The following is a 57,671-nucleotide window of genomic DNA, read 5'->3' as shown; positions in this document are numbered from 1 at the left end:
CGGCTCCGGGTGCTCGCCGGGGCGGACGTGCCGCAGGTACGGGTCGCGCTCGACGAGGAGTCGTACCGCATCGCCGGGCACGCGCATCTGCTCGGCCTGCCGATCCGCGTGGTCGGCCGGCTGGAGAGCCGGGGCGGATTCCGGCGGCTCACCGACGCGACGAGCGTGGTCCCGGTCCAGGTCGACGAGGCGGAGCGGGACCGGCTGATGAAGTCGCTCCAGGAGAATCTGGACTTCTTCGAGGAGGCGTGCGGCGGGGGAGACTGACGTGCGGCGGGGGAGATCGACGGCGGTGCGGAGGGCGGCCGGAGAGGGCCTCCGCAAACCGTTTCGCGAGCGGGGTCCCGGGCTCGGTACGATTCAAGCGCGCAGTGACCGCTGTCGCGCCCCGTGAGTCAGGAGAGACCGGTGTCAGACGTCCGTGTGATCATCCAACGCGATTCCGAGCGGGAAGAGCGCGTGGTGACGACGGGCACTACGGCGGCCGAGCTCTTCCCCGGCGAGCGCACCATCGTCGCCGCGCGTGTGGGCGGCGAGCTGAAGGACCTCGCATACGTGATCGGCGAGGGCGAGGTCGTCGAGCCCGTCGAGATCTCCTCCCAGGACGGTCTCGACATCCTGCGCCACTCCACCGCGCATGTCATGGCCCAGGCCGTGCAGGAGCTGTTCCCCGAGGCGAAGCTGGGCATCGGCCCGCCGGTCAAGGACGGTTTCTACTACGACTTCGATGTCGAGACCCCCTTCACCCCCGATGACCTCAAGGCCGTCGAGAAGAAGATGCAGGAGATCCAGAAGCGCGGCCAGCGCTTCTCCCGGCGTGTGGTCACGGACGAGGCGGCCCGCGAGGAGCTGGCCGCCGAGCCGTACAAGCTGGAGCTCATCGGCATCAAGGGCGCCGCGTCGACCGACGACGGCGCGAATGTCGAGGTGGGCGGCGGAGAGCTGACCATCTACGACAACCTGGACGCCAAGACCGGCGAGCTGTGCTGGAAGGACCTCTGCCGGGGCCCCCACCTGCCCACCACCCGCGCCATCCCGGCGTTCAAGCTGATGCGCAACGCGGCCGCGTACTGGCGGGGCAGCGAGAAGAACCCGATGCTCCAGCGCATCTACGGCACCGCGTGGCCGTCGAAGGACGAGCTGAAGGCACACCTGGAGTTCCTCGCCGAGGCCGAGAAGCGCGACCACCGCAAGCTCGGCAACGAGCTGGACCTCTTCTCCTTCCCCGACGAGGTCGGCTCCGGCCTCGCGGTCTTCCACCCCAAGGGCGGCATCATCCGCCGGACCATGGAGGACTACTCGCGCCGCCGGCACGAGGAGGAGGGGTACGAATTCGTCTACACCCCGCACGCCACCAAGGGGAAGCTCTTCGAGAAGAGCGGGCACCTGGACTGGTACGCCGACGGCATGTACCCGCCCATGCAGCTCGACGAGGGCGTGGACTACTACCTCAAGCCCATGAACTGCCCGATGCACAACCTGATCTTCGACGCCCGGGGCCGGTCCTACCGTGAACTGCCCCTGCGGCTCTTCGAGTTCGGGACGGTGTACCGGTACGAGAAGTCCGGCGTCGTACACGGCCTGACCCGGGCGCGCGGCTTCACCCAGGACGACGCGCACATCTACTGCACGCGTGAGCAGATGGCGGACGAGCTCGACGCGACGCTGACCTTCGTGCTGAATCTGCTGCGCGACTACGGTCTGACCGACTTCTACCTGGAGCTGTCCACCAAGGACCCCGAGAAGTTCGTCGGCTCGGACGAGGCGTGGGAAGAGGCCACCGAGACGCTGCGCCAGGTCGCCGAGAAGCAGGGCCTTCCGCTGGTCCCGGACCCGGGCGGCGCGGCGTTCTACGGCCCGAAGATCTCAGTGCAGGCGAAGGACGCCATCGGCCGCACCTGGCAGATGTCGACCGTGCAGCTCGACTTCAACCTGCCGGAGCGTTTCGACCTGGAGTACACCGGTCCTGACGGCACCAAGCAGCGGCCCGTCATGATCCACCGTGCCCTGTTCGGTTCGATCGAGCGGTTCTTCGCGGTGCTGCTGGAGCACTACGCGGGAGCGTTCCCGGCGTGGCTGGCTCCGGTGCAGGCGGTGGGTATCCCGATCGGCGACGCGCACATCCCGTACCTCCAGGAGTTCGCGGCGAAGGCGCGGAAGCAGGGCCTGCGGGTGGAGGTGGACGCCTCCTCGGACCGTATGCAGAAGAAGATCCGCAACCAGCAGCGCGCCAAGGTCCCGTTCATGATCATCGTGGGTGACGACGACATGAACGCGGGCACCGTGTCGTTCCGTTACCGGGACGGTTCGCAGGAGAACGGCATTCCGGCCGACGAAGCCATCGCGAAGATCGCGAAGGTCGTCGAGGACCGCGTACAGGTCTGAGGCATCGTCCGAGGCCATCGTTCGAGCACATGGTCCGAGGACAGCGAGGAAGGGCCCCCGGGAAGCGTTCAGCCTCCTGGGGGCCTCTCCTTGTCCTCCCGGTCGAAGACCTGGATCAGCCAGGACGAGAACGAACCGGTCACGGCGCCCAGCAGCGCCACACCGCAGGCCATCAGGAACACCGCGTAGACCCTGCCGAGCGGGGTCACGGGCGTCACATCGCCGTAGCCGACGGTGGTGATCGCCGAGCAGGCCCACCACACCGAATCACCGAAGGTACGGATGGTGGCGCCCGGTGCGTCGCGCTCCTGCTGGTAGACGGCGAGCGCGGCCGCGAAGCTGAGCAGCAGGGCGGTGATGGCGGCGTACGCCATCACCCGCCCGTACAGACTGAGCCGGGGCTCGTCGCGCCGCCGCTGGACCGCGTCGTACGTGTTCACGATCCGCAGCGGCCGCAGCAGCGGCAGCACGAGGACGACCGTGTCCAGCAGGTGGGTCCGCAGGAAGCTGAGCGGACGCCGGCCGCTGAGCAGCAGCCGTACGGTGTAGTCCACCGCGAAGACCGCCCAGATCAGCAGCGCCAGCGCCAGCGCGAGGTCGCGCCAGAACGGATCGGGGCTCGTGTCCAGGACGCGTACCGCGTAGCAGGCGAGGAAGAGCGGCGAGGCCACGAGCAGGGGCAGCTCCATGCGCCGGTCCCAGCGGCGCGTCAGGTCGGGTCCGTTTCGGACGTGCATGGTCCCAGCATCGCCGGGAGCGAACGGGTCCTGGCCCGGCGACACGCTTCCCAGAGGCTGAGTCATATGCTGCACAGCATGACGAGTGAGCCGGAGCAGCAGATCGGAGTGGGGACCCAGGACGCGTTCCAGCGCCTGTGGACGCCCCATCGGATGGCCTACATCCAGGGCGAGAACAAGCCCAGCGGACCGGGCGCCGACGACGGCTGTCCTTTCTGCTCCCTTCCGTCGAAGTCCGACGCGGACGGGCTGATCATCGCCCGGGGTGAGCGGGTGTACGCGGTGCTGAACCTGTACCCGTACAACGGGGGGCACCTCATGGTGGTGCCGTACCGGCACGTCGCCGACTACACGGAGCTGGACGACGCGGAGACCGCCGAGCTGGGCCTGCTCACGAAGCACGCGATGACCGCGCTGCGGACCGCGTCCGGGGCGCACGGCTTCAACATCGGGATGAACCAGGGCGCGGCGGCGGGCGCCGGGATCGCCGCCCATCTGCACCAGCATGTCGTACCGCGCTGGGGCGGCGACACCAATTTCATGCCGGTCGTCGGGCACACCAAGGTGCTTCCCCAGCTGCTCGCGGACACCCGGCAGATGCTCGCCGACGTCTGGCCGGCGGCGGCCTGAGAGCTGTCGCCCGAGGCGGACCAGGGCAACGGGCGGGGGGCAAGGTCGCGAAGGTCCTGCCCCCGCCCCACCGGACCCGGGACCAGGTGGTCGGCCCCTGCCGCACGCCCGGCCGTGGACGCCGCCCGTTCCTCAGGCGTCGTACGCGTCGACCTTCTTCGGTGACGGGTCCTGGACCGCTCCTATCAGGGAGGACGAGCGGTTGCCGAAGCGCTCGGTGTCCACGCCGTGCTCCGCGAGGACCCGCATCGCGGCTTGGTGCGCCACCCGCAGGACCGGGGTGGCCGCGCGCATCGCGTCGTCGGCCATGAAGCGGTGGTGCCAGGGCTGGTCGGCCCAGGCGTGCCGCATCCCGAACGGCTCGGGGAGGGAGAGCTTGCCGCCGAGGTAGTCGAGGAGCGGCGGGTACCAGGTGAGCGGGGCGCGCACCGCGAGGCGGACAGCCTCACGCGGCTCGACCAGGGGCAGGTTCCGTGAGGTGGTCTCCCAGAAGCGGACCGCCTTGGCGCGGGTGACCTCCTTGCGCGAGGGCTTCGCGTAGAACAGGGAGTGCACCGGGCCGAGCGCGTAGCCGGAGACCTCGATGCGCAGTGTCTCGTGCAGGACGGTGACCGAGATCATCATCGTGAGCACCAGCTGGCTGTCCCAGAGAGTGAACTGGACGCCGAGGTAGTGGCGGTTACCGCTGCCGAACTGCTGGTGGTTGCAGATGCGCTGTATCTCGTGGCTCTTGACCTGGAAGGCGTCGACCTCCGTGCCCTCCGGCCGGGACACCGAGTCCGCACCTTCACCGACCGGCGACACGATCCAGTGCTTGACCGAGGGGGTGGGGAATCCGCCCGAGTTCAGGGGGCCGCGCTCCAGCAGCTTCATCTGGTCGTGGATGGCCCTTATCACGTCGTAGCTGCGGAACTGGTGGATCTCCTTGCCCGGGTCCTTGGGGACCAGCTCCTCGGCGAGCTGCCAGCTGCCCCAGCGGGTGCCCATGCCGAGTATCCCCTTGGGCCCGGCGTAGAAGACCACGTTGGAGCGCTGCTCGGCGGTGAGCTTCTCCAGTCCCAGGCGCAGTTCTTCCGCCGCCGCGTCACCGGGTTTTCCCGGGACCGCCTCGGGGATCTTGGCTCCGGTGCCGCCTCCGGAGAGGAGGCCGCCCCAGCGGGCGTGCAGATCCTCCGCGGCCGACTCGCAGATCCGCTTGGCCAGCCACCAGCCGATGACCGGGGCGACGATCATGCCGCGCAGATACCAGCCGAGGACGCCGTCGAACGGGAGCCGGACCAGGAAGATCACGGCGAGGACGGCGACGGCGAGCAGCAGCCCGGCGCCGATCGCCCCGGAACGCCGGTCCTTGGACCCGGCCAGGGTCCGGCGCAGCTGGAACACCCCGAGCCAGATGAGCAGGCCGGGCAGGAAGAGCACACCGGCGACCGCCGTCACCGCGGTGAGCTTCGTGTCGCGTTCCTTGCGGATGCGGGTCGCGGCGAGGCAGTGCTCGACCACCGCCCGCGGCTCCATGCCGAAGGACTGGATCAGCGCCTTCCGGCCGCCGCCCAGGGTCCGGAGCTGGACGGCGCGGGAGAACGCCTCGCCCAGGTTGGGTTCGAAGAGCGAGAACCTGCCCTTGGACACACCGGACTTGTGCCAGGCGTTGTCGGCCTTGAGGATGTCCTCGACCGGGCTGTCCCGGTACGCCGTCGAGGCGAGGGCGTGTGTCGCCGCGGTCTGTCCGGAGCCACCCTGGAGTGGGATCTGTGCCCCCGGGCTGAAGTCGAACCCGTCGTCCGCCACTGCCGCCCCCTCGCCGCAAGGATCCGCCACCGCGGCCAGGTCCCGATCCGCGTGCCCCGCACATGCGTTGGGCAGGGCACCTCAGCGTAACCGGGCAACGCCATCCGCGTCATGGTCATGGCGCTCTTTCGCCACGCCGGGTCAACAGGCCGCACGAGGACCGGGCGTGGGCCCGACCTCACCGGTCAGTACGCCTGACCGTGGCTCGTCTCCTGGCGCACTCTGCCCGCCAGCGCCGGGGGCATGGGCTCGTGGCGGAGGTACGAGCGGCTGAACCGGCCGGTGCCGTGGGAGACGGAGCGCAGGTCGGCCGCGTACCGTCCGATCTCCAGCTCCGGCACCTCGGCCTTGACGAACGTCCGTCCTGGACCGGCCTGTTCGGTGCCCACGACCCGGCCGCGCCGTCCGGAGAGGTCACTCATGACGGGCCCGACGTACTCGTCCGGAATCATGACCTCCACCTCGGCGACCGGTTCCAGCAGATGGATGGCCGTCCCACCGGCCGCCTCACGCAGCGCCAGAGCGCCCGCCGCCTGGAACGCGGCGTCGGAGGAGTCCACCGAGTGGGACTTCCCGTCGAGCAGCGTGATCCGGATGTCGACCAGCGGATGACCCGCCCCGACACCGCGCGCCGCCTGGCTCCGTACGCCCTTCTCGACGGAGGGGATGAAGTGGCGCGGCACCGCGCCGCCCACGACCCTGTCGACGAATTCGATGCCCGAGCCGGGCGGGAGCGGCTCCACCTCGATGTCGCAGATCGCGAACTGGCCGTGGCCGCCGGACTGTTTCACCTGCCGTCCGTGGCCCGCCGCCCGTTCGCCGAAGGTCTCCCGCAGCGCGACCCGGAACGGTACGGCGTCGACCTGGACGCCGTACCGGCTGCGCAGCCGGTCCAGGGCGACGTCCGTATGGGCCTCGCCCAGGCACCAGAGCACCACCTGATGGGTGTCCGGATTCTGCTCCAGGCGCATGGTCGGGTCCTCGGCCACCAGCCGGGCCAGCCCCTGGGACAGCTTGTCCTCGTCCGCCGTGCTGTGCGCCTCGACAGCGAGCGGCAACAGCGGGTCGGGCATGTTCCAGGGCGCGATGAGGAGCGGATCGTCCGGGGCGGACAGGGTGTCCCCGGTCTCGGCACGGGACAGCCTGCCGACGCAGGCGAGATCCCCGGCGACGCACTGGGCCAGGACCCGCTGCTGCTTGCCGAAGGGGGAGGAGAGCGAGCCGACCCGCTCGTCGGCGTCATGGTCCTCATGGCCCCGCTCGGTGAGCCCGTGACCCGAGACATGGACGGTCGCGTCCGGCCGCAGGGTGCCGGAGAAGACCCGTACGAGAGAGATCCTGCCGACATACGGGTCGGCGGCGGTCTTGACGACCTCGGCGACGAGCGGGCCCTGCGGATCGCAGTGGACGCCCGGGCGGGGGGTGCCGTCCAGGGTGGTGACGGCGGGCGCCGGGCGCTCCGGCGGGGTCGGGAAACCGCCGGTGATCAGGTCCAGCAGCTCGACGGTACCCAGGCCGTGCGCGGCGCCGGCCGGTGCGGGCGCCGCCGCGAGCACCGGGTGGAAGTTGCCGCGCGCCACCGCCTTCTCCAGGTCGACGACGAGCGTCTTGAGGTCGATCGTGTCGCCGCCGAGGTAGCGGTCCATGAGCGTCTCGTCCTCGCTCTGCGCGATGATCCCTTCGATCAGCCGGCCACGGGCCTCGTCGATCAGCGGCAGCCGGCCCGGGCCGGGCGGAGTCCCGCGCCGCTCCCCGGAGGAGTAGTCGAAGATCTTCCGGGAGAGCAGCCCGGCGAGACCGGTGACCGGCGCGTGTCCGTCCGGGCCCTCGGCGCCGCGCACCGGGAGATACAGCGGGAGTACGGCGTCGGGGTCGTCCCCGCCGAAGATCCGCGCGCAGATCCGGGTCATCTCGTCGAATCCGGTGCGCGCCGTGTCCAGATGCGTGATGACGATCGCGCGCGGCATGCCGACCGCCGCGCACTCCTCCCAGACGGTGCGCGTCGCGCCGTCGACGGCCTCCGCCTCCTGGGCGGCCGAGACGACGAAGAGGGCCGCGTCCGCCGCGCGCAGACCGGCCCTCAGTTCCCCGACGAAATCGGCGTAGCCGGGGGTGTCCAGAAGATTGATCTTGTACCCGTCCCATTCCAGGGGGACGAGGGAGAGCTGTACGGAACGTTGCCGGCGGTGCTCGATCTCGTCGTAGTCGGAGACCGTCGCGCCGTCCTCGACCCGGCCCGCCCGGTTGACGGCGCCCGCGGTCAGCGCGAGGGCCTCGACGAGGGTGGTCTTTCCGGAGCCGCTGTGGCCGACCAGTACCACGTTCCGCAGGGACGCGGGCCGGTCGGCCGTCGCCGCTCTTCCGGCGGCCCCGGGGTGTGTACGCGCCTTGTCGCCCATGATTCATGCCTCCCGGTCGATCGGACGTGGGGAGAGGATTCGGACGTGGGCCCGGGGAGTCGCGGGGGCAGCTCCGGCGATGCCCACGGTCGTTCTTCGAGCTTCGCACTCAGGTCAGGGCGCGTCCATACGTCGTACGCGGCGCCCCGGTCCGGGTGCGGGGACCGGCGGCCCGGAGGTCCTGGCTACGATGGGCCCGCCGGCTGCCGTTGGGGCCGCCCGGCCCAACGAACCTCGGGAAGGCCATGCTGAACAAGTACGCGCGTGCATTCTTCACGCGTGTCCTCACACCGTTCGCCGCGTTTCTGCTCCGTCGCGGAGTCAGTCCGGATGCGGTCACGCTCATCGGTACGGCCGGGGTGATGGCGGGTGCGCTGGTCTTCTTCCCCCGCGGTGAGTTCTTCTGGGGCACCATCGTCATCACCCTCTTCGTCTTCTCGGACCTCGTCGACGGCAACATGGCGCGACAGGCCGGGATCTCCAGCCGCTGGGGCGCTTTCCTGGACTCGACGCTCGACCGGGTCGCGGACGGCGCGATCTTCGGCGGCTTCGCGCTCTGGTACGCGGGCAAGGGCGACAACAACGTGCTCTGCGCCGTCGCCATCTTCTGCCTGGCCAGCGGCCAGGTGGTCTCGTACACGAAGGCCCGGGGCGAGTCCATCGGGCTGCCCGTGGCCGTCAACGGACTGATCGAGCGGGCCGAGCGGCTGGTCATCTCGCTCGTCGCGGCCGGTCTCGCCGGGCTGCACGCCTTCGGGGTGCCGTGGATCGACGTCCTCCTGCCGATCGCCCTGTGGATCGTGGCGGTCGGTTCCGCCGTGACGCTCGGGCAGCGCGTCGTCACCGTACGGCGCGAGTCGGCGGAGGCCGACGCCGCCGCGGCCGGCGCGGCACCCGGCACCGGGGCCGGCGGGCAGGGCGACGGGGCCCCTTCATGAGCGGGGCGGGCGAGCGGGTGACCGACACGCTGTACGGACTCGGCTGGTCCACCGTCAAGATGCTCCCCGAGCCGGCGGCCGCCGCTCTCGGCCGGACCATCGCGGACACCGTGTGGAAGCGGCGCGGCAAGAGTGTGCTGCGCCTGGAGTCCAATCTGTCGCGCGTCGTGCCGGACGCCGGGCCCGAGCGGCTCGCCGAGCTGTCCCGGGCCGGGATGCGCTCGTACATGCGCTACTGGATGGAGTCGTTCCGGCTGCCCACCTGGAGCGAGGAGCGCGTCCGCGCCGGATTCCAGGTCACGGACGTCCACCATCTCCAGGAGGGCCTCGCCTCCGGCCGGGGCGTGATACTCGCGCTGCCGCACCTGGCCAACTGGGACCTGGCGGGAGTCTGGGTCACCCGGGCGCTGGGCGTGCCGTTCACCACGGTCGCCGAGCGGCTCAAGCCCGAGACGCTGTACGACAGATTCGTGGCGTACCGCGAGAGCCTGGGCATGGAGGTGCTGCCGCACACCGGCGGCTCCGCCTTCGGCACACTCGCGCGGCGGCTGCGCGACGGCGGCCTGGTCTGCCTGGTGGCCGACCGCGACCTGTCCGCCGCCGGAGTCGAGGTCGACTTCTTCGGGGACACGGCGCGGATGCCGGCCGGCCCGGCGCTGCTGGCCCAGCAGACCGGGGCGCTGCTGCTCCCGGTGACCCTCTGGTACGACGACGCTCCGGTGATGCGGGGCCGGGTCCATCCGCCGGTCGACGTACCGGAGACAGGTACGCGCGCCGAGAAGACGGCCGTCATGGCACAGGCGGTGGCCGATGTCTTCGCCACCGGAATCGCCGAGCACCCGGAGGACTGGCACATGCTGCAGCGACTGTGGCTCACGGATCTCGCATCCCGGCCGGCGAGCCCGGGCGGGAGCCCTCAGTGAAGATCGGCATCGTCTGCCCGTACTCGTGGGACGTGCCCGGTGGCGTCCAGTTCCACATCAGGGATCTGGCGGAGCACCTGATCCGGCTGGGGCACGAGGTGTCGGTCCTGGCGCCCGCGGACGACGAGACCCCGCTGCCGCCGTACGTCGTATCGGCCGGCCGTGCCGTACCCGTTCCGTACAACGGGTCGGTCGCCCGGCTGAACTTCGGTTTCCTGTCGGCGGCTCGGGTGCGGCGGTGGGTGCACGACGGCACGTTCGACGTGATCCACATCCATGAGCCGACGTCGCCGTCGCTGGGACTGCTGACCTGCTGGGTCGCGCAGGGCCCCATGGTCGCGACGTTCCACACGTCGAATCCCCGCTCGCGGGCCATGATCGCCGCGTACGCCATCCTGCAGGCCGCGCTGGAGAAGATCAGCGCCCGGATCGCGGTCAGCGAGTACGCGCGGCGGACGCTGGTGGAGCACCTCGGAGGCGACGCGGTCGTCATCCCCAACGGCGTCGACGTCGACTTCTTCGCCAAGGCCGAGGCGAACCCCGCGTGGCAGGGCGGCACGATCGGCTTCATAGGGCGCATCGACGAACCGCGCAAGGGACTGCCGGTGCTGATGCGGGCCCTGCCGAAGATCCTGGCGGCCTACCCCGAGACCCGGCTGCTGGTGGCCGGGCGCGGGGACGAGGAGGAGGCGGTCGCGTCACTCCCCCGGGAGATGCGGTCCCGGGTCGAGTTCCTCGGGATGATCAGCGACGACGACAAGGCGCGGTTGCTGCGCAGCGTCGACCTGTACGTCGCGCCCAACACCGGCGGCGAGAGCTTCGGCATCATCCTCGTCGAAGCCATGTCGGCGGGGGCGCCGGTGCTGGCCAGTGACCTCGACGCGTTCGCGCAGGTCCTCGACCAGGGGGCGGCGGGCGCCCTGTTCGCGAACGAGGACGCGGACGCGCTGGCGGGGGCGGCGGTGCGGCTGCTGGGAGACCCGGAAAGGCGTGCCGAGCTGCGTGAGCGGGGAAGCGCGCACGTGCGGCGCTTCGACTGGTCCACGGTCGGGGCGGACATCCTGGCGGTCTACGAGACGGTCACCGACGGTGCGGCCTCGGTGGCGACGGACGAACGGCCGGGGCGCCGGGCGAGATTCGGACTGGCGAGGGACTGAGCTCACCCCGGCCGCCCGGCGGCGGGCGGCCCACGCGGCCCTGGGAGCGCCCGGAGCGCTCTGCCACGGCGGTTTTGGGCAGGGCGGCGAGGCCCGGCGCCCACGGGCGCACGGGCCGGCGGCCCCGCCTTCCCGCCCCCGGTCCCGGAAGAGGCCCCGGCACGCCCCGGTAGCCTTGCCCGTCGTGACCGAAACCCTTATCTGGATCGTTGTCGGCGTCGTCGCGATCGGCCTCTATCTCAGCTGGACCGCGGGCCGGCTCGACCGGCTGCACGCGCGGATCGACGCTGCCCGTGCCGCCCTCGACGCCCAGTTGCTGCGGCGTGCCTCGGTCACCCAGGAACTGGCCACCTCCGGGGTGCTCGATCCGGCCGCGTCGATCGTGCTGTATCAGGCCGCGCACGCGGCCCGGCAGGCCGAGGAGGAGCAGCGGGAGGTTTCGGAGAGCGAGCTGACCCAGGCACTGCGGGCCGTGTTCGGGGAGACCGCGCAGGTCGAAGCCGTACAGGCCGTTCCCGGTGGAGAGGACGCCGCGGGCGAACTCGCCGCCGCCGTACGGCGTGTGCCCATGGCCCGGCGCTTCCACAACGACGCCGTACGCGCCGCCCGGGCGCTGCGCCGGCACCGGACCGTGCGGTTGTTCCGGCTGGCCGGCCATGCCCCGTTCCCGCTCGCCTTCGAGATGGACGACGGGCCGCCCGTCGCCCTGGCGGACCGGCCGGGGACCTGAGAACGATCCACCGGCTGTTCATTGGCCCTTGCCGCCGACCGGCACCCGGGCGTTTCCTCGGGGGGTGCGGTCATGCAGCAAGACAGCATCCGCCATGTCGCCATCGTGTCGTTTTCACCCCGTGAGGTCGCTCCGTGTCCACCACGCTCCCCACCACCCCCCAGACCCCCGAGACCGGCACCGCGCGGGTCAAGCGCGGCATGGCCGAGCAGCTCAAGGGCGGTGTGATCATGGACGTCGTCACGCCGGAGCAGGCCAAGATCGCCGAAGACGCCGGCGCGGTCGCCGTGATGGCTCTGGAGCGGGTGCCCGCCGACATCCGCAAGGACGGCGGCATCGCCCGGATGTCCGACCCGGACATGGTCGAGGGCATCATCAACGCCGTCTCCATCCCGGTGATGGCCAAGTCCCGCATCGGACACTTCGTCGAGGCCCAGGTCCTGCAGTCCCTCGGTGTGGACTACATCGACGAGTCCGAGGTGCTGACCCCGGCCGATGAGGTCAACCACTCCGACAAGTGGGCCTTCACCACGCCCTTCGTCTGCGGTGCGACGAACCTGGGCGAGGCGCTGCGCCGGATCGCCGAGGGCGCGGCAATGATCCGCTCCAAGGGCGAGGCCGGCACCGGCAACGTCGTCGAGGCGGTCCGTCACCTGCGGCAGATCAAGAACGAGATCGCCCGGCTGCGCGGCTTCGACAACAACGAGCTGTACGCCGCCGCCAAGGAGCTGCGCGCCCCGTACGAGATCGTCAAGGAGGTCGCCGCGCTCGGCAAGCTGCCGGTCGTGCTGTTCTCCGCCGGCGGCGTCGCCACCCCCGCCGACGCGGCGCTGATGCGCCAGCTCGGCGCCGAGGGCGTCTTCGTCGGGTCCGGCATCTTCAAGTCCGGCGACCCGGCCAAGCGGGCCGCCGCGATCGTGCGGGCGACCACGTTCTACGACGACCCGAAGGTGGTCGCGGACGCGTCCAGGAACCTGGGCGAAGCCATGGTCGGCATCAACATCGACACGCTGCCCGAGACCGAGCGCTACGCGAACCGGGGCTGGTAAGCACCGATGAGCACCCCCCTGATCGGGGTCCTGGCCCTCCAGGGCGACGTCCGGGAGCATCTGGCGGCCCTGGCCGCGGCGGGAGCCGAAGCCAGGACCGTCCGGCGCCCGGAGGAACTCGCCGAGGTCGAGGGCCTGGTGATCCCGGGTGGCGAGTCGACCACCATGTCCAAGCTGGCCGTGCTCTTCGGCATGCTGGAGCCGCTGCGCGATCGGGTACGGGCCGGCATGCCGGTGTACGGCACCTGCGCCGGGCTGATCATGCTGGCCGAGAAGATCATCGATCCCCGCTCAGGCCAGGAGACCGTCGGCGGGATCGACATGATCGTCCGCCGGAACGCCTTCGGGCGGCAGAACGAGTCCTTCGAGGCGGCCGTCGCGGTCGCCGGTGTCGACGGCGGCCCGGTCGAGGGTGTCTTCATCCGGGCGCCCTGGGTCGAGTCGGTGGGCGCCGAGGTCGAGGTGCTCGCGGAGTACGGGGGACATGTGGTCGCCGTACGCCAGGGCAATGCCCTCGCGACGTCGTTCCACCCCGAGCTGACGGGCGACCACCGGCTCCACCGGTACTTCAGCGACATGGTGCGCGCCGCCCGGTGACCGGGTCCCGGTAGGATCTCTGCCGAACGGAGCAGAATTGGTTACGCGAAGGAGACAGGCAGATGTCCGGCCACTCTAAATGGGCTACGACGAAGCACAAGAAGGCCGTGATCGATGCCAAGCGCGGCAAGCTCTTCGCGAAGCTGATCAAGAACGTCGAGGTCGCGGCCCGGACCGGCGGCGCCGATGTCGAAGGCAATCCGACTCTTTTCGACGCCATCCAGAAGGCGAAGAAGAGCTCGGTCCCCAACAAGAACATCGACTCCGCCGTCAAGCGTGGTGCCGGCCTGGAGGCCGGTGGCGCCGACTACGAGACGATCATGTACGAGGGCTACGGTCCGAACGGGGTCGCGGTGCTCATCGAGTGCCTCACCGACAACCGCAACCGCGCGGCCTCCGACGTCCGCGTCGCGATGACGCGCAACGGCGGCTCGATGGCCGACCCGGGGTCCGTCTCGTACCTCTTCAACCGCAAGGGCGTCGTGGTCGTCCCCAAGGGTGAGCTGGGCGAGGACGACGTCCTGGACGCCGTGCTGGAGGCGGGCGCCGAAGAGGTCAACGACCTCGGTGAGACCTTCGAGGTGCTCAGCGAGGCCACCGACCTGGTCGCGGTCCGCACCGCGCTCCAGGAGGCGGGCATCGACTACGACTCCGCCGACGCCAACTTCGTCCCGACCATGCAGGTCGAACTGGACGAGGAGGGCGCGCGCAAGATCTTCAAGCTGATCGACGCGCTGGAGGACAGCGACGACGTGCAGAACGTCTTCGCCAACTTCGACGTCTCGGACGAAGTGATGGAGAAGGTCGACGCCTGACCCGCGCCTGACACGGCTTCACCTGGCGGGCCGACGGGGACACACCTCCGTCGGCCCGTCGCGTTGTCAGTGCCGACCGATACTGTGCTGAGCAGGGGTTCTGCCGTCGGGTGGGAACAGGCGACCGAAAGAATGTGGGGGTGGGGCGCATGCGGGTCCTGGGTGTCGACCCCGGGCTGACCCGGTGCGGCGTCGGCGTCGTCGAGGGCGCCGCGGGCCGCCCGCTGACGATGCTCGGTGTCGGTGTGGTGCGTACGTCCGCGGACGCCGAGATCGGGATGCGGCTGGTCGCCATCGAGCAGGGCATCGAGGCCTGGCTCGACGAGTACCGGCCCGAACTCGTCGCGGTGGAGCGGGTGTTCGCCCAGCACAACGTCCGTACCGTGATGGGCACCGCCCAGGCCAGCGCGGTCGCCGTGCTCTGCGCCTCCCGGCGCGGTATCCCCGTCGCCCTGCATACCCCCAGTGAGGTCAAGGCCGCCGTCACCGGCAGCGGCCGGGCGGACAAGGCCCAGGTCGGCGCGATGGTCACGCGGCTCCTCCGGCTGGCGGCCCCGCCCAAGCCGGCCGACGCGGCGGACGCCCTCGCGCTCGCCATCTGTCACATCTGGCGCGCCCCCGCCATGAACCGCCTCCAGCAGGCGCACGCGGCGGCCCACGCCTCCCGCATCCCCACCACCGCACCCGTACGGAAGGTCACGCGATGATCGCCTTCGTCAGCGGCCCGGTCGCCGCCCTCGCCCCGACCACCGCCGTCATCGAGGTCGGCGGTATCGGCATGGCCGTGCAGTGCACCCCGGGCACCCTCGCCGGACTGCGGACCGGCCAGCAGGCGAAGCTCGCCACCTCCCTCGTCGTACGGGAGGACTCACTCACCCTGTACGGCTTCGCGGACGACGACGAACGCCAGGTGTTCGAGCTGTTGCAGACCGCCAGCGGGGTCGGCCCGCGCCTGGCCCAGGCGATGCTGGCCGTACACACCCCGGACGCGCTGCGCGTCGCCGTCTCCTCCGGTGACGAGAAGGCGCTGATGGCCGTCCCCGGCATCGGCAAGAAGGGCGCCCAGAAGCTTCTCCTGGAGCTCAAGGACCGGCTCGGCGACCCGATCGGCGCCGGGGCGGGACGCGGGACCGGCGGCTCCGGCGGCCCCGCCGCCTGGAGCGATCAGCTGCACGCCGCGCTGATCGGCCTCGGCTACGCCACCCGCGAGGCCGACGAGGCCGTGTCCCTGGTCACCCCGCAGGCCGAGGCGGCGGTCGCCGCGGGAGCCCAGCCACCCGTGCCGCAGCTGCTGCGCGCCGCGCTCCAGAGCCTGAACAGAACGCGCTGACCCCGGCGGGGGGCCCGGCGCTGTATCCGGCGGGCCGCCGCCATCCGTGCCGTACTCCACGGGTCGTCCTGGGACGCGCCCACTCCCCGAGGTGAAACAGAGTGAACTGGGACGACACCAGCAGCGAGCCGCAGGCGGCAGCCTGGGCCGACGGCGGCGCCGACGCCGCCGAGCGGCTCGTCGGCGGAGCCGCGGACGGCGAGGACCAGGCCGTCGAGGCGGCGCTGCGCCCCAAGTCGCTGGGCGAGTTCGTGGGCCAGGAGCGCGTTCGCGAGCAGCTCGACCTGGTCCTCAAGGCGGCCCTCGCACGCGGCGCCACCGCCGACCATGTGCTGCTCTCCGGGGCACCCGGGCTCGGCAAGACGACCCTCTCCATGATCATCGCGGCGGAGATGAACGCCCCGCTCCGCATCACCTCGGGCCCCGCCATCCAGCACGCGGGCGATCTCGCCGCGATCCTCTCCTCCCTCCAGGAGGGCGAGGTCCTCTTCCTCGACGAGATCCACCGGATGTCCCGGCCCGCCGAGGAAATGCTCTACATGGCGATGGAGGACTTCCGCGTCGACGTCATCGTCGGCAAGGGTCCCGGCGCCACCGCCATCCCCCTGGAGCTGCCGCCGTTCACGCTGGTCGGCGCCACCACTCGGGCCGGACTGCTGCCGCCCCCGCTGCGCGACCGGTTCGGTTTCACCGGCCACATGGAGTTCTACGAGAGCGGCGAGCTGGAGCGGGTCATCCACCGCTCCGCCCTCCTCCTCGACCTGGAGATCGACGCCGAGGGCGCCGCGGAGATCGCCGGACGCTCCCGTGGCACGCCCCGGATCGCCAACCGGCTGCTGCGGCGCGTACGCGACTACGCGCAGGTCAAGGCCGACGGGCGCATCACCCGTGAGGTGGCCGCCGTGGCTCTCGCGGTCTACGAGGTCGACGCGCGCGGCCTCGACCGCCTCGACCGTGCTGTGCTCCAGGCGCTGCTCAAGCTGTTCGGCGGCGGGCCCGTGGGTCTGTCGACCCTGGCGGTCGCCGTGGGGGAGGAGCGGGAGACCGTGGAGGAGGTCGCGGAGCCCTTCCTCGTACGGGAGGGCTTGCTCGCCCGGACACCGCGTGGCCGGGTCGCCACCCCCGCCGCCTGGGCGCATCTGGGACTCGTCCCCCCTCAGCAGGCAGCCGGCGGGGGTACTCTTCCGGGCTTGTTCGGGGCGTGACGGGGGCCGTGTGACGTACGTGTGACGGAGCAGCGTCGGGCGGTCAGGAACCCCGGTGCGGTACCGGGCGTTGTTCCAACGACGCGGACTCGCTTAGAATCCGCCGATGGCCGCCCTTCCGGGCCGCCGTGCCCACCCCCGTATACAGGCCGCACCACAGCGCGGTCGTGCGAAGGAAGTTCCCCCTCGTGAGTCCCGTAACCCTCCTCCCCTTCATCGTGCTCATCGGGGCCATGTTCCTGATGACCCGGTCCGCCAAGAAGAAGCAGCAGGCCGCCGCGCAGATGCGCAGCGACGTACAGCCCGGCAGCGGCGTCCGGACGATCGGCGGCATGTACGCCACGGTCAAGGAGGTGCGCGACGACGTGCTCCTCCTTGAGGTCGCTCCCGGCGTCCACGCCGTCTACGCGAAGAACTCCATCGGCGCCGTCCTCGACGACGCCGAGTACAACCGCATCGTGCACGGCGACGACGCCGACAGCCCGGTCGTACCGGACGACGCCTCCTCGCTGATCGAGTCCGACGACACGGACACCCCGGCCGAGGCCAGGATCGACCTGGGCAAGAAGCCCGAGGCCGACGAGGTCGAGGACGGCAAGGCCGACGGCGGAGCCGGCGCGAAGTAGCCACGTCCGTTACGGAGAGCCCTCTCGCGGCTCTCCGCGGCTGACGGTCTGTGCCTCATTCTGCGGGGGCAGGTCCCCACAACACTTCGTGGCCGCTCCGGCGCACACCCGGCGCGGGGCGGTTGGACAGGGAGAAACGAGAAGGTGGCAGCACCTAATAAGGGCCGAAGGCAAGCGGGCTCGCCAGGGAAGCCGGGGCGCACCCTGGTCCTGTTCCTGATTGCCATGGTCGCCCTCACGGGCGGAATGTTCTGGTCCGGTCATGTCACCCCGCGCCTGGGGATCGACCTCGCGGGCGGCACGAGCATCACGCTCGAGGCCAAGAACACGCCGGGCAAGCCGAACGCGATCAACAAGACCAACATGGACACCGCCGTCAGCATCATCGAGCGGCGTGTCAACGGTCTTGGTGTCTCCGAGGCCGAGGTCCAGACCCAGGGCGACAAGAACATCGTCGTCAACATCCCCCGGGGTTCCAACGAGAAGCAGGCCCGGCAGCAGGTCGGTACGACCGCCCAGCTGTACTTCCGGCCCGTGCTGACCGTCACGGGCGGCAGCCCGGTCGCGCCGCAGCCTTCCGCCGGCGGCACCCCCAGCGGTTCTCCCAGCCCCTCGACGAGCGCGGACAAGGGCAAGAGCCCGTCCGGTTCGCCGACGCCCTCATCGAGCGCGACCACCCAGGGCCGGGCCGTCACGGACGCCCTGAAGAAGGCCCCGACGCCGCCGGCCACCCCGGAGGTGACCACCCAGGGTCTGCCCGGCTCCACGCCCAGCCCCGGCGCCTCCGAGGCACCGGCTCCGGACCCGGCCACCGCCGCCCTGGAGAAGAAGTTCACGGAGCTGGACTGCACCGACAAGGCCGCGCGCACCGCCGTCAACCAGAGCGCCGGGCCCAAGGACACCATCGTGGCCTGTGGCCAGGACGGTGGCGGCCAGTGGGAGAAGTACATCCTCGGCCCGGCCGAGGTCGAGGGCACGGACATCTCCGACGCCAAGGGCGTGCTCGACCCGCAGCGCGGCCAGTGGATCGTCACGATGGACTTCACGGGCGGCGGCACGAAGAAGTTCTCCAAGATCACCGGTCAGCTCGCGCAGCAGCAGTCGCCGATGAACCAGTTCGCCATCGTGCTGGACGGCAACGTCGTCTCGGCTCCCTCGGTGAGCCAGGCGCTCGGCGGCAGCGCCGAGATCTCCGGCAACTTCAACCAGCAGTCCGCCCAGGACCTCGGCAACATCCTGTCCTACGGTGCGCTGCCCCTGAGCTTCCAGGAGCAGAGCGCCACCACGGTCACCGCCGCGCTCGGCGGTGAGCAGCTCCACGCGGGCCTGATCGCCGGCGCCATCGGCCTCGCGCTGGTGATCATCTACCTGGTCACCTACTACCGCGGCCTCTCGCTGATCGCGATCCTCAGCCTCGCCGCCTCGGCCGTCATGACGTACACGATCATGGCGCTGCTCGGCCCGGGTATCGGCTTCGCGCTGAACCTGCCCGCGGTCTGCGGCGCGATCGTCGCCATCGGTATCACCGCGGACTCGTTCATCGTCTACTTCGAACGCATCCGGGACGAGATCCGCGAGGGCCGTACGCTCCGCCCGGCCGTCGAGCGTGCCTGGCCGCGTGCCCGGCGCACGGTCCTGGTCTCCGACTTCGTGTCGTTCCTCGCCGCCGCGGTGCTCTTCATCGTCACGGTCGGCAAGGTGCAGGGCTTCGCGTTCACGCTCGGTCTGACCACCGTCCTCGACGTGGTCGTGGTGTTCTTCTTCACCAAGCCCGTGATGACGCTGCTGGCCCGCACGAAGTTCTTCTCCAGCGGTCACCCGTGGTCCGGACTGGACCCGAAGCGGCTCGGCGCCAAGCCGCCGCTGCGCCGTTCCCGCCGGGTGAACAGCCCCGCCGAGCGTCCCGACACCGACGCGGACACCCGTGTCACCGCCCCCATCGACTCGCGCGTCAGCGCGCCCATCGACTCGAAGGAGGCGTGAGATGTCGCGACTCGGCGCACTCGGCGCCCGGCTCTACCGCGGTGAGGTCGGCTACGACTTCGTCGGCAAGCGGAAGATCTGGTACGGGATCTCGATCCTGATCACCATCACGGCCATCGTCGGCCTGGCGGTGCGGGGCCTCAACATGGGCATCGAGTTCAAGGGCGGCGCGGTCTTCACCACCCCGAGCACGAGCATCTCCGTGTCCCAGGCCCAGACGGACGCCCAGGAGGCGTCCGGCCACGACGCGATCGTCCAGAGGCTGGGCGACGGCAAGCTGCGTATCCAGGTCACCGAGCTGAACACCTCGCAGGCCGACGCCGTGAAGACCAAGCTCGCCCAGGACCTGAAGATCGACGAGGCGGACATCGCCGCCGACCTGGTCGGACCGAGCTGGGGCGAGACGATCGCCAACAAGGCGTGGACCGGCCTCGGGATCTTCCTGTTCCTGGTGGTGATCTATCTCGCGATCGCCTTCGAATGGCGGATGGCGGTCGCGGCGCTGATCGCCCTGATCCATGACCTCACCATCACCGTCGGGGTGTACGCCCTGGTCGGCTTCGAGGTCACCCCGGGTACGGTGATCGGTCTGCTGACCATTCTCGGTTACTCCCTCTACGACACGGTCGTCGTCTTCGACAGCCTCAAGGAGGGGTCGAAGGGCATCACCAAGCAGACCCGGTGGACCTACGGCGAGATCGCCAACCGCTCCATCAACGGGACCCTGGTGCGCTCCATCAACACCACCGTGGTCGCGCTGCTGCCGGTCGGCGCTCTGCTCTTCATCGGCGGCGGCTTCCTCGGCGCCGGCATGCTGAACGACATCTCGCTGTCGCTCTTCGTCGGCCTCGCCGCCGGTGCGTACTCCTCGATCTTCATCGCCACGCCGCTCGTCGCCGACCTCAAGGAACGCGACCCGCAGATGAAGGCGCTGAAGAGGCGCGTACTCGCCAAGCGGGCCTCCGCCGCCGCCAAGGGTGAATCGCCCGAGGGGCACGACGGGTACGACGGATACGCCGACGCCGCCGACGAGTCCGACAGCGCGTTCCCCGGTGACGTGGCGCCCGCCGCCGCCGTCGTCGGTCCCCGTGGCCGCGGTGGCCGGGGCCGTCCGTCGGGACGGCGCCGATGACCGGCGCGGACACCCGGGAGCTGCTGCTCAGCCGCATCCGTGACGTCGCGGACCACCCGAAGCCCGGCGTGCTGTTCAAGGACATCACGCCGTTGCTCGCGGACCCGAAGGCGTTCACGGCGCTGACCGACGCCCTCGCCGAGCTGTGCGTGCTGCACGGCGCCACGAAGGTCGTCGGGCTGGAGGCCCGGGGCTTCATCCTGGCCGCCCCCGTGGCGGTCCGGGCGGGCCTCGGGTTCATCCCCGTACGCAAGGCGGGCAAGCTCCCCGGAGCGACGCTGTCGCAGGCGTACGAGCTGGAGTACGGCACCGCCGAGATGGAGGTGCACGCCGAGGACCTGGAGGCGGGCGACCGCGTCCTCGTCATCGACGACGTCCTCGCCACGGGCGGTACGGCCGAGGCGTCGGTCGAGCTGGTCCGGCGGGCCGGAGCCGAGGTCGTCGGCGTGGCCGTCCTGATGGAGCTGGGCTTCCTGGGCGGCAGGGCACGGCTGGAGCCGGCGCTGCGCGGGGCCCCGCTGGAGGCCCTGATCACGCTCTGAGTGGTTTCGCGATACGCGCGGACGGGCACCTGGGAACAACCGGGTGCCCGTCCGCGTTGTGCCGTGCCCGCGTCGCCGCCCCGGTCCTCGGGACGAGAGGGACGCCCGGGGTCGATACCATGGAAGCTCCGGGCCTGACCGGGGACCTGGATCCGCACGAGGAGCGCTCTTGCCAGAAGAGGTCCAGCCACTGGCCGCCACGACGCCGGACGAGTCTGCCCAGCCGGCCGCGGCGGGACCCGCCGCTGAGCGGGACGGGGCCGCCGTCGCGGCGGACGCGAAGCCCGCGCAGCCGCCGGCGGCGACCTCCGGCGCCCAGCCCGGGGGCGCTCCCGTGCCACCTGCCCCGGAGCGGCCCGCGACCCCTGTCACCGCCCCCAAACCGGGCCCGGCGGCCGCTCCCCGTACCGGCGGATCCTCCAACCGGGTACGGGCGCGTCTCGCCCGGCTCGGCGTGCAGCGCTCGTCGCCGTACAACCCGGTCCTGGAACCGCTGCTGCGGACCGTGCGCGGCAACGATCCCAAGATCGAGACCGCCACGCTCCGCCAGATCGAGAACGCCTACCAGGTCGCCGAGCGCTGGCACCGGGGTCAGAAGCGCAAGAGCGGGGACCCGTACATCACCCACCCCCTCGCGGTGACGACGATCCTCGCCGAGCTGGGCATGGACCCCGCCACCCTGATGGCGGGCCTGCTGCACGACACCGTCGAGGACACCGAGTACGGCCTGGACACCCTCCGCCGCGACTTCGGCGACCAGGTCGCGCTGCTCGTCGACGGCGTCACCAAGCTCGACAAGGTCAAGTTCGGCGAGGCCGCGCAGGCCGAGACCGTACGCAAGATGGTCGTGGCCATGGCCAAGGACCCGCGCGTCCTGGTCATCAAGCTCGCCGACCGGCTGCACAACATGCGCACCATGCGCTATCTCAAGCGGGAGAAGCAGGAGAAGAAGGCCCGCGAGACGCTGGAGATCTACGCGCCCCTGGCCCACCGGCTGGGCATGAACACCATCAAGTGGGAGCTGGAGGACCTCGCCTTCGCGATCCTCTACCCCAAGATGTACGACGAGATCGTCCGGCTCGTCGCCGAGCGGGCCCCCAAGCGCGACGAATACCTGGCCATAGTGACCGACGAGGTCCAGTCGGACCTGCGCGCGGCCCGGATCAAGGCCACCGTCACCGGCCGCCCGAAGCACTACTACAGCGTCTACCAGAAGATGATCGTCCGCGGCCGTGACTTCGCGGAGATCTACGACCTGGTGGGCATCCGCGTCCTCGTCGACACCGTCCGCGACTGCTACGCGGCGCTCGGCACCGTCCACGCCCGGTGGAATCCGGTCCCGGGGCGGTTCAAGGACTACATCGCGATGCCCAAGTTCAACATGTACCAGTCGCTGCACACGACGGTCATCGGCCCCAACGGCAAGCCCGTCGAGCTGCAGATCCGCACCTTCGACATGCACCGCCGCGCCGAGTACGGCATCGCGGCGCACTGGAAGTACAAGCAGGAGGCCGTCGCCGGTGCCTCCAAGGTCCGCACCGACGTCCCGAAGAACACGGGCAAGGGCGCCGGCCAGGACACCGTCAACGACATGGCGTGGCTGCGCCAGCTGCTGGACTGGCAGAAGGAGACCGAGGACCCCAGCGAATTCCTGGAGTCGCTCCGCTTCGACCTGTCCCGCAACGAGGTCTTCGTCTTCACCCCCAAGGGCGATGTCATAGCGCTGCCCGCCGGGGCCACCCCCGTCGACTTCGCGTACGCCGTCCACACCGAGGTCGGCCACCGCACCATAGGAGCGCGGGTCAACGGGCGGCTCGTACCGCTCGAATCGACTCTCGACAACGGCGATCTGGTGGAGGTCTTCACCTCCAAGGCGTCCGGCGCGGGCCCCTCACGCGACTGGCTGGGCTTCGTCAAGTCGCCGCGGGCCAGGAACAAGATCCGCGCGTGGTTCTCCAAGGAGCGCCGCGACGAGGCGATCGAGCAGGGCAAGGACTCCATCGCGCGGGCCATGCGCAAGCAGAACCTGCCGATCCAGCGCATCCTCACCGGCGACTCGCTGGTCACCCTCGCGCACGAGATGCGCTACCCGGACATCTCCTCCCTGTACGCGGCGATCGGCGAGGGCCATGTGGCCGCCGCCGGCGTCGTCCAGAAGCTGGTGCAGGCCCTCGGCGGCGAGGAGGCCGCCAACGAGGACATCGCCGAGAGCGCACCGCCCTCGCGCGGCCGCTCCAAGCGCCGCGCCAACGCCGACCCGGGTGTGGTCGTCAAGGGCGTCGACGACGTCTGGGTGAAGCTCGCCCGCTGCTGCACGCCGGTCCCGGGCGACCCGATCATCGGCTTCGTCACCCGGGGCAGCGGCGTCTCGGTGCACCGCGCCGACTGCGTCAACGTGGACTCGCTGTCGCAGCAGCCCGAACGGATCCTCGAAGTCGAGTGGGCGCCCACCCAGTCGTCGGTCTTCCTGGTCGCCATCCAGGTCGAGGCGCTGGACCGGTCCCGGCTGCTGTCGGACGTCACGCGCGTTCTCTCCGACCAGCATGTGAACATCCTGTCCGCGGCCGTGCAGACCTCCCGTGACCGGGTCGCCACCTCGCGCTTCACCTTCGAGATGGGCGACCCGAAGCACCTGGGGCACGTCCTGAAGGCGGTCCGGGGTGTCGAGGGCGTCTACGACGTCTACCGGGTCACCTCGGCGCGCAGGCCCTGAGAGCGGGGCCGCCGACCTGAGAGCTGGGCCCGCCCGGGCCCGCCGGGGCTCGGACCACGGGAAGGGCCTCCCGTACGTCACGTACGGGAGGCCCTTTCACGTATCAGCCCGGAGGGCCGGTCGCCCTACCAGGGCCTGGCGTGCCCTAGCCGCCGAACTCCTGGAGCCCCTTGAGCGCCTGGTCCAGCAGCGCCTGGCGGCCCTCCAGCTCCCTGGCGAGCTTGTCCGCCCTGGAGTTGTTGCCCGCCGCACGCGCCGTGTCGATCTGCGCACGCAGCTTGTCGACGGCCGCCTGGAGCTGCCCCGTCAGACCCGCGGCACGCGCGCGCGCCTCCGGGTTCGTCCGGCGCCACTCGTTCTCCTCGGACTCCTGAAGAGCCCGCTCCACGGTGTGCATCCGGGCCTCGATCTTGGGCCTGGCGTCACGCGGCACATGGCCGATGGCCTCCCAGCGCTCGTTGAGCGCCCGGAAAGCCGCCCTGGCCGCCTTGAGGTCCGTCACCGGCAGCAGCCGCTCGGCCTCGACCGCCAGCTCTTCCTTCGCCTTGAGGTTCTCGGTCTGCTCGGCGTCGCGCTCGGCGAAGACCTCGCCGCGGGCGGCGAAGAAGACGTCCTGGGCGCCGCGGAAGCGGTTCCACAGATCGTCCTCGGACTCGCGCTGGGCGCGGCCCGCCGCCTTCCAGTCCGTCATCAGCTCGCGGTAGCGCGCGGCCGTCGCACCCCAGTCGGTGGAGCCGGAGAGTGCCTCCGCCTCCGCGACCAGCTTCTCCTTGACCTTGCGGGCGTCCTCACGCTGCGCGTCGAGCGCGGCGAAATGCGCCTTGCGGCGCTTCGAGAACGCCGAGCGCGCGTGCGAGAAACGGTGCCACAGCTCGTCGTCGGACTTCCGGTCCAGCCTCGGCAGGCCCTTCCAGATGTCCACCAGCGCCCGCAGCCGCTCACCGGCCGACCGCCACTGCTCGCTCTCGGCCAGACTCTCCGCCTCGACGACCAGCGCCTCCTTGGCCTGGCGCGACTCGTCGGTCTGCTTCGCGCGCTGGACCTTGCGCTCCTCACGGCGCGCGTCGACCGTCGCGACCAGCTCGTCGAGCCGCTTGCGCAGCGCTTCGAGATCCCCCACGGCATGGTGCTCGTCGACCTGTCCGCGCAGATGCTCGATGGCCACGGCCGCATCCTTCGCGGACAGGTCGGTGGTCTTCACCCGCCGTTCGAGGAGGCCGATCTCGACGACCAAGCCCTCGTACTTGCGCTCGAAATAGGCCAGAGCCTCATCCGGAGAGCCAGCCTGCCACGATCCGACGACCTGCTCGCCCTCGGCCGTCCGCACGTACACGGTGCCCGTCTCATCGACGCGGCCCCACGGGTCGCTGCTCACAGCGCCTCCTCCACCTGATGCCACGCAAGGGTCGCCCCCGGGCATCGTCCACAGATTCCTGGGACGGGCCGCGCCCGCCCCGCACAACGCCAATCTAGGCGACCGGCCGCCCGGCTGTCCGCACTCAGCACGGCCGAATTCAGAGGGTCACGCCTTGTCGACCGTGCCCTTCTCCACGGTGACGGCCTTCTTGGGCGCGCCGTCGCCCGCGCCGCCGTCCACGCCGGCCTTGGCCACGTTCTCCACGACCTTCAGACCGGCCGCGTCCATGGTCCCGAACGGGGTGTACGTGGGCGGCAGCTTGGTCTCCTTGTAGACGAGGAAGAACTGGCTGCCGCCGGTGTGCGGCTGGCCGGTGTTGGCCATCGCCACCGTCCCCGCCGGGAACGTGACGGTGCCGTCGGCGCCGGCCTTGCCGAGGGCGGTCAGATTCTCGTCCGGGATCGTGTAACCGGGACCGCCCGTGCCGTCACCCTTCGGGTCGCCGCACTGGAGGACGAAGATGCCCTCGGTGGTGAGGCGGTGGCACTTCGTGTTGTCGAAGTAACCCTTGTCGGCGAGCGCCTTGAACGAATTCACCGTGTGCGGCGTCTTCTTGGCGTCCATCGAGAAGGAGATGTCGCCCTGGTTCGTCTTCAGGGACATCGTGTACTTCGCGGCCTGGTCGATCGTCATCTTCGGCTCGGGCGAGCTGCTCTCGCTCGGCGACGGCGGCGTGGGCGACGGGGTCGCCGTCGCCGTGGCGGTGTCCTTGCTGTCGCTGCCCGTCAGACCGCCCGTGGCGTACGCGGTGGCACCACCGGCCACCACCACGGCCAGCGCGGACGCGATGATGATGTTGCGGCGCTTCGCCTTCCTCCGGGCGGTAACACGGCGCTCCTGCTGCCGCTCGTACTTCTTCCGGGCGAGCTCCCGCCGCCGCTGATCGCTGCTGACCACCGGGTCTTCTCCTCGACTGTCGTGGGGCTCCGTATACCGTACGGGGCCGACTAGCCCCGTACGGTATATGGGTTGGCTGTGGAATGAGCAGCGCCGGTAGGCTCTGATCTGCCGCATTCTCCCGGCGTACGACGTATGCCGCCCTCATCCAGACCTCATCCAGACCTGTTCCGGACCTCTTCGGACGACATGTGAAGGACGATCGTGCTCATTGCCGGGTTCCCCGCCGGGGCCTGGGGGACCAATTGCTACCTGGTCGCCCCCGCCGCCGGTGAAGAGTGCGTGATCATCGACCCCGGCCATCAGGCCACCCAGGGAGTCGAGGACGCGATCAAGAAGCACCGGCTCAAGCCCGTCGCCGTGATCCTCACCCATGGCCACATCGACCATGTCGCCTCGGTCGTCCCGGTCTGCGGGGCGCATGACGTGCCCGCGTGGATCCACCCCGCCGACCGGTACATGATGAGCGACCCGGAGAAGGCCCTCGGCGTCCCGATCGGGATGCCTCTCATGGGTGAGCTGACCGTGGGAGAGCCGGACGACGTCCGGGTGCTGACCGACGGCTCCGAACTGGCGCTGGCGGGACTGGAGTTCGCCGTCGCGCACGCGCCCGGCCATACCAAGGGGTCGGTGACCTTCGGACTGCCCGGGGCCGTCGGCGGAGCTGATGTTCCGCCGGTCCTCTTCTCGGGCGACCTGCTGTTCGCCGGCTCCGTCGGACGCACCGACCTGCCCGGCGGCGACCACGCCGAGATGCTCGATTCGCTGGGCCGCGTGTGCCTGCCGCTCGACGACTCGACCGTGGTGCTGTCCGGCCACGGCCCCCAGACGACCATCGGCCGGGAGCGCGCCACCAACCCGTATCTGCGGGATGTGGCCGCCGGCTTCGGAAGCGGCCCGACCGCCGCTCCGCGACGAGGAATGTGACGTACCGATCTCCATGAGTACCTTCCAGGCCCCCAAAGGCACCTACGACCTGATCCCGCCCGACTCCGCGGTCTTCCTCGCGGTCCGCGAGGCCATCTCCGCGCCGCTGAAGAACTCCGGCTACGGCTACATCGAGACGCCCGGCTTCGAGAACGTCGAGCTGTTCGCCCGCGGCGTCGGCGAGTCCACCGACATCGTCTCCAAGGAGATGTACGCCTTCGAGACCAAGGGCGGCGACCAGCTGGCGCTGCGTCCCGAGGGCACCGCCTCCGTGCTGCGCGCCGCGCTGGAGGCCAACCTCCACAAGGCCGGCAACCTGCCGGTCAAGCTCTGGTACTCCGGCTCGTACTACCGCTACGAGCGCCCGCAGAAGGGCCGGTACCGGCACTTCTCGCAGGTCGGCGCCGAGGCGATCGGCGCGGAGGACCCCGCGCTGGACGCCGAACTGATCATCCTGGCCGACCAGGCCTACCGCACGCTCGGCCTGCGGAACTTCCGGATCCTGCTGAACTCGCTCGGCGACCAGGAGTGCCGTCCCGTCTACCGCGAGGCGCTGCAGGGCTTCCTGCGCGCCCTCGACCTGGACGAGGAGACCCGCCGCCGGATCGAGATCAACCCCCTGCGGGTCCTCGACGACAAGCGGGCCGACGTCCAGAAGCAGCTCGTCGGGGCGCCGCTGCTGCGGGACCACCTCTGCGACGCGTGCAAGGCGTACCACGAAGAGGTACGCGAGCTGCTGACGGCGGCCGGGGTGACGTACGAGGACGACGACAAGCTCGTACGCGGCCTCGACTACTACACCCGCACCACCTTCGAGTTCGTTCACGACGGCCTCGGTTCCCAGTCCGCCGTCGGCGGCGGCGGCCGCTACGACGGCCTCTCCGAGATGATCGGCGGCCCGGCGCTCCCGTCGGTCGGCTGGGCGCTCGGCGTGGACCGTACGGTGCTGGCACTGGAGGCGGAGGGCATCACGCTCGACATCCCCGCCGCCACCAGCGTGTACGCGGTACCGCTCGGCGAGGAGGCGCGGCGGCGGCTGTTCGCCGTCGTCACCGAGCTCCGCAAGGCGGGCGTCCCCGCGGACTTCGCCTTCGGTGGCCGGGGCCTCAAGGGCGCGATGAAGTCCGCCAACAGGTCGGGCGCGCGCTACACGATCGTCGCCGGCGAGCGCGATCTCGCGGAGGGCGTCGCGCAGCTCAAGGACATGGAGACCGGCGAGCAGACCGCGGTCGCGCTCGACGCTCTCGTGACGGAGCTCACACAGCGGCTCGGCTGAGCGCGGCGGACGGTGCGGGGCCCGGACGGTGACCGTCCGGGCCCCGCTGTCTTTATGTCCGGCGAACGGTGGTGGGGGCAGGCCGTGCGGCACAATGACTCTGCCCCCACCTGTCACCGAAGCATGGAACGGCGATATGACGAGTGCAGCGCTTGACGACGTCTCCTCCCAGCGGGAGGAGGGGAGCGCCCCGCGTACGGTCGGTGGCGGCCGGGGATTCGCACTGCTGCTGGTGATCACGGGAGCGGCCGGGCTGCTGGCCGCGTGGGTCATCACCATCGACAAGTTCAAACTGCTGGAGGACCCGAACTTCACCCCGGGATGCAGCCTGAACCCGGTGGTCTCCTGCGGAAACATCATGAAGAGCGCCCAGGCCTCCGCGTTCGGCTTCCCGAACCCGATGCTCGGCCTGGCCACCTACTCCGTCGTCATCGCCATCGGGCTCGCGCTGCTGGCCGGGGCGCGCTACCGGGGCTGGTTCTGGCTCGGGCTCAACGCGGGCACGCTGTTCGGCGTCGGCTTCTGCACCTGGCTCCAGTACCAGTCGCTCTACAGCATCAACTCGCTCTGCCTGTGGTGCTGCCTGGCCTGGGTCTCCACGATCCTGATGTTCTGGTACGTGACCGCCCACAACATCCGGAACAAGATCCTTCCCGCGCCCGCCTGGCTGCGCGGCTTCCTGGGCGAGTTCACCTGGGTGCTGCCGGTCCTGCACATCGGCGTCATCGGGATGCTGATCCTGACCCGCTGGTGGGACTTCTGGATCAGCTGACGGCCGGACCCCTGACGGCCGGACCCCGCACCCGGACCCGGGCGACGCGGGGCCCAGGTGACCGTCCGGACGGTGTTGACCGCGTTGTCAGCGGGCTGGCATAGGCTTCACGCGTGGAGCCCGACCTCTTTACCGCAGCCGCCGAAGAGCGCCAGGAGAAGGATCCGTCCAGCAGCCCGCTGGCCGTCCGGATGCGTCCGCGCGTCCTCGACGAAGTCGTCGGCCAGCAGCACCTGCTGAAGCTGGGATCCCCGCTGCGCCGGCTCGTCGGCGAGGGCAGCGGCGGCCCCGCCGGTCCCTCGTCCGTGATCCTCTGGGGCCCGCCGGGCACCGGCAAGACGACCCTCGCGTACGTCGTCTCCAAGGCGACCAACAAACGCTTCGTCGAGCTGTCGGCGATCACCGCGGGCGTCAAGGAGGTACGGGCCGTCATCGACGGAGCCCGCCGGGCCTCCGGCGGTTTCGGCAAGGACACCGTCCTGTTCCTCGACGAGATCCACCGCTTCAGCAAGGCCCAGCAGGACTCCCTGCTGCCCGCCGTGGAGAACCGCTGGGTCACGCTCATCGCCGCCACCACCGAGAATCCGTACTTCTCGGTGATCTCCCCGCTGCTCTCCCGCTCCCTGCTGCTCACACTGGAACCGCTCACCGACGAGGACCTGCGCAGTCTGCTGCGGCGCGCGCTCGCCGAGGAGCGCGGGCTCGGCGGGGCGGTCACCCTCCCCGAGGACGCCGAGGCCCACCTGCTGCGGATCGCCGGCGGGGACGCCCGGCGCGCGCTGACCGCGCTGGAGGCGGCGGCCGGTGCCGCGCTCGCCAAGAGCGAGCCGGAGATCACCCTCCGTACCGTCGAGGAGACCGTCGACCGGGCCGCGGTGATGTACGACCGCGACGGCGACCAGCACTACGACGTGGCGAGCGCCCTCATCAAGTCGATCCGCGGCTCCGACGTGGACGCGGCCCTGCACTACCTCGCCCGGATGATCGACGCGGGGGAGGACCCCCGGTTCATCGCCCGGCGGCTGATGATCTCGGCGAGCGAGGACATCGGCCTCGCCGATCCGACGGCCCTGCCGATCGCGGTCGCCGCGGCGCAGGCCGTGGCCATGATCGGCTTCCCGGAGGCCGCGCTGACCCTGAGCCACGCCACCATCGCGCTGGCCCTCGCCCCCAAGTCGAACGCGGCCACGACGGCGATCTCGGCGGCCCTCGAAGACGTCAAGAAGGGCATGGCCGGGCCGGTCCCGCCCCATCTGCGCGACGGCCACTACAAGGGCGCGGCCAAGCTGGGCCACGCACAGGGCTATGTCTACCCGCACGACGTACCGGGCGGGATCGCCGCCCAGCAGTACGCCCCGGACGCGGTGCGGGGCAAGCGGTACTACGAGCCCACGCGGTACGGCGCGGAAGCGCGTTACGCCGATGTGGTCGACAAGGTGCGCGAGCGGCTGCGCGGCGACGGCTCCTGACGTCGGGCAGCGCCTCGGGCCCGGCCCCCGGCGCCGTACGGTCCGGCCCCGGGAAAACCGGCGGCGGGGAGCATGTAGTCTGTACCCGAGTTCGTGTGCGTTCGGCTGCTGACGGCATCCGATCGATTTCAAGCCGGCTGGGACGCGGCTGACCATGAGCTGATCGGACCTCCGTCAACCCGACACCCCTTGAGCGGTGTCGCACGCGATGCCTCCGCGCACGCTGTTGTGGTTGCCTGTGCTGTCCGTGATGCCTGTGGTTGTTCCCCGGGGCGAGACGCGCGATCTCCTTGAGCAAGGTGAACCTACAACGGAGGTCTGGAGAACGTGCCTAACCAGTCGCGTCCCAAGGTCAAGAAGTCGCGTGCGCTCGGTATCGCGCTGACGCCGAAGGCTGTCAAGTACTTCGAGGCCCGTCCCTACCCGCCGGGCGAGCACGGCCGTGGACGCAAGCAGAACAGTGACTACAAGGTCCGTCTGCTCGAGAAGCAGCGTCTGCGCGCCCAGTACGACATCAGCGAGCGCCAGATGGCCCGCGCCTACGACCGCGCCAAGAAGGCCGAAGGCAAGACGGGCGAGGCGCTGGTCGTCGAGCTCGAGCGCCGCCTCGACGCGCTGGTCCTGCGGTCGGGCATCGCCCGCACCATCTACCAGGCCCGCCAGATGGTCGTGCACGGTCACATCGAGGTCAACGGCGGCAAGGTCGACAAGCCGTCGTTCCGCGTCCGTCCCGACGACGTCGTGATGGTCCGCGAGCGCAGCCGCGAGAAGGTTCCCTTCCAGGTCGCGCGCGAGGGTGGCTACGACACCGACGGCGAGACCCCGCGCTACCTGCAGGTCAACCTGAAGGCCCTGGCGTTCCGCCTGGACCGCGACCCGCAGCGCAAGGAAATCCCGGTCATCTGCGACGAGCAGCTGGTCGTCGAGTACTACGCCCGCTGACGCAGGCGTACCTCACAGCGCTTCAGCCCGTCGCTTCCCCGCCGATTCCGGTGGGGGAGCGACGGGCTTCCGCGTTTGCGGCGGTCGCCGGGGCCGCCGTGCGGCGGTAAACGCGGTTCGGGGTGCGACCGTCGGCGCGATAGGGTCGTTCGGACAACAGCGACAAGCTAGGGAGCGGTGCAGCGTGACCGGTGGAGAGGTTGCCGGGATCCTGGTGGCCGTCTTCTGGGCGATCCTGGTCTCCTTCCTCGCCGTGGTGCTGGTGAGGCTGGCCCAGACGCTCAAGGCGACCACCAGACTCGTGGCGGATGTGACGGAACAGGCTGTCCCCCTGCTGGCGGACGCCTCGGCGACGGTCCGCTCCGCGCAGACCCAGCTGGACCGGGTCGACGCGATCGCCACGGATGTCCAGGAAGTCACCTCCAACGCGTCGGCGCTCTCCTCCACGGTCGCCTCGACCTTCGGCGGTCCGCTGGTCAAGGTCGCGGCCTTCGGCTACGGCGTACGGCAGGCCATGTCGCGCAGGACGGCACCGGCCGCCGCGGACGGACCCGCCGATACGCCGTCCCGTCGCAAGGTGGTCGTCGGCCGCACGGTGCCGTCGGCCAGGCGCAGGAACAGGAAGGGCTGACGCAGCGATGTTCCGCCGTACGTTCTGGTTCACCGCCGGCGCGGCAGCCGGTGTCTGGGCCACCACCAAGGTCAACCGCAAGCTGAAGCAGCTGACCCCGGAGAGCCTCGCCGCCCAGGCGGCGAACAAGGCGATCGACGCCGGGCACAAGCTCAAGGACTTCGCCGTCGACGTCAGGACCGGAATGGTCCGGCGCGAGGCCGAACTGGGCGAGGCACTGGGCCTCGGCACACCGGCCGACGACCGGGCGCTTCCCGCGCCGAGGCGCGTCGCCGCCATCGAGCACACCGAACACCCCGGGCACCCCCGGACCGAACACATCTCCAAGCCGTACAACCGGAATGAGGACCACTGATGGAGTCGGCTGAAATCCGCCGCCGCTGGCTGAGCTTCTTCGAGGAGCGCGGGCACACCGTCGTGCCTTCGGCGTCGCTCATCGCGGACGACCCGACTCTGCTGCTGGTCAACGCGGGCATGGTGCCCTTCAAGCCGTACTTCCTCGGCGAGACGAAGCCGCCCGCCCCGCGCGCCACGAGTGTCCAGAAGTGCGTCCGCACGCCGGACATCGAAGAGGTCGGCAAGACGACCCGGCACGGCACGTTCTTCCAGATGTGCGGCAACTTCTCCTTCGGGGACTACTTCAAGGAAGGCGCCATCAAGCTCGCCTGGGAGCTGCTGACCAGCTCCGTGGCGGACGGCGGCTTCGGCCTGGAGCCGGAGAAGCTCTGGATCACCGTCTACCTCGACGACGACGAGGCCGAGCGGATCTGGCGCGAGGAGGTCGGCGTCCCCGCCGAGCGCATCCAGCGTCTGGGCAAGAAGGACAACTTCTGGTCCATGGGCGTCCCGGGCCCCTGCGGCCCCTGCTCCGAGATCAACTACGACCGGGGTCCCGAGTTCGGCGCCGAGGGCGGTCCGGCCGTCAACGACGAGCGCTACGTGGAGATCTGGAACCTGGTCTTCATGCAGTACGAGCGCGGCGCCGGCGACGGCAAGGAGGACTTCCCGATCCTCGGCGACCTGCCGTCGCGGAACATCGACACGGGTCTGGGCCTCGAACGGCTCGCCATGATCCTCCAGGGCGTACAGAACATGTACGAGACCGACACCCTGCGCGTCGTCATGGACAAGGCCACCGAGCTGACCGGCGTCCGCTACGGCGCCAAGCACGAGTCCGACGTCTCGATGCGCGTGGTCGCCGACCACATCCGTACGTCCGTGATGCTCATCGGCGACGGCGTCACCCCCGGCAACGAGGGCCGTGGCTACGTCCTGCGCCGCATCATGCGCCGCGCCATCCGCAACATGCGGCTGATGGGCGCCACCGGACCGGTCGTCCAGGACCTCATCGACGTCGTGATCGACACGATGGGCCGGCAGTACCCGGAGCTGCTCACCGACCGCAAGCGCGTCGAGGCCGTGGCCCTCGCCGAGGAGGCCGCCTTCCTCAAGGCCCTCAAGGGCGGCACGAACATCCTCGACACCGCCGTCACCGACACCAAGGCCGCCGGCGGGCAGGTCCTCTCCGGCGACAAGGCGTTCCTGCTCCACGACACCTGGGGCTTCCCGATCGACCTCACCCTGGAGATGGCCGCCGAACAGGGCCTCTCCGTGGACGAGGACGGCTTCCGCCGCCTGATGAAGGAACAGCGGGAGCGGGCCAAGGCCGACGCCAGGGCCAAGAAGTCCGGGCACGCCGACCTCTCCGCCTACCGCCAGGTCGCCGACAGCGGCGGCTCCACCGAATTCACCGGCTACACCTCCACCGAGGGCGAGTCGACCATCGTCGGCCTGCTCGTCGACGGTGTCTCCTCGCCCGCCGCCACCGAGGGCGACGAGGTCGAGATCGTCCTCGACCGCACCCCCTTCTACGCCGAGGGCGGCGGCCAGCTCGCCGACCAGGGCCGGATCAGGCTCGACAACGGCGCCGTCGTCCAGGTCAGGGATGTCCAGCAGCCGGTGCCGGGTGTCTCCGTCCACAAGGGCTCGGTGCAGGTCGGCGAGGTGACGGTCGGCGCCTCCGCCTACGCCGCCATCGACCTCACCCGCCGCCGTGCCATCGCCCGCGCCCACAGCGCCACGCACCTCACGCACCAGGCGCTGCGCGACGCGCTCGGCCCGACGGCCGCCCAGGCCGGCTCCGAGAACTCGCCGGGCCGCTTCCGCTTCGACTTCGGCTCGCCCGCCGCCGTACCCGGCACGGTCCTCACCGATGTCGAGCAGAAGATCAACGAGGTGCTCGCCCGGGAGCTGGACGTCCAGGCCGAGGTGATGTCCATCGACGACGCCAAGAAGCAGGGCGCCATCGCCGAGTTCGGCGAGAAGTACGGCGAGCGGGTCCGGGTCGTCACCATCGGCGACTTCTCCAAGGAACTCTGCGGCGGTACGCACGTCCTCAACACCGCCCAGCTGGGTCTGGTGAAGCTGCTCGGCGAGTCGTCGATCGGCTCCGGCGTGCGCCGTATCGAAGCCCTGGTCGGCGTCGACGCCTACCACTTCCTCGCCAGGGAGCACACGGTCGTCGCCCAGCTCCAGGAGCTGGTCAAGGGCCGCTCGGAGGAGCTGCCCGAGAAGATCTCCGGCATGCTCGCCAAGCTGAAGGACGCCGAGAAGGAGATCGAGAAGTTCCGCGCCGAGAAGGTGCTGGCGGCCGCCGCCGGACTCGTCGACACGGCCCAGGACGTACGCGGTACGGCCCTGGTCACCGGACAGGTCCCGGACGGCACCTCGGCCGACGACCTGCGCAAGCTGGTCCTCGACGTGCGGGGCCGTATCCCGGGGGACCGGCCGGCCGTCGTCGCGCTGTTCACCACCGCCAACGGACGCCCGCTGACGGTCATCGCCACCAACGAGGCCGCCCGTGAGCGCGGCCTCAAGGCCGGCGACCTGGTCCGTACCGCCGCCAAGACCCTCGGCGGCGGCGGTGGCGGCAAGCCGGACGTCGCCCAGGGCGGTGGCCAGAACCCGGACGCGATCGGGGACGCCGTGGCCGCGGTCGAGCGCGCCGTCGCCGAGACGGCCTGACCCGGATGAGACGAGGACGCCGGCTCGCGATCGACGTCGGGGACGCCCGGATCGGGGTCGCCTCGTGCGACCCCGACGGGATCCTCGCCACGCCGGTGGAGACCGTGCCGGGACGTGACGTCCCGGCCGCCCACCGGCGGCTGCGGCAGATCGTCGAGGAGTACGAGCCGATCGAGGTGCTGATCGGGCTGCCGCGCTCCCTCAACGGGGGCGAGGGCCCGGCGGCGGCGAAGGTGCGTCTGTTCGCCCAGGAGGTGGCGCGGGGTATCGCGCCCCTCCCGGTGCGGCTGGTCGACGAGCGGATGAGTACGGTGACGGCGAGCCAGGGACTGCGCGCTTCGGGTGTGAAGTCCAAGAAGGGCCGCTCCGTCATCGATCAGGCCGCCGCGGTGGTCATCCTGCAGAGCGCTCTGGAGTCCGAACGGGTCTCGGGTGAGGCCCCGGGCGAGGGCGTCGAAGTGGTCATCTGATCGCGGTACGGTAACGTTCCGCGCGATGCGGCCGCATTCGAACAGCTGCCGCACAACAGAGAGGCGCAACGGACGCCGTGCCACTGGCGCTCAGCGGCCGACGCCTCGCGGCTCTAGGGGATCGATGACTGACTATGGCCGGGGCCCCGGCTCCGAACCGTGGCACCCAGAGGATCCCCTGTACGGGGACCAGGGGTGGAGCGCGCAGCAGGCCGCCGAGGGCGGCGCACCCTACGGCGGGCAGCCGCAGCAGCAGTACCCGCAGCAGCACCCCCAGGCTGAGTCGCAGGCGCAGTACGGGGGCGGACAGGACCCGTACCAGCAGCCTTACCCACCGCAGCAGTACGGCGGTCAGCAGCACGGCGGTCTGCCGCACGCGGGGCAGCAGCAGGCGGGGCAGCAGCACGGGCAGCAGCAGTACCCGCAGCAGTACGGCGATCCCCAGTACGGCGGGCAGCAGCCCCAGGCCCCGCAGCAGGCCCAGCAGGCCCAGCAGTACAACGACCCCCAGTACAACGGCGGATGGGACACCGGCCAGCAGGCCGCCATGCCGTACGGCGGGAACCCCGCGATGTCCTACGAGGGCCGGCAGGGCGCCGGCTACGGCGAGAACCCGGACTACTACGGCACCCCCGAGGCGTATCCGCCGCCCCGGCCCCCGGCACGCCGGGGAGCCGAGCCACCGGCGGGAGCGGACCCTCAGGCCGGGAACGACTGGGACGGTCAGCCTCGGCAGGAGGAGACCCACCCCTTCTTCACCGGTGACGGCGGCGACGCCGACGGCCGGGACGGGCAGGGCCGTGACGAGGCCGGGGACGACGAGGCCGGGGACGACGAGGACCCGGCCGGGAGCCGCCGGGGCAACGGCGGCGACCGCCGTGGCAAGACGAAGAAGAATCGCAGCGGCCGCGCCTGCCTGGTGCTGGCCGTGGTGCTCGTGGGCGGCGTCGGTGGCGTCGGCTACGTCGGCTACAACTTCTGGCAGGACAAGTTCGGCGCCGCTCCCGACTACGCCGGCTCGGGCTCGGGCTCGGTCCAGGTCGAGATCCCGCAGGGCGCCGGCGGTTACGAGATCGCCGCCATCCTGGTCAAGAACGGGGTGGTGAAGAGCCAGGGCGCCTTCGTCACCGCACAGGACTCCAACCCCAAGGGCAAGACCATCCAGGCGGGCGTGTACACGCTCGGCAAGGAGATGTCCGCGGCGAACGCCGTGACGGCGATGCTCGACCCCGCCAGCCGTACCGCGAACGCGCTCATCATCCCCGAGGGCAAGTCGGACGCCTGGATCTACGAACAGATCGACAAGCGGCTCGAACTCAAGGCCGGCTCCACCGCGGCCGTCGCCAAGGCACAGGCGAAGAACCTGGGCCTGCCGGAGTGGGCCGACGACAACAAGGACATCAAGGACCCGCTGGAGGGCTTCCTCTACCCGGCGAGCTATCCGCTCGCGAAGGGGACGAAGCCGGAGGCCGTCCTGAAGAAGATGGTCGCCCGCGCCAACGCCGAGTACGGCAAGCAGGACCTCAAGGCCGAGGCCGCCAAGCTCGGACTGGACTCACCGCTCCAGGTGATCACCGTCGCGAGCCTCGTCCAGGCGGAGGGCAAGTACAAGCACGACTTCGACAAGGTCTCCCGGGTCATCTACAACCGCCTGAAGCCCAACAACATGGAGACCGTCGGCCGTCTCGAATTCGACTCCACGGTCAACTACCTCAAGGGCCAGAGCACGCTCGACGTCGGCTCCGTCGACAATCTGCGGAAGATCGACGACCCGTACAACACCTACGCCATAAAGGGTCTTCCGCCCGGTCCCATCGGGAACCCCGGGGCCGACGCCCTGCACTCCGCGCTCAACCCGACGCCCGGCCCCTGGTACTACTTCGTCTCGGTGACCGAGGACAAGACGCTGTTCGCCACCACGAACGCGGAGCACGAGAAGAACCGCCGGCAGTACGAGAAGGAAAAATCCGGCCAGTGAGTTCACCCAGGCGGGCGGCGGTCCTCGGATCGCCCGTCGCCCACTCCCTCTCCCCGGTGCTGCACCGTGCCGCGTACGGGGAACTCGGCCTCGCCCACTGGTCGTACGACCCGTACGACGTGGACGAGGCCGGGCTCCCCGGCTTCTTCGAACGGCTCGACGGCTCCTGGGCCGGACTGTCGCTGACCATGCCGCTCAAGCGGGCCGTCATCCCGCTGCTCGACGAGGTCACCGGCACGGCGGCCTCGGTGGAGGCGGTCAACACGGTCGTGTTCGGCGACGACGGCCGGCGCACGGGCGACAACACCGACATCCCCGGCATGGTCGCCGCACTGCGCGAGCGGGGCGTGACCACGGTCGGCTCCGCGGCGGTCCTGGGCGCGGGCGCCACCGCCTCCTCCGCGCTCGCCGCGCTCTCCCGCGTCTGTACGGGCCCGGTGACCGCCTACGTACGCAGCGAGGCCCGCGCGGCCGAGATGCGCGGCTGGGGCGAACGGCTCGGCGTGGACGTCCGTACGGCGCGCTGGGCGGACGCGGCAGCGGCCTTCACCGCGCCCCTGGTGATCGCCACCACCCCGGCCGGTGCCACCGACGAACTGGCACCGGTAGTCCCTGACCGTCCTGGCACCCTCTTCGACGTCCTGTACGCCCCCTGGCCGACCGCCCTGGCCGGCGCCTGGTCGGCCCGCGGCGGCCAGGTCGTCGGCGGACTCGACCTGCTGGTGCACCAGGCCGTCCTCCAGGTGGAACGCATGACCGGCCGCTCGCCCGCGCCCCTCGCGGAGATGCGCGAGGCAGGGGAGAAGGCACTGGCGGCCCGTTAGGCCCGGCCCCCGTCAGCCCCCTCCCGGCCCCGGGCCGTCTCTGCCGGACAGCCCACCGCCGTACCCCTTCCGGTCCTTCCCGGCATCCTCCGGGCCCGTGCGGCACCCCCGGGCGGCGCCGTGAGAAGGCTCTCCCGGCGACCGGCTCGGCGTCCGCTTGCTGGACCGGCGGCCGGGTCGCGCCGCAGGTCGTGGGAGGATCGGACATGGCGGGCCAGGGCCGCGCACCCGGTCGCGCCGCTTGCAGTTCCAGCGCGCGAGCAGGAGGAGCACCGTTGAGCAGGCTGCGTTGGCTGACCGCGGGGGAGTCGCACGGACCCGCACTCGTGGCGACGCTGGAGGGTCTTCCCGCCGGTGTGCCCATCACGACGGAGATCGTGGGGGATCACCTGGCCCGGCGGCGGCTCGGCTATGGACGCGGCGCGCGGATGAAGTTCGAGCGCGACGAGGTCACCTTCCTCGGCGGCGTACGCCACGGCCTGACCATGGGATCGCCCGTCGCGATCATGGTGGGGAACACCGAGTGGCCCAAGTGGGAGCAGGTCATGTCGGCCGATCCGGTCGACCCCGCCGTGCTGGCCGAGCAGGCCCGCAATGCCCCGCTGACCCGTCCCAGGCCCGGCCACGCCGACCTCGCCGGGATGCAGAAGTACGGCTTCGACGAGGCCCGGCCCATCCTGGAACGCGCCAGCGCCCGCGAGACCGCGGCGCGGGTCGCGCTCGGCGCCGTGGCGCGGTCGTACCTGAAGGAGACCGCCGGGATCGAGATCGTCTCCCATGTCGTCGAGCTGGCCGCCGCCAAGGCCCCGTACGGCGTGTACCCGGTCCCGTCCGACGTGGCGACGCTGGACGCGGACCCGGTGCGCTGCCTGGACGCCGACGCGAGCAAGGCGATGGTCGCCGAGATCGACCAGGCCCACAAGGACGGCGACACCCTCGGCGGGGTCGTCGAGGTACTGGCGTACGGCGTGCCCGTCGGGCTCGGCTCGCACGTGCACTGGGACCGCCGGCTCGACGCGCGGCTCGCCGCCGCGCTCATGGGCATCCAGGCCATCAAGGGCGTCGAGGTCGGCGACGGCTTCGGACTCGCCCGGGTGCCCGGCTCGCAGGCGCACGACGAGATCCTCGCGACCGACGACGGCATCAAGCGCGCCTCCGGCCGCTCCGGCGGTACCGAGGGCGGGCTGAGCACGGGCGAGCTGCTGCGCGTCCGGGCCGCGATGAAGCCCATCGCGACCGTGCCCCGCGCGCTCGCCACCATCGACGTGGTCACCGGCGAGGCCGCGAAGGCACACCACCAGCGCTCCGACGTGTGCGCCGTGCCGGCCGCCGGCATCGTCGCCGAGGCGATGGTCGCGCTGACCCTCGCCGACGCGGTCGCCGAGAAGTTCGGCGGCGACAGCGTCGCGGAGACCCGGCGCAACGTCAGCTCGTACCTCGACCACCTCACGATCCGTTGAGCGCGACGAGCGGACCGGTGGTCGTCCTGGTCGGCCCCATGGGGGTCGGCAAGTCCACCGTGGGCGAGCTGCTCGCCGAGCGGCTCGGTACGGGCTACCGCGACACCGACGCGGACATCGTCGCCGCCCAGGCCAAGCCGATCTCGGACATCTTCGTCGACGAGGGCGAGCCGCACTTCCGGGAGCTGGAGCGGGCGGCGGTACGCGACGCCGTCCTCGGGCACTCCGGCGTGCTGGCCCTCGGCGGCGGCGCGATCCTCGACGAGTCCACCCGCGAGCTGCTCGCCGGGCTGCCCGTCGTCTATCTGACGATGGAGGTCGGCGAGGCGATCAAGCGCGTCGGACTGAACACCGCCCGTCCGCTGCTCGCCGTCAACCCCCGCCAGCAGTGGAAGCTGCTGATGGAGGCCCGCCGCCATCACTACACCGAGGTGGCCCGCGTCGTCGTCACGACCGACGACCGCACGCCCGAAGAGGTCGCGGAAGCCGTCCTCGACGCGCTGGAGCTGAAGCACCTGCCGGGGTCCCCTTCCGCGGCGGCCGACGCCGCGGACCCCCGGACCCCCGACAAGGAGAACCCCGCATGACGGACCAGGCTGTCACCCGTATCCAGGTCGGCGGCACCGCCGGAACCGACCCGTACGAGGTGCTGGTCGGCAGGCAGCTGCTCGGAGAGTTGCCCGCGCTCGTCGGACCGAAGGCCCAGCGGGTCGCGATCCTGCACCCGGAAGCGCTCGCAGGAACGGGCGAAGCGCTCCGTGAGGACCTCGTGGAGCAGGGGTACGAGGTCGTCGCGATCCAGGTGCCCAACGCCGAGGAGGCCAAGACCGCCGAGGTCGCGGCGTACTGCTGGAAGGCGCTCGGCCAGACCGGCTTCACCCGCACCGATGTGATCATCGGCGTCGGCGGCGGAGCCACCACCGACCTGGCCGGCTTCGTCGCGGCGACCTGGCTGCGCGGGGTGCGCTGGATCGCCGTACCGACGACCGTGCTCGCCATGGTCGACGCGGCGGTCGGCGGCAAGACCGGCATCAACACCGCCGAGGGCAAGAACCTCGTCGGCGCCTTCCACCCGCCGGCCGGGGTCCTCTGCGACCTCGCCGCGCTGGACTCGCTGGGCGTCCACGACTACGTGAGCGGCCTGGCCGAGATCATCAAGGCGGGTTTCATCGCGGACCCGGCCATCCTCGATCTGATCGAGGCCGACCCGCAGGGCGCCCGCACGCCCGCCGGGCCGCACACCGCCGAGCTGATCGAGCGCTCGATCCGGGTCAAGGCGGAGGTCGTCTCGAACGACCTCAAGGAGTCCGGCCTGCGCGAGATCCTCAACTACGGCCACACCCTGGCGCACGCGATCGAGAAGAACGAGCGCTACAAGTGGCGGCACGGCGCGGCCGTCTCCATCGGCATGCTCTTCGCCGCCGAGCTGGGCCGGCTCGCCGGCCGGCTCGACGACACGACCGCCGACCGGCACCGCTCCGTACTGGAGTCCGTCGGGCTGCCGCTGACCTACCGGGGCGACCAGTGGGCCAAGCTGCTGGAGAACATGAAGGTCGACAAGAAGTCGCGCGGAGACCTGCTGCGCTTCATCGTGCTGGACGGGCTGGGCAAGCCGACCGTCCTGGAGGGCCCCGACCCGGCCGTGCTGCTCGCCGCGTACGGCGAGGTGTCGTCGTGACCCGGCCGGTTCTCGTCCTCAACGGCCCCAACCTCGGCCGGCTCGGCTCCCGTGAACCGGAGGTCTACGGGTCCACGTCCTACGCGGGCCTCGTGGACGCCTGCCGGACGCTCGGCGAGGAACTCGGCTTCGACGTCGACGTGCGCGAGACGAACGACGAGGGCGAGCTGATCCGCTGGCTGCACGAGGCCGCGGACGGTGCCGTCCCGGTCGTGCTCAACCCCGGCGCGTTCACCCACTACTCCTACGGCATGCGTGACGCGGCCGCCCAGCGCACGGCGCCGCTCATCGAGGTGCACCTCTCGAATCCTCACGCCCGCGAGGAATTCCGGCACACCTCGGTGGTCGCGGCCGTCGCCAGCGGTACGGTCGCGGGTTTCGGCATCGGCTCCTACCGGCTCGCCCTGCGGGCCCTCGCCGAAGAACTGACGGGCTGACAGGGCTCGGCCACGGCTCCGGCCGGCCGACCCCGCCGACCGCCCCCCGCCGGCGTTCACGGCCTGCCGTCCCCGGCGACCGTCTCCGGCCATCGTCTCCGGCCTTTGCCCCGGGGGCGGTTGGGGGCGGTACCGTGGCCCGGGCCCATGGGGCCGCCGACCAGCGTCAGCCGTACGAGACGAAAGTGGCACCGGATGCAGCACGCAGTGGGGGCTCCGCTGCCGCCTCCCCAAGGACCGGGGCAGGGGCCCGACGGACCCGGCGCATGGGCGCACCAGGCACCTCCCGCCGGCCCGCCGACCGGCCCAGGGAGCGCGCAGGGCCCGCCGCCCGGCACCGGCTACACGCCGCCGGGTCCGCCGCCCCAGCACCTGCCCGTCCCGGCTCCCGCGCCGCCGGCCGGGCCACCGCCCGCCGACGCCACCGGGCATGTCCGGCTGCCGCCGGGCGGCCCGGTGCCGATGCCCGTCCCGCCCCCCGCCGAGGGCGGCACCGGCGCGGCGACCCTCGCCGTGCTGCTGATCGGCCCGGCCGGCGCCGGCAAGACCACCGTGGCCCGGCACTGGGCGCGCAGCCGCCGCGTCCCCACCGCGCACATCAGCCTCGACGACGTCCGCGAATGGGTCTGCTCCGGCTTCGCCGACCCGCAGGCCGGGTGGAACGACCACTCCGAGGCGCAGTACCGGCTGGCCCGCCGCACCTGCGGCTTCGCCGCGCGCAACTTCCTCGCCAACGGCATCTCCTGCATCCTCGACGACGCCGTCTTCCCGGACCGGCCCGTCGTCGGGCTCGGCGGGTGGAAGCGCCACGTCGGGCCCGGCCTGCTGCCGGTCGTCCTGCTCCCCGGCCTGGAGGTCGTGCTGGAGCGCAACGCCGAGCGCAGCGGGAACCGCAGGCTCGCCGACGAGGAGGTGGCCGGGATCCACGGCCGCATGGCCGGCTGGTACGGCTCGGGCCTGCCGATCATCGACAACTCCGCGTACGACGTCGAGACCACCGCCCGGGTTCTCGACGACGTCCTCGCCCGCTCCATCGCCAGCCCGCCGAGCTGGTAGCCGTGGGCCGCCGGAGCCGGGCGCGCCCCCCGGTCGGACGCGCTGAACCGGCCGGGGAGGACCGCCACTCATACGCTCGGGTCATGTCAGAGGTGTATGCGGTCCGACGGGCACGACTGCGCGACCGGTGCTCCGCGGCGGGAAGCGCGGCGGCCCTGGTCTCCCGCCCCGCCAATGTCCGCTATCTCGCGGGCGGGGCGCCGCCGGGCGCCGTCCTGCTGCTCGGCCCCGACGAGGACGCGCTGCTCTGTCCCCGTGCCCCCGTGGACGGCGCGGCCGGCGGACGGCTCGACGAGCAGCTGCGGCTGACCGTCCTGCCCGCCCCGAACGGCGACCCGGCGGTCGCGGCCGCCGGAATCCTCGTGCCGTCGGCCGTCGAGTCGCTCGCCGTCGAGGAACACCACCTGACGGTCGCCAGGCACCGGGCCATCGGTTCGGTCGCCCCCCGGCTGCGCCTCGCCGACCTGGGCTGCGCCGTCGAGCAGCAGCGGATCGTCAAGGGCGAGGAGGAGATCGCCTGTCTGCGGATCGCGGCCGAGATCGCGGACCAGGCGCTGGGCGAACTGCTGGAATCGATCCTGGTCGGCCGGACCGAACGGCATCTCGCGCTGGAGCTGGAACGGCGGCTCGTCGATCACGGCGCCGACGGCCCCGCCTTCCCGACCAACGTCGCCACCGGACCCAACTCCGGGCGCTACGGACACCGTCCCTCGGACCGGCGGGTCGAGGAGGGCGATTTCCTCTCCGTCAGCCTCGGTGCCGAGTACCGCGGATACCGGTGTCTGATCGGCCGCACGTTCGTCATCGGGACGTCCCCCGCCGACTGGCAGATCGAGCTGTACGAGCTGGTCTTCGCCGCACAACGGGCAGGTCGGGAGGGACTTGTGCCGGGCGCGGGCTACCGCGACGTGGACCGCGCGGCCCGTCAGCCGCTGGAGAGCGCCGGGTACGCCGAGGGGCTCTCGCCCCGTACCGGACACGGTGTGGGGCTCGAAATCGACGAGGACCCGCAGCTGGCCCCCGCGGCCATGGGTAAACTGGACGCTTGCGTGCCGGTCACCGTCGGACCGGGGGTCCACCTCCCGGGCCGGGGCGGTGTCCGGATCGATGACACACTCGTCGTCCGCCCCGAGGCGGACGGCGGACCCGAGCTACTCACCATCACGACCAAGGAGCTGCTCGCGCTCTAGCGCGCACCCAGGGTCGTCCACCAGTTTTCAGTCCAGGAGATTCCGCAACCGTGGCTTCCACGAACGACCTCAAGAACGGCCTGGTGCTCAAGCTCGACGGGGGCCAGCTCTGGTCCGTCGTCGAGTTCCAGCACGTCAAGCCCGGCAAGGGCCCGGCCTTTGTGCGCACCAAGCTCAAGAACGTGCTCTCCGGCAAGGTCGTCGACAAGACCTTCAACGCCGGCGTGAAGGTCGAGACGGCCACCGTTGACCGCCGCGACATGCAGTTCTCGTACATGGACGGCGAGTACTACGTCTTCATGGACATGCAGACGTACGACCAGATGATGGTCGACCGCAAGGCCGTCGGCGACGCCGCCAACTACCTGATCGAGGGCTTCACGGCCAGCGTCGCCACCCACGAGGGCGAGGTCCTCTACGTGGAGCTGCCCGCCGCCGTCGAGCTGGTCATCCAGCACACGGACCCGGGCGTCCAGGGCGACCGCTCCACCGGCGGCTCCAAGCCGGCCACGCTGGAGACCGGTTACGAGATCGGCGTCCCGCTCTTCATCACCACCGGCGAGAAGATCAAGGTCGACACCCGTACGGGCGACTACCTCGGCCGGGTGAACAGCTAACCGTGGCTGCCCGGAACAAGGCCCGTAAGCGCGCCTTCCAGATTCTCTTCGAGGCCGACCAGCGCGGGGCGTCCGTGCAGACGGTCCTCGCGGACTGGATCCGGCACTCGCGGACCGACGACCGTCAGCCGCCGGTCGGTGAGTTCACCATGGAGCTGGTCGAGGGGTACGCGGAGTACGCGAGCCGCATCGACGACCTGATCTCCACCTACGCCGTGGGCTGGACGATCGACCGCATGCCGGTCGTCGACCGGAACATCGTGCGGCTCGGCGCGTACGAGCTGGTGTGGGCGGACGAGACCCCCGACGCGGTGGTGATCGACGAGGCCGTACAGCTCGCCAAGGAGTTCTCCACCGACGACTCCCCGTCCTTCGTGAACGGCCTGCTCGGCCGCTTCAAGGAACTCAAGCCGAGCCTGCGCCGCGAGGCGTGAGACCCGGCACCCGCGGACGCCTCGGCCCGGACGGAAGCGCACAGCGCGTTCCCGCCCGGGCCGAGGCGTCTGCGGCGCTCCTGAGGGCCCCGGGATCCCTCCTGGCCGCCCTTCGGCGTGGGCGGCCGCTACGCGCCCGCGTGGGTACGCCGAAGGGCGGCCCCACGCGCTGTGGGCCCGCCCTCCGGAGGTGACGTTTCTTCGCTGCTGTACGGAGACCGGCGGTCAGCCCTCGTCGTGCGCGACCGCGCGACGGGCGTCCGCGTCCAGGACGCCCCAGCTGATCAGCTGCTCGGTCAGGACCGACGGCGACTGGTCGTAGATCACGGCCAGCGTGCGCAGGTCGTCCTGGCGGATCGACAGCACCTTGCCGTTGTAGTCGCCGCGCTGGCTCTGGATGGTGGCCGCGTAGCGCTGCAGCGGGCCCGCCTTCTCCTGCGGCACGTGGGCCAGCCGCTCCAGGTCCAGGACGAGCTTCGGCGGCGGCTCGGCGGCACCGCCGGGCGTCGTACCGGGAAGCAGTTCCTGCACCGGAACCCCGTAGAAGTCCGCCAGCTCGGCGAGGCGCTGCACCGTGACGGCACGGTCGCCGCGCTCGTACGAACCGACCACCACGGCCTTCCAGCGGCCCTGGGACTTCTCCTCCACGCCATGCAGGGAGAGGCCCTGCTGCGTGCGGATCGCGCGGAGTTTGGCCCCGAGCTGCTTTGCGTATTCGCTGGACATATAGCTCCCCGGACGAAGTCTGGTAACTCACTGTGAGGTTACGCAGCGTTACTTGGATGCGTCAAGCCGAGGGGAGCCGACTGCCCTCCCCGCCGCCCTCCGACAGGGCCGCCACCAGGCAACGTGCCGGCCCCTGGTAGCGTGGGTGGCGTAATTTCGACGTCCTTTAAGGTCCGTCCCGTGAGGCGGAGAAGGAGGTCCGTTTCATATGGACACACACAGCTCGGCCCAGCTCCCGGCGGACGGCCCCGGCGCCGCACGCCCCGTCCTGGAGGCGCCGGACATCGCGCGGGTCCTGACCCGTATCGCCCACGAGATCGTCGAACGCGCCAAGGGCGCCGACGACGTGGTGCTGCTCGGCATCCCGACGCGCGGCGTCTACCTCGCCCGCCGACTGGCCGAAAAGCTCGCGGAGATCACCGGACGCTCCATCCCGGTCGGATCCCTCGACATCACGATGTACCGCGACGACTTGCGCCTGCGCCCCGCCCGCGCCCTGGCCCGCACCGACATCCCCGGTGACGGCATCGACGGCAGACTCGTCGTCCTCGTCGACGACGTGCTCTTCTCCGGCCGGACCATCCGTGCCGCCCTCGACGCCCTCGGAGACATCGGCCGCCCCCGCGCCGTCCAGCTCGCGGTCCTCGTCGACCGGGGCCACCGCGAACTGCCGATCCGCGCCGACTACGTCGGCAAGAACCTCCCGACCTCCCTGCGGGAGACGGTCAGGGTGCAGCTCGCGGAGGAGGACGGCCGCGACACCGTGCTGCTCGGCCTCCAGCAGCCCGCCGCGTCCGGCGAGCGTTAGCGGAGCCCGTACGCCGCCGATCCCGTACGGAAGCGCCCGCGTGGCGCCCGCACGCCCGCACACCTCCACACACCGGAGCTCACTCCCGATGCTGCGCCTCCCAGGGGCAAGCCCCCGTACCCCCGGCCACCTCATCTCCGCCGCCGATCTGACCCGCGACGACGCCGTCCTGATCCTCGACACCGCCGAAGAGATGGCCCGCGTCGCCGACCGGCCCATCAAGAAGCTGCCGACGCTGCGCGGCCGTACCGTCGTCAACCTCTTCTTCGAGGACTCGACCCGCACCCGGATCTCCTTCGAGGCCGCCGCCAAGCGCCTGTCGGCCGATGTCATCAACTTCTCCGCCAAGGGGTCGTCGGTCTCCAAGGGCGAGTCCCTCAAGGACACCGCGCTGACCCTGGAGGCGATGGGCGCGGACGCCGTCGTCATCCGGCACGGCGCCTCCGGCGCCCCCTACCGGCTCGCCACCTCCGGCTGGATCGACGGCGCCGTCGTCAACGCCGGCGACGGCACCCACGAACACCCCACCCAGGCCCTGCTCGACGCCTTCACCCTGCGCCGCCGCCTGGTCGGCGCCGACGCGGGCCTCGGCCGCGACCTCGACGGCCGGCGCGTCACCGTCGTCGGCGACATCCTGCACAGCCGGGTCGCCCGCTCCAACGTCCTGCTGCTGCACACGCTCGGCGCCCAGGTCACCCTGGTCGCCCCGCCCACCCTCGTCCCGATCGGCGTCGAACACTGGCCCTGTGAGGTGAGCTACGACCTGGACCGGGTGCTGCCCACCTCCGACGCCGTGATGATGCTGCGGGTGCAGCGCGAGCGGATGAACGCGGCCTTCTTCCCCACCGAGCGCGAGTACTCCCGCCGTTACGGCCTGAACGGCGACCGGATGGCCCGGATGCCCGAGCACTCCGTCGTGATGCACCCCGGCCCGATGAACCGCGGTATGGAGATCACCGCCGAGGTCGCCGACTCCGACCGCTGCACGGCCGTCGAGCAGGTCGCCAACGGCGTCTCGATCCGGATGGCCGTGCTCTATCTGCTGCTGGGCGGCAACGAGCCCGCCGTCACCCAATCCCGTAACGAGGAGAACAAGTAACCATGAGCAAGATCCTTATTCGGGGTGCGAAGGTGCTCGGCGGCGAGGCGCTGGACGTCCTGATCGACGGCGAGACCATCGCCCGCGTCGGGACCGGGATCGAGGCCGGTGACGCCACCGTCGTCGAGGCCCGGGGACAGATCCTGCTGCCCGGCCTGGTCGACCTGCACACCCACCTGCGTGAGCCGGGCCGCGAGGACTCCGAGACCGTCCTCACCGGCACCAAGGCCGCCGCCGTCGGCGGCTTCACCGCCGTCCACGCCATGGCGAACACCTTCCCGGTGGCGGACACCGCCGGTGTGGTCGAGCAGGTCTGGCGGCTCGGCCGGGAGTCCGGCTACTGCGACGTGCAGCCCGTCGGCGCCGTCACCGTCGGCCTGGAGGGCAAGCACCTCGCCGAGCTGGGCGCCATGCACGACTCCGCCGCCAAGGTCCGGGTCTTCTCCGACGACGGCAAGTGCGTCGACGACGCCGTGATCATGCGCCGGGCGCTGGAGTACGTGAAGGCGTTCGACGGCGTCGTCGCCCAGCACGCCCAGGAGCCCCGGCTCACCGAAGGCGCCCAGATGAACGAGGGCGTCGTCTCCGCCGAGCTCGGCCTCGGCGGCTGGCCCGCCGTCGCCGAGGAGTCGATCATCGCCCGGGATGTCCTCCTCGCCGCCCACGTCGGATCCCGCGTCCACATCTGCCACCTCTCCACCGCCGGCTCCGTCGACCTGATCCGCTGGGCGAAGTCCAAGGGCTGGAACGTGACCGCCGAGGTCACCCCGCACCACCTGCTGCTCACCGACGAACTCGTACGGTCGTACAACCCCGTCTACAAGGTGAACCCCCCGCTGCGCACCGAGGCCGACGTGCTGGCCCTGCGCGAGGCCCTGGCCGACGGCACGATCGACTGCGTCGCCACCGACCACGCCCCGCACCCGCACGAGGACAAGGACTGCGAGTGGGCCGCGGCCGCCATGGGCATGGTGGGCCTGGAGACGGCGCTCTCCGTCGTCCAGCAGACGATGGTCGACACCGGCCTGCTGGACTGGGCGGGCGTCGCCGACCGGATGTCCTTCCGTCCGGCCCGCATCGGCCGCCTCGAAGGACACGGCCGCCCGGTCGCGGAGGGCGAGCCCGCCAACCTCACGCTGGTCGATCCCGCTTACCGTGGTGTCGTGGACCCCACGGGCTTCGCCTCTCGCAGCCGCAACACCCCGTACGAGGGGCGTGAGCTGCCGGGACGCGTCACCCACACCTTCCTGCGGGGCCGCCCCACGGTCGTCGACGGGAATCTGGCGTGACATCTGTGAACCTGCTCCACCCCCTTGCCGCCGCCCAACCGCACCACCTGGCCGCGGCCGAGCGGAAATCGGCGGAGGTGACCGACTGGGCCGCCCGCCTCGGCTGGGTGGTCGGACTGCTGCTCTTCGTCGTGCTCGTGTACTGGCTGATGCGCCAGGGCTGGAAATGGCGCGGCGGTCTCCAGTCGGACCTGCCCGAGCCGCCCACCACGCCGGAGACGACCGGTGAGGCGCGGCTGCGGATGACCGGCCGCTACCACGGCTCCACGACCGCCGGGCAGTGGCTCGACCGCATCGTGGCCCATGGCCTGGGCGCCCGCAGCCGGGCCGAGCTGACCCTGACCGACGCGGGCCTGGAGGTGGTACGCCCCGGAGCCGGCGACTTCTTCATCCCGGCCGGGCGGCTGCGCGAGGCCCGGCTGGACAAGGGCATCGCCGGCAAGGTCCTCGCCGAGGGCGGTCTGCTCATCGTCACCTGGCAGCTGGGCGACACGCTCCTCGACTCCGGCTTCCGCTCCGACCACTCCGCCGAGCACGTCGCCTGGGTCGAAGCCATCAATCTCATGAACGAATCCATCCCTACGGAAGGCCCCGCACGATGACGACCTCCACCCGGGGAAGCGCCCACCAGGCGTCTCCCGCCGTACTCGTCCTGGAGGACGGCCGCACCTTCCGCGGCCGCGCCTACGGGGCCGTGGGGGAGACCTTCGGCGAGGCCGTCTTCTCCACCGGCATGACCGGCTACCAGGAAACCCTCACCGACCCCTCGTACCACCGCCAGGTCGTCGTGATGACCGCCCCGCACGTCGGCAACACCGGCGTCAACGACGAGGACGCCGAGTCGCGGCGCATCTGGGTCGCCGGCTACGTCGTCCGCGACCCCGCCCGTACACCGTCCAACTGGCGCTCCCGCCGCTCGCTCGACGACGAGCTGACCGCCCAGGGCGTCGTCGGCATCAGCGGCATCGACACCCGCGCGCTCACCCGCCACCTGCGGGAGCGCGGCGCGATGCGCGTCGGCATCTTCTCCGGCGACGCGCTGGTCAACGCCTCCGGCGGTCCCGGCAGCCAGGTCGACGAGGCCACGCTGCTCGCCCGCGTCCAGCAGGCCCCCGAGATGAGCGGCGCCGACCTCTCCGCCGAGGTCGCCACCGCCGAGACGTACGTCGTCCCCGCGATCGGCGTGAAGCGCTTCACCGTCGCCGCCCTCGACCTGGGCATCAAGGGCATGACCCCGCACCGGATGGCCGAGCGCGGCATCGAGGTGCACGTCCTGCCCGCCACCGCCACCCTTGACGAGGTGTACGCGACCCGCCCCGACGGCGTCTTCCTCTCCAACGGCCCCGGCGACCCGGCCACCGCGGACCTCACCGTCGTCCGGGGCGTGCTGGAGCGCGGCACCCCGCTCTTCGGCATCTGCTTCGGCAACCAGCTGCTCGGCCGCGCGCTCGGCTTCGGCACGTACAAGCTCAAGTACGGCCACCGGGGCATCAACCAGCCCGTGCAGGACCGGACCACCGGCAAGGTCGAGGTCACCGCGCACAACCACGGCTTCGCCGTCGACGCGCCGCTCGACCAGGTCTCCGACACCCCCTTCGGCCGCGCCGAGGTCTCCCACGTCTGCCTCAACGACAACGTGGTCGAGGGCTTGCGGCTGCTCGACCGGCCGGCCTTCAGCGTCCAGTACCACCCCGAGGCGGCCGCGGGCCCGCACGACGCCGCGTACCTCTTCGACCGCTTCGTATCCCTGATGGAGGACCAGCGTGCCTAAGCGCACCGATATCCAGTCCGTCCTGGTCATCGGTTCAGGACCGATCGTCATCGGCCAGGCCGCTGAATTCGACTACTCCGGCACCCAGGCCTGCCGCGTCCTCAAGTCCGAGGGCCTGCGCGTCATCCTGGTCAACTCCAACCCCGCCACGATCATGACGGACCCGGAGATCGCCGACGCCACGTACGTCGAGCCGATCACCCCCGAGTTCGTCGAGAAGATCATCGCCAAGGAGCGCCCCGACGCGCTGCTGCCCACCCTCGGCGGCCAGACCGCGCTCAACACCGCGATCTCGCTCCACGAGGCTGGCACCCTCACCAAGTACGGCGTCGAGCTGATCGGCGCCAACGTCGAGGCGATCAACAAGGGCGAGGACCGCAACCTCTTCAAGAAGGTCGTCGAGGCCGTCCACGACAGGATCGGCCACGGCGAGTCCGCGCGCTCGGTCATCTGCCACACCATGGACGACGTCCTCGGCGGCGTCGAGACGCTCGGCGGCTACCCCGTCGTCGTCCGCCCCTCCTTCACCATGGGCGGCGCCGGCTCCGGCTTCGCGCACAACGAGGAGGACCTGCGCCGGATCGCCGGACAGGGCCTGATGCTCTCCCCGACCACCGAGGTGCTCCTGGAGGAGTCCATCCTCGGCTGGAAGGAGTACGAGCTGGAGCTGATGCGCGACAAGCACGACAACGTCGTGGTCGTCTGCTCCATCGAGAACTTCGACCCGATGGGCGTCCACACCGGTGACTCGATCACCGTCGCGCCCGCGATGACGCTCACCGACCGCGAGTACCAGATCCTGCGCGACATCGGCATCGCCGTGATCCGCGAGGTCGGCGTCGACACCGGCGGCTGCAACATCCAGTTCGCGGTCAACCCCGAGGACGGCCGGGTCATCGTCATCGAGATGAACCCGCGCGTCTCCCGCTCCTCCGCGCTCGCCTCCAAGGCCACCGGCTTCCCGATCGCCAAGATCGCGGCCCGCCTCGCCGTCGGCTACACGCTGGACGAGATCCCCAACGACATCACCGAGAAGACCCCGGCGTCCTTCGAGCCCACGCTCGACTACGTCGTCGTCAAGGTGCCGCGCTTCGCCTTCGAGAAGTTCCCGGCCGCCGACGCCACCCTCACCACCACCATGAAGTCGGTGGGCGAGGCCATGGCCATGGGCCGCAACTTCACCGAGGCGCTCCAGAAGGCCCTGCGCTCGCTGGAGAAGAAGGGCAGCCAGTTCGACTTCACCGGCGAGCCGGGCGGCGCCGCCGAGAAGGACGCGCTGCTGGAGACCGCCAAGGTCCCCACCGACGGCCGCATCAACACCGTCATGCGCGCCATCCGGGCCGGCGCCACCCAGGAGGAGGTCTTCGACGCGACGAAGATCGACCCGTGGTTCGTCGACCAGCTGTTCCTGATCAAGGAGTACGCGGACGAGCTGGCCACCGCCGCCGAGCTCTCCCCGGAACTGCTCGCCGAGGCCAAGCGGCACGGCTTCTCCGACGCCCAGATCGGCGGCATCCGGGGCCTGCGCGAAGACGTCGTCCGCGAGGTCCGGCACGCGCTCGGCATCCGCCCGGTCTACAAGACCGTCGACACCTGCGCCGCCGAGTTCGCCGCGAAGACCCCGTACTTCTACTCCTCGTACGACGAGGAGAGCGAGGTCGCGCCGCGCGAGAAGGCCGCCGTGATCATCCTCGGCTCCGGTCCCAACCGCATCGGCCAGGGCATCGAGTTCGACTACTCCTGCGTCCACGCCTCCTTCGCGCTCAGCGAAGCGGGCTACGAGACCGTGATGGTCAACTGCAACCCGGAGACCGTCTCCACCGACTACGACACCTCCGACCGGCTCTACTTCGAGCCGCTCACCCTGGAGGACGTCCTGGAGATCGTGCACGCCGAATCCCTGGCGGGACCGATCGCCGGCGTCATCGTGCAGCTCGGCGGCCAGACCCCGCTCGGCCTCGCCCAGGCCCTCAAGGACAACGGCGTACCCGTCGTCGGCACGCCCCCCGAGGCGATCCACGCCGCCGAGGACCGCGGCGCCTTCGGCCGGGTTCTCGCCGAGGCCGGACTGCCCGCGCCCAAGCACGGCACCGCCACCACCTTCGCCGAGGCCAAGGCGATCGCCGACGAGATCGGCTACCCCGTCCTCGTCCGGCCCAGCTACGTCCTCGGCGGACGCGGCATGGAGATCGTCTACGACGAGACCCGCCTCTCCTCGTACATCGCCGAGTCCACCGAGATCAGCCCCACCCGCCCGGTCCTCGTCGACCGCTTCCTCGACGACGCCATCGAGATCGACGTCGACGCGCTCTACGACGGCACCGAGCTCTACCTCGGCGGCGTCATGGAGCACATCGAGGAGGCCGGTATCCACTCCGGCGACTCGGCGTGCGCCCTGCCCCCCATCACCCTGGGCGGCTACGACATCAAGCGGCTGCGCGCCTCGACCGAGGCGATCGCCAAGGGCGTCGGGGTCCGCGGACTGATCAACATCCAGTTCGCGATGGCCGGCGACATCCTGTACGTCCTGGAGGCCAACCCGCGCGCCTCCCGTACGGTCCCCTTCACCTCCAAGGCGACCGCCGTACCGCTGGCCAAGGCCGCGGCCCGTATCTCGCTCGGTGCCACCGTCGCCGAGCTGCGCGCCGAGGGCCTGCTGCCGGCCCACGGCGACGGCGGCACGCTGCCGCTCGACGCGCCGATCTCCGTCAAGGAGGCCGTGATGCCGTGGTCGCGCTTCCGCGACATCCACGGCCGCGGGGTGGACACCGTCCTCGGCCCCGAGATGCGCTCCACCGGCGAGGTCATGGGCATCGACTCGGCCTTCGGCACGGCGTACGCCAAGTCGCAGGCCGGGGCGTACGGCCCGCTGCCCGTCAAGGGCCGCGCCTTCATCTCCGTCGCCAACCGCGACAAGCGCTCGATGATCTTCCCGGCGCGTGAACTGGTCGCCCACGGCTTCGAACTGCTCGCCACGTCCGGCACCGCCGAGGTCCTCAAGCGCAACGGGATCAACGCGGCCGTCGTACGCAAGCAGAGCGAGGGCGAGGGCCCGAACGGCGAGAAGACCATCGTCCAGCTGATCCACGACGGCGAGGTCGACCTCATCGTCAACACCCCGTACGGCACCGGCGGCCGGCTCGACGGCTACGAGATCCGTACGGCGGCCGTGGCGCGCGCCGTGCCCTGCCTCACCACGGTCCAGGCGCTCGCCGCCGCCGTCCAGGGCATCGACGCGCTCAAACACGGTGAGGTCGGCGTCCGTTCCCTCCAGGAACACGCGGACCATCTGATCGCGGCACGCGAGAGCGGCGAGTAGACCGGTCGAGGGGGACACCAGAAGGTGTCCCCCTCTTCATGGGGCCCTCCTCTTCATGGGGCCCTCACGGGTCCGCCCGCCGCCCGCCCGCCTCACCCGGTCTTCCTGAGGACACACCACACCATGTACAGAATCTTCTTCCGGCTGGTCTTCCGGTGGATGGACCCCGAACGCGCCCACCACCTGGCCTTCGGCTGGATCCGGCTCGCCGCCCGCGTCCCCGTGCTCCGTACCCTCGTCGCCGCCCTGCTCGCCCCCCGCTTCGAGCAGCTGCGCACCGAGGCGTTCGGCCTGCGGATGCACGGCCCCTTCGGCCTCGCCGCCGGTTTCGACAAGAACGCCGTCGCCATCGACGGCATGACGATGCTCGGCTTCGACCACATCGAGATCGGCACCGTCACCGGCCGGCCGCAGCCGGGCAACCCGAGGAAGCGGCTCTTCCGCCTCGTCGCGGACCGTGCGCTGATCAACCGCATGGGCTTCAACAACGACGGCTCGGCCGCCGTCGCCGCCCGCCTGAGCGCCCGCGAGGCGGTCTTCAGGACCACCGTCGGCGTCAACATCGGCAAGACCAAGGCCGTCCCCGAGACCGAGGCGATCGGCGACTACGTCCTCTCGACGGAGCGGCTGGCCGGCCACGCCGACTACCTCGTCGTCAACGTCAGCTCACCCAACACCCCCGGACTGCGCAGCCTCCAGGCCGTCGACCAGCTGCGGCCGCTGCTCACCGCCGTACGCGAGGCGGCCGACCGGACCGTCACGGACCGCCGCGTCCCGCTCCTCGTCAAGATCGCCCCCGATCTCGCCGACGAGGACATCGACGCCGTCGCCGACCTCGCCGTCGAGCTGGGACTGGACGGCGTCATCGCCACCAACACCACCATCGCGCGCGACGGCCTCGGCCTGGTGTCCGACCCGGCCCTGGTCGCGGAGACCGGCGGACTGTCCGGCGCACCCCTCAAGGAGCGCTCCCTGGCGGTCCTGCGCCGGCTGTACGCACGCGTGGGCGACAGGATCACCCTCATCGGCGTCGGGGGCGTGACGGACGCCGAGGACGCCTGGCAGCGCATCCTCGCGGGCGCCACGCTGGTCCAGGGGTACAGCGCCTTCATCTACGAGGGCCCGTTCTGGAGCCGCGCCGTCCACCGGGGGCTCGCCCGCCGGCTGGCCGCGAGTCCGTACGCCACGCTCGCCGAGGCCGTCGGCGCCGACACCCGGAAGGTGACCGCATGAACACCGCTCCCTCCGCCACCACGCCGACCGAGCCCTTCGGCGCCCGGCTGCGCCACGCCATGGACACCCGCGGGCCGCTCTGCGTCGGCATCGACCCGCACGCCTCGCTGCTGGCGGCCTGGGGCCTCGACGACGACATCGCGGGCCTGGAGCGCTTCACCCGTACGACCGTGGAGGCCCTGGCCGACCGGGTCGCCGTCCTCAAGCCGCAGTCGGCGTTCTTCGAGCGCTTCGGGTCGCGCGGCATCGCCGTCCTGGAGAAGGCCGTCGAAGAGGCCCGGGCGGCCGGGGCGCTCGTCCTGATGGACGCCAAGCGCGGCGACATCGGCTCGACCATGGGCGCCTACGCGGCGACCTACCTGGACAAGGACTCCCCGCTCTTCTCGGACGCGGTCACGGTCTCCCCGTACCTCGGCTTCGGTTCGCTGCGGCCCGCGCTCGACGCGGCCGCCGTCTCCGGCGCCGGCGTCTTCGTCCTGGCGCTGACCTCCAACCCGGAGGGCGCGGAGGTGCAGCGCGCCACCGCCGCCGACGGACGCTCGCTGGCGCAGCTGATGCTCGATCACCTGGCGGCCGAGAACGCCGGGGTGACCCCCCTCGGCTCGGTCGGCGCGGTGGTCGGCGCCACCCTGGGCGACGCCGGTGTGAATCTCGCGATCAACGGGCCGCTGCTCGCACCCGGCATCGGCGCGCAGGGAGCGACCCCGGCGGACCTGCCGGGTGTGTTCGGCGCGGCGGTCGGCAACGTGGTCCCGAGCGTCAGCCGGGGCGTCCTGCGGCACGGTCCTGACACCGGCGCGCTGCGGGAGGCCGCGGAGCGCTTCGCCGACGAGGTGCGGACGGCCGTCGGGGCGGCTTAGGCGTTCCGTCCCGGCAGGTTGTGGACGCTGACGGGGGCGCGCGGAGGGACGCGGGGAGGCTTTCGGTGGTGCGCGAGGAGGCCGCCGACAGCGATCCGGACAGAAAAGCAGGGCATTATGCCCGGAATGCCGGTCTCGATCGATGCTGACCAGGACTTTTCGTTCGTTCTCGCTGACTCGGGCGGCCATGGCCGCTAGTCTCCGTCGAGAGCCAACGCGCAGTGTGTTGCCCGTTGCTCACCTGGTGTGGGGCGCTCGCGTCCCGTGCCGGTCCGTATCCGACAGTTCGACATCCGAGGTGACGTAGGCGTGGCTCTTCCGCCCCTTACCCCTGAACAGCGCGCAGCCGCGCTCGAAAAGGCCGCCGCGGCTCGCCGGGAGCGGGCCGAGGTCAAGAATCGACTCAAGCACTCCGGCGCCTCTCTCCATGACGTGATCAAGCAGGGCCGGGAGAACGACGTCATCGGAAAGATGAAGGTCTCCGCCCTGCTCGAATCCCTGCCCGGTGTGGGCAAGGTGCGCGCGAAGCAGATCATGGAGCGGCTCGGGATCTCCGAGAGTCGCCGCGTACGCGGTCTCGGCTCCAACCAGATCGCCTCCCTGGAGCGCGAGTTCGGCGGCAGTGGCGCCTGACGTTCCCGGGCACCCCCAGGAACCTGGATAATCGCTGCATGGCAGCAGAGGTACGACCGCGGCTGACCGTGCTCTCCGGCCCCTCCGGGGTCGGTAAGAGCACGGTCGTCGCGCATATGCGCAAGGTCCACCCCGAGGTATGGCTCTCGGTGTCGGCCACCACAAGAAAGCCCCGCCCCGGCGAGCGCCACGGCGTCCAGTACTTCTTCGTCACCGACGAGGAATTCGACAAACTGGTCGCCAACGGTGAGCTCCTGGAATGGGCGGAGTTCGCGGGCAACCGCTACGGCACTCCGCGCCGCGCGGTCCTCGACCGGCTGGAGACGGGTGAGCCCGTCCTCCTGGAGATCGATCTCCAGGGTGCCCGGCAGGTCAAGGAATCCCTGTCCGACGCGCGACTGGTATTCCTCGCACCGCCGAGCTGGGACGAGCTGGTGCGCCGGCTCACCGGCCGGGGCACCGAATCCGCCGAGGTGATCGAGCGCCGGCTGGAGGCCGCCACCGTGGAACTGGCCGCCGAATCGGAGTTCGATACGACCCTGGTCAACACCTCGGTCGAGGACGTCGCGCGCGAGCTGCTAGCCTTGATGGCAGTTGCTTGATCGTTTTTGTGTGCTTTACCAGAATTTCCCGGTTGTTCCCAGAAGTATCTTCGGAAGGCTAGTGTCCTGAGTCGTTAATTCGTGTGCAGTATGCGGCGAGGGTGTCGAGGATGTCGTCGGCAGTCTTCGTCCAGACGAACGGCTTGGGGTTCT

53 protein-coding genes (1 of these 53 running past the window's edge) are annotated in these 57,671 nt (G+C 71.0%); 47 read left to right on the top strand and 6 right to left on the bottom strand.

Annotation, left to right across the window (positions count from 1 at the left end):
* Positions 1–267 carry the 3' end of a hypothetical protein gene (locus ACIBAE_RS10820; RefSeq protein WP_399283896.1) on the top strand. It extends 1,029 nt beyond the left edge of the window, so 267 of the gene's 1,296 nt are visible here — the last part of the coding sequence; its start codon lies beyond the left edge, outside the window; the stop codon is at positions 265–267.
* Between the two features lie 141 nt (positions 268–408).
* Entirely contained in the window at positions 409–2,385 is a 1,977-nt protein-coding gene (gene thrS / locus ACIBAE_RS10815; RefSeq protein ID WP_399283894.1) for a threonine--tRNA ligase, read from the top strand.
* A 68-nt stretch (positions 2,386–2,453) separates the two neighbouring features.
* Here thrS and ACIBAE_RS10810 read toward each other — a convergent pair whose 3' ends face one another.
* Entirely contained in the window at positions 2,454–3,122 is a 669-nt protein-coding gene (locus ACIBAE_RS10810) for a potassium channel family protein (RefSeq protein WP_399283892.1), read from the bottom strand.
* A gap of 66 nt (positions 3,123–3,188) precedes the next feature.
* Between ACIBAE_RS10810 and ACIBAE_RS10805 the strand changes: the two genes are divergently transcribed.
* Positions 3,189–3,752: an HIT family protein gene (locus ACIBAE_RS10805; RefSeq protein ID WP_399283890.1), complete on the top strand. Its 564-nt coding sequence runs from the start codon at positions 3,189–3,191 to the stop codon at positions 3,750–3,752.
* A 132-nt stretch (positions 3,753–3,884) separates the two neighbouring features.
* Here ACIBAE_RS10805 and ACIBAE_RS10800 read toward each other — a convergent pair whose 3' ends face one another.
* Together ACIBAE_RS10800 and ACIBAE_RS10795 are read right to left on the bottom strand one after the other, a co-directional pair.
* Positions 3,885–5,540 (bottom strand): hypothetical protein, encoded by a 1,656-nt coding sequence (locus tag ACIBAE_RS10800; protein ID WP_399283889.1) that lies wholly within the window; start codon positions 5,538–5,540, stop codon positions 3,885–3,887.
* Between the two features lie 185 nt (positions 5,541–5,725).
* On the bottom strand, positions 5,726–7,939 hold the full coding sequence (locus ACIBAE_RS10795) for an elongation factor G-like protein EF-G2 (RefSeq protein WP_399283887.1): 2,214 nt from the start codon (positions 7,937–7,939) through the stop codon (positions 5,726–5,728).
* Positions 7,940–8,184: 245 nt separating this feature from the next.
* Here ACIBAE_RS10795 and pgsA point away from each other — a divergent pair, with 245 nt between their 5' ends.
* The 15 genes from pgsA to ACIBAE_RS10720 all read left to right on the top strand — a co-directional run bounded on the left by pgsA (position 8,185) and on the right by ACIBAE_RS10720 (position 23,679).
* Complete coding sequence (gene pgsA / locus ACIBAE_RS10790) at positions 8,185–8,877, top strand: phosphatidylinositol phosphate synthase (RefSeq protein WP_399283885.1); 693 nt, start codon at positions 8,185–8,187, stop codon at positions 8,875–8,877.
* Positions 8,874–9,800, top strand: coding sequence for a phosphatidylinositol mannoside acyltransferase (locus ACIBAE_RS10785; RefSeq protein WP_399283884.1), 927 nt, complete (start codon positions 8,874–8,876; stop codon positions 9,798–9,800). Before pgsA ends, ACIBAE_RS10785 begins: the two co-directional genes overlap by 4 nt.
* Positions 9,797–10,957, top strand: a complete 1,161-nt coding sequence (locus tag ACIBAE_RS10780) for a glycosyltransferase family 4 protein (RefSeq protein ID WP_399283881.1) — start codon at positions 9,797–9,799, stop codon at positions 10,955–10,957. The genes ACIBAE_RS10785 and ACIBAE_RS10780 overlap by 4 nt, the downstream gene beginning before the upstream one ends.
* Positions 10,958–11,141: 184 nt before the next feature.
* Positions 11,142–11,687 (top strand): hypothetical protein, encoded by a 546-nt coding sequence (locus ACIBAE_RS10775; protein ID WP_399283880.1) that lies wholly within the window; start codon positions 11,142–11,144, stop codon positions 11,685–11,687.
* Positions 11,688–11,821: 134 nt separating this feature from the next.
* Complete coding sequence (gene pdxS / locus ACIBAE_RS10770; RefSeq protein WP_399283878.1) at positions 11,822–12,736, top strand: pyridoxal 5'-phosphate synthase lyase subunit PdxS; 915 nt, start codon at positions 11,822–11,824, stop codon at positions 12,734–12,736.
* Between the two features lie 6 nt (positions 12,737–12,742).
* Entirely contained in the window at positions 12,743–13,333 is a 591-nt protein-coding gene (pdxT, locus tag ACIBAE_RS10765; RefSeq protein ID WP_399283877.1) for a pyridoxal 5'-phosphate synthase glutaminase subunit PdxT, read from the top strand.
* Positions 13,334–13,395: 62 nt separating this feature from the next.
* Complete coding sequence (locus ACIBAE_RS10760) at positions 13,396–14,148, top strand: YebC/PmpR family DNA-binding transcriptional regulator (RefSeq protein ID WP_399283874.1); 753 nt, start codon at positions 13,396–13,398, stop codon at positions 14,146–14,148.
* Positions 14,149–14,297: 149 nt separating this feature from the next.
* Entirely contained in the window at positions 14,298–14,855 is a 558-nt protein-coding gene (gene ruvC, locus ACIBAE_RS10755) for a crossover junction endodeoxyribonuclease RuvC (protein ID WP_399283873.1), read from the top strand.
* Positions 14,852–15,478 (top strand): Holliday junction branch migration protein RuvA, encoded by a 627-nt coding sequence (ruvA, locus tag ACIBAE_RS10750; protein ID WP_399283871.1) that lies wholly within the window; start codon positions 14,852–14,854, stop codon positions 15,476–15,478. The genes ruvC and ruvA overlap by 4 nt, the downstream gene beginning before the upstream one ends.
* A gap of 101 nt (positions 15,479–15,579) precedes the next feature.
* Positions 15,580–16,683, top strand: a complete 1,104-nt coding sequence (gene ruvB / locus ACIBAE_RS10745) for a Holliday junction branch migration DNA helicase RuvB (RefSeq protein ID WP_399283869.1) — start codon at positions 15,580–15,582, stop codon at positions 16,681–16,683.
* Positions 16,684–16,871: 188 nt separating this feature from the next.
* On the top strand, positions 16,872–17,309 hold the full coding sequence (gene yajC, locus ACIBAE_RS10740) for a preprotein translocase subunit YajC (RefSeq protein ID WP_399283868.1): 438 nt from the start codon (positions 16,872–16,874) through the stop codon (positions 17,307–17,309).
* A gap of 144 nt (positions 17,310–17,453) precedes the next feature.
* Positions 17,454–19,292 (top strand): protein translocase subunit SecD, encoded by a 1,839-nt coding sequence (gene secD / locus ACIBAE_RS10735; RefSeq protein WP_399283866.1) that lies wholly within the window; start codon positions 17,454–17,456, stop codon positions 19,290–19,292.
* A 1-nt stretch (position 19,293) separates the two neighbouring features.
* The gene (secF, locus tag ACIBAE_RS10730; protein ID WP_399283865.1) at positions 19,294–20,424 is read left to right on the top strand and encodes a protein translocase subunit SecF; all 1,131 of its coding nucleotides are present in this window, start codon (positions 19,294–19,296) and stop codon (positions 20,422–20,424) included.
* Positions 20,421–20,966 carry an adenine phosphoribosyltransferase gene (locus tag ACIBAE_RS10725; protein WP_399283864.1) on the top strand — a complete coding sequence of 182 codons (546 nt, stop codon included), beginning with the start codon at positions 20,421–20,423 and terminating at the stop codon, positions 20,964–20,966. Before secF ends, ACIBAE_RS10725 begins: the two co-directional genes overlap by 4 nt.
* Positions 20,967–21,135: 169 nt before the next feature.
* On the top strand, positions 21,136–23,679 hold the full coding sequence (locus ACIBAE_RS10720) for a RelA/SpoT family protein (protein WP_399283862.1): 2,544 nt from the start codon (positions 21,136–21,138) through the stop codon (positions 23,677–23,679).
* 145 nt (positions 23,680–23,824) lie between these two features.
* On the opposite strand, the gene ACIBAE_RS10715 is transcribed toward ACIBAE_RS10720, so the two are convergent.
* Both ACIBAE_RS10715 and ACIBAE_RS10710 read right to left on the bottom strand, forming a co-directional pair.
* Positions 23,825–25,054, bottom strand: a complete 1,230-nt coding sequence (locus ACIBAE_RS10715) for a DUF349 domain-containing protein (RefSeq protein WP_399283861.1) — start codon at positions 25,052–25,054, stop codon at positions 23,825–23,827.
* A 147-nt stretch (positions 25,055–25,201) separates the two neighbouring features.
* The gene (locus tag ACIBAE_RS10710) at positions 25,202–25,993 is read right to left on the bottom strand and encodes a peptidylprolyl isomerase (RefSeq protein ID WP_399283860.1); all 792 of its coding nucleotides are present in this window, start codon (positions 25,991–25,993) and stop codon (positions 25,202–25,204) included.
* 204 nt (positions 25,994–26,197) lie between these two features.
* Between ACIBAE_RS10710 and ACIBAE_RS10705 the strand changes: the two genes are divergently transcribed.
* The 19 genes from ACIBAE_RS10705 (at position 26,198) to nusB (ending at position 45,178) form a co-directional block, all read left to right on the top strand.
* Positions 26,198–26,920 (top strand): MBL fold metallo-hydrolase, encoded by a 723-nt coding sequence (locus ACIBAE_RS10705; protein WP_399283858.1) that lies wholly within the window; start codon positions 26,198–26,200, stop codon positions 26,918–26,920.
* A 13-nt stretch (positions 26,921–26,933) separates the two neighbouring features.
* Positions 26,934–28,196, top strand: a complete 1,263-nt coding sequence (hisS, locus tag ACIBAE_RS10700) for a histidine--tRNA ligase (protein WP_399283856.1) — start codon at positions 26,934–26,936, stop codon at positions 28,194–28,196.
* Between the two features lie 136 nt (positions 28,197–28,332).
* On the top strand, positions 28,333–28,968 hold the full coding sequence (locus ACIBAE_RS10695; RefSeq protein ID WP_399283854.1) for a vitamin K epoxide reductase family protein: 636 nt from the start codon (positions 28,333–28,335) through the stop codon (positions 28,966–28,968).
* A gap of 113 nt (positions 28,969–29,081) precedes the next feature.
* Entirely contained in the window at positions 29,082–30,437 is a 1,356-nt protein-coding gene (locus ACIBAE_RS10690; RefSeq protein ID WP_399283853.1) for a replication-associated recombination protein A, read from the top strand.
* 327 nt (positions 30,438–30,764) lie between these two features.
* Positions 30,765–31,379 carry a 30S ribosomal protein S4 gene (gene rpsD / locus ACIBAE_RS10685; RefSeq protein ID WP_161311511.1) on the top strand — a complete coding sequence of 205 codons (615 nt, stop codon included), beginning with the start codon at positions 30,765–30,767 and terminating at the stop codon, positions 31,377–31,379.
* 184 nt (positions 31,380–31,563) lie between these two features.
* Positions 31,564–32,010, top strand: a complete 447-nt coding sequence (locus tag ACIBAE_RS10680; RefSeq protein ID WP_399283851.1) for a DUF948 domain-containing protein — start codon at positions 31,564–31,566, stop codon at positions 32,008–32,010.
* Between the two features lie 7 nt (positions 32,011–32,017).
* A complete protein-coding gene (locus ACIBAE_RS10675) occupies positions 32,018–32,365 on the top strand; it encodes a DUF6167 family protein (protein ID WP_399283849.1) in 348 nt (115 codons plus the stop codon).
* Positions 32,365–35,034 (top strand): alanine--tRNA ligase, encoded by a 2,670-nt coding sequence (gene alaS / locus ACIBAE_RS10670; RefSeq protein WP_399283847.1) that lies wholly within the window; start codon positions 32,365–32,367, stop codon positions 35,032–35,034. The genes ACIBAE_RS10675 and alaS overlap by 1 nt, the downstream gene beginning before the upstream one ends.
* A gap of 5 nt (positions 35,035–35,039) precedes the next feature.
* The gene (gene ruvX / locus ACIBAE_RS10665; RefSeq protein WP_399283845.1) at positions 35,040–35,504 is read left to right on the top strand and encodes a Holliday junction resolvase RuvX; all 465 of its coding nucleotides are present in this window, start codon (positions 35,040–35,042) and stop codon (positions 35,502–35,504) included.
* 124 nt (positions 35,505–35,628) lie between these two features.
* Positions 35,629–37,482 carry an endolytic transglycosylase MltG gene (gene mltG / locus ACIBAE_RS10660; protein WP_399283844.1) on the top strand — a complete coding sequence of 618 codons (1,854 nt, stop codon included), beginning with the start codon at positions 35,629–35,631 and terminating at the stop codon, positions 37,480–37,482.
* Positions 37,479–38,306 (top strand): shikimate dehydrogenase, encoded by an 828-nt coding sequence (locus tag ACIBAE_RS10655; RefSeq protein ID WP_399283843.1) that lies wholly within the window; start codon positions 37,479–37,481, stop codon positions 38,304–38,306. The genes mltG and ACIBAE_RS10655 overlap by 4 nt, the downstream gene beginning before the upstream one ends.
* A 275-nt stretch (positions 38,307–38,581) precedes the next feature.
* On the top strand, positions 38,582–39,766 hold the full coding sequence (aroC, locus tag ACIBAE_RS10650; protein ID WP_399283842.1) for a chorismate synthase: 1,185 nt from the start codon (positions 38,582–38,584) through the stop codon (positions 39,764–39,766).
* Positions 39,767–39,804: 38 nt separating this feature from the next.
* Positions 39,805–40,353, top strand: coding sequence for a shikimate kinase (locus ACIBAE_RS10645; RefSeq protein WP_399284259.1), 549 nt, complete (start codon positions 39,805–39,807; stop codon positions 40,351–40,353).
* The gene (gene aroB / locus ACIBAE_RS10640; protein ID WP_399283840.1) at positions 40,350–41,444 is read left to right on the top strand and encodes a 3-dehydroquinate synthase; all 1,095 of its coding nucleotides are present in this window, start codon (positions 40,350–40,352) and stop codon (positions 41,442–41,444) included. Before ACIBAE_RS10645 ends, aroB begins: the two co-directional genes overlap by 4 nt.
* The gene (aroQ, locus tag ACIBAE_RS10635; RefSeq protein WP_399283839.1) at positions 41,441–41,881 is read left to right on the top strand and encodes a type II 3-dehydroquinate dehydratase; all 441 of its coding nucleotides are present in this window, start codon (positions 41,441–41,443) and stop codon (positions 41,879–41,881) included. Before aroB ends, aroQ begins: the two co-directional genes overlap by 4 nt.
* Before the next feature lie 195 nt (positions 41,882–42,076).
* Positions 42,077–42,937, top strand: coding sequence for a Pro-rich N-terminal domain-containing protein (locus tag ACIBAE_RS10630; protein ID WP_399283838.1), 861 nt, complete (start codon positions 42,077–42,079; stop codon positions 42,935–42,937).
* Between the two features lie 83 nt (positions 42,938–43,020).
* Positions 43,021–44,127, top strand: coding sequence for an aminopeptidase P family protein (locus tag ACIBAE_RS10625; RefSeq protein ID WP_399283837.1), 1,107 nt, complete (start codon positions 43,021–43,023; stop codon positions 44,125–44,127).
* Between the two features lie 50 nt (positions 44,128–44,177).
* Positions 44,178–44,744 carry an elongation factor P gene (efp, locus tag ACIBAE_RS10620; RefSeq protein WP_399283836.1) on the top strand — a complete coding sequence of 189 codons (567 nt, stop codon included), beginning with the start codon at positions 44,178–44,180 and terminating at the stop codon, positions 44,742–44,744.
* A gap of 2 nt (positions 44,745–44,746) precedes the next feature.
* The gene (gene nusB / locus ACIBAE_RS10615; RefSeq protein ID WP_399283834.1) at positions 44,747–45,178 is read left to right on the top strand and encodes a transcription antitermination factor NusB; all 432 of its coding nucleotides are present in this window, start codon (positions 44,747–44,749) and stop codon (positions 45,176–45,178) included.
* A 225-nt stretch (positions 45,179–45,403) separates the two neighbouring features.
* Here nusB and bldD read toward each other — a convergent pair whose 3' ends face one another.
* A complete protein-coding gene (gene bldD / locus ACIBAE_RS10610; protein ID WP_023542978.1) occupies positions 45,404–45,904 on the bottom strand; it encodes a transcriptional regulator BldD in 501 nt (166 codons plus the stop codon).
* A 208-nt stretch (positions 45,905–46,112) separates the two neighbouring features.
* On the opposite strand from bldD, the gene pyrR reads away from it, so the two are divergent.
* The 10 genes from pyrR (at position 46,113) to gmk (ending at position 57,518) form a co-directional block, all read left to right on the top strand.
* Positions 46,113–46,712, top strand: coding sequence for a bifunctional pyr operon transcriptional regulator/uracil phosphoribosyltransferase PyrR (gene pyrR / locus ACIBAE_RS10605; protein WP_399283832.1), 600 nt, complete (start codon positions 46,113–46,115; stop codon positions 46,710–46,712).
* Positions 46,713–46,800: 88 nt separating this feature from the next.
* Positions 46,801–47,811, top strand: coding sequence for an aspartate carbamoyltransferase catalytic subunit (locus ACIBAE_RS10600; RefSeq protein WP_399283830.1), 1,011 nt, complete (start codon positions 46,801–46,803; stop codon positions 47,809–47,811).
* Positions 47,812–47,813: 2 nt separating this feature from the next.
* Positions 47,814–49,100 carry a dihydroorotase gene (locus tag ACIBAE_RS10595; protein WP_399283828.1) on the top strand — a complete coding sequence of 429 codons (1,287 nt, stop codon included), beginning with the start codon at positions 47,814–47,816 and terminating at the stop codon, positions 49,098–49,100.
* Positions 49,097–49,702 (top strand): hypothetical protein, encoded by a 606-nt coding sequence (locus ACIBAE_RS10590; RefSeq protein WP_399283826.1) that lies wholly within the window; start codon positions 49,097–49,099, stop codon positions 49,700–49,702. Before ACIBAE_RS10595 ends, ACIBAE_RS10590 begins: the two co-directional genes overlap by 4 nt.
* Entirely contained in the window at positions 49,699–50,871 is a 1,173-nt protein-coding gene (gene carA / locus ACIBAE_RS10585; RefSeq protein WP_399283825.1) for a glutamine-hydrolyzing carbamoyl-phosphate synthase small subunit, read from the top strand. Before ACIBAE_RS10590 ends, carA begins: the two co-directional genes overlap by 4 nt.
* A complete protein-coding gene (gene carB, locus ACIBAE_RS10580) occupies positions 50,864–54,190 on the top strand; it encodes a carbamoyl-phosphate synthase large subunit (protein WP_399283824.1) in 3,327 nt (1,108 codons plus the stop codon). Before carA ends, carB begins: the two co-directional genes overlap by 8 nt.
* Positions 54,191–54,313: 123 nt before the next feature.
* Positions 54,314–55,423, top strand: coding sequence for a quinone-dependent dihydroorotate dehydrogenase (locus ACIBAE_RS10575; protein ID WP_399283822.1), 1,110 nt, complete (start codon positions 54,314–54,316; stop codon positions 55,421–55,423).
* Positions 55,420–56,283, top strand: a complete 864-nt coding sequence (gene pyrF, locus ACIBAE_RS10570; protein ID WP_399283820.1) for an orotidine-5'-phosphate decarboxylase — start codon at positions 55,420–55,422, stop codon at positions 56,281–56,283. Before ACIBAE_RS10575 ends, pyrF begins: the two co-directional genes overlap by 4 nt.
* A 309-nt stretch (positions 56,284–56,592) precedes the next feature.
* Positions 56,593–56,916, top strand: coding sequence for an integration host factor (locus tag ACIBAE_RS10565; protein WP_399283817.1), 324 nt, complete (start codon positions 56,593–56,595; stop codon positions 56,914–56,916).
* 38 nt (positions 56,917–56,954) lie between these two features.
* Positions 56,955–57,518, top strand: coding sequence for a guanylate kinase (gene gmk, locus ACIBAE_RS10560; protein ID WP_399283815.1), 564 nt, complete (start codon positions 56,955–56,957; stop codon positions 57,516–57,518).
* The last annotated feature ends 153 nt before the right edge of the window (positions 57,519–57,671 follow it).

Origin of the sequence: Streptomyces sp. NPDC051569, assembly GCF_044454085.1 — a bacterium.
Lineage (GTDB): Bacteria > Actinomycetota > Actinomycetes > Streptomycetales > Streptomycetaceae > Streptomyces.
The sequence above is the reverse complement of the archived record's forward strand: the minus strand, read 5'-3'. Positions and strand labels throughout refer to the sequence as shown.

Bases quoted from the DNA above. Each gene is read 5' to 3' on its own strand.
- ACIBAE_RS10810 (WP_399283892.1), bottom strand. From the start codon at position 3,122: ATGCACGTCCGAAACGGACCCGACCTGACGCGCCGCTGGGACCGGCGC.
- ACIBAE_RS10805 (WP_399283890.1), top strand. From the start codon at position 3,189: ATGCTGCACAGCATGACGAGTGAGCCGGAGCAGCAGATCGGAGTGGGG.
- ACIBAE_RS10795 (WP_399283887.1), bottom strand. From the start codon at position 7,939: ATGGGCGACAAGGCGCGTACACACCCCGGGGCCGCCGGAAGAGCGGCG.
- pgsA (WP_399283885.1), top strand. From the start codon at position 8,185: ATGCTGAACAAGTACGCGCGTGCATTCTTCACGCGTGTCCTCACACCG.
- ACIBAE_RS10785 (WP_399283884.1), top strand. From the start codon at position 8,874: ATGAGCGGGGCGGGCGAGCGGGTGACCGACACGCTGTACGGACTCGGC.
- pdxT (WP_399283877.1), top strand. From the start codon at position 12,743: ATGAGCACCCCCCTGATCGGGGTCCTGGCCCTCCAGGGCGACGTCCGG.
- ACIBAE_RS10760 (WP_399283874.1), top strand. From the start codon at position 13,396: ATGTCCGGCCACTCTAAATGGGCTACGACGAAGCACAAGAAGGCCGTG.
- ruvC (WP_399283873.1), top strand. From the start codon at position 14,298: ATGCGGGTCCTGGGTGTCGACCCCGGGCTGACCCGGTGCGGCGTCGGC.
- ruvA (WP_399283871.1), top strand. From the start codon at position 14,852: ATGATCGCCTTCGTCAGCGGCCCGGTCGCCGCCCTCGCCCCGACCACC.
- secF (WP_399283865.1), top strand. From the start codon at position 19,294: ATGTCGCGACTCGGCGCACTCGGCGCCCGGCTCTACCGCGGTGAGGTC.
- ACIBAE_RS10725 (WP_399283864.1), top strand. From the start codon at position 20,421: ATGACCGGCGCGGACACCCGGGAGCTGCTGCTCAGCCGCATCCGTGAC.
- hisS (WP_399283856.1), top strand. From the start codon at position 26,934: ATGAGTACCTTCCAGGCCCCCAAAGGCACCTACGACCTGATCCCGCCC.
- ACIBAE_RS10695 (WP_399283854.1), top strand. From the start codon at position 28,333: ATGACGAGTGCAGCGCTTGACGACGTCTCCTCCCAGCGGGAGGAGGGG.
- ACIBAE_RS10675 (WP_399283849.1), top strand. From the start codon at position 32,018: ATGTTCCGCCGTACGTTCTGGTTCACCGCCGGCGCGGCAGCCGGTGTC.
- alaS (WP_399283847.1), top strand. From the start codon at position 32,365: ATGGAGTCGGCTGAAATCCGCCGCCGCTGGCTGAGCTTCTTCGAGGAG.
- ruvX (WP_399283845.1), top strand. From the start codon at position 35,040: ATGAGACGAGGACGCCGGCTCGCGATCGACGTCGGGGACGCCCGGATC.
- mltG (WP_399283844.1), top strand. From the start codon at position 35,629: ATGACTGACTATGGCCGGGGCCCCGGCTCCGAACCGTGGCACCCAGAG.
- ACIBAE_RS10645 (WP_399284259.1), top strand. From the start codon at position 39,805: ATGGGGGTCGGCAAGTCCACCGTGGGCGAGCTGCTCGCCGAGCGGCTC.
- aroB (WP_399283840.1), top strand. From the start codon at position 40,350: ATGACGGACCAGGCTGTCACCCGTATCCAGGTCGGCGGCACCGCCGGA.
- ACIBAE_RS10630 (WP_399283838.1), top strand. From the start codon at position 42,077: ATGCAGCACGCAGTGGGGGCTCCGCTGCCGCCTCCCCAAGGACCGGGG.
- ACIBAE_RS10625 (WP_399283837.1), top strand. From the start codon at position 43,021: ATGTCAGAGGTGTATGCGGTCCGACGGGCACGACTGCGCGACCGGTGC.
- bldD (WP_023542978.1), bottom strand. From the start codon at position 45,904: ATGTCCAGCGAATACGCAAAGCAGCTCGGGGCCAAACTCCGCGCGATC.
- pyrR (WP_399283832.1), top strand. From the start codon at position 46,113: ATGGACACACACAGCTCGGCCCAGCTCCCGGCGGACGGCCCCGGCGCC.
- ACIBAE_RS10600 (WP_399283830.1), top strand. From the start codon at position 46,801: ATGCTGCGCCTCCCAGGGGCAAGCCCCCGTACCCCCGGCCACCTCATC.
- ACIBAE_RS10595 (WP_399283828.1), top strand. From the start codon at position 47,814: ATGAGCAAGATCCTTATTCGGGGTGCGAAGGTGCTCGGCGGCGAGGCG.
- carA (WP_399283825.1), top strand. From the start codon at position 49,699: ATGACGACCTCCACCCGGGGAAGCGCCCACCAGGCGTCTCCCGCCGTA.
- ACIBAE_RS10575 (WP_399283822.1), top strand. From the start codon at position 54,314: ATGTACAGAATCTTCTTCCGGCTGGTCTTCCGGTGGATGGACCCCGAA.
- pyrF (WP_399283820.1), top strand. From the start codon at position 55,420: ATGAACACCGCTCCCTCCGCCACCACGCCGACCGAGCCCTTCGGCGCC.
- gmk (WP_399283815.1), top strand. From the start codon at position 56,955: ATGGCAGCAGAGGTACGACCGCGGCTGACCGTGCTCTCCGGCCCCTCC.